Origin of the sequence: Streptomyces vastus (assembly GCF_039532825.1) — a bacterium.
GTDB lineage: Bacteria > Actinomycetota > Actinomycetes > Streptomycetales > Streptomycetaceae > Streptomyces > Streptomyces vastus.
In genome coordinates this window covers 1-57671 of sequence record NZ_BAAASJ010000031.1, presented here as the reverse complement: position 1 = coordinate 57671, position 57671 = coordinate 1, and the positions used below count along the sequence as shown (strand labels likewise).

Genomic DNA, 57671 nt, shown 5'->3' with positions numbered 1-57671 from the left:
CGCCGCAGTGCCGCACCCCAACCGGGAGACGTCCTCCCCCTGACCGGAATGCGCGGCACCATCGCCCGCCGGATGCACGCCAGCCTCCAGGAGATGGCGCAGCTGACGCACGGCTATGAGGTGCGGATGGACGCCGTCGTGTCCTTGCGGGCCCGGCTCAAGGAGGAATGGGCCGACAGCGATCTGCCCGTCCCCAGCTTCAACGACTTCCTGCTCAAGGCCGCCGCACTGGCTCTGCGCGAGCACCCGCTGCTCAACGCGACGGTGCGGGAGGACGGCATCCATCTGCTCGGCGACATCCACCTCGGTTTCGCGGTGGCCGTTCCGGGCGGCCTGATGGTCCCCGTGATCGAGGACGCGGTGCTGATGCCCTTGCCCGAGATCGCCCGCCTGTCGCGAACCCTGGCCGAGGCGGCGCGCGAGGGGCGGATCTCTCCGGCCCAGTTGGAAGGCGCCACCTTCGTCGTCACCTCGCTGGGCGGATACGGCGTCGACTTCTTCACCCCCGTGATCAACCCCGGCAATGTCGCCATCCTCGGCGTGGGCAGGCTCAGAGACGGCGTCGAGTGGGTGGACGACCGGCCGCTGCGGACGCAGGTGCTCACCCTGAGCCTCACCTTCGACCACCGTGCCGTCGACGGGGCACCGGCGGCCGAGTATCTGCGCACGGTCGGTGAGTTGCTGCGCAAGCCGCTCCGGCTGCTGGTCTGATCCTGGGCGGAGAGCTGATCATGGTCCGAGGGCTATTCGGCCGCCGCCGGGTCGGCGATCCGCTCGGCGAGGCGGCCGACCTCGCGGACGAAGGAGCGGTGCCCGAGCGAGCGGTAGACGTCGTCCCCGCGGACCTGCGAGATCGCCGAGGTCTCCAGCAGCGACAGCAGGCCCAGAGCGATGACGGCGGCCTCCGCGTCGGAGACCGACTCACGGGCCTTGCGGGTGAGCCGTACGAGTTCCTCCAGCAACTGCGTACGGCTCTCCTGGCGCAGCGCCTCCGCCTCCTGACTCATGCCGGCCGAGGACGTGAAGAACACGGTGGCGGCGGACCGGTGTTCGCCCAGCCAGGCCACCAGCGTGGTGAGGGCAGGGCCGACGGACGATCCGGGCGCGTGGGCCTCGGTGAGCGCATGCAGCTCTTCGCGCAGCGCGGTGGCGAACACCCGCATCCCTTCCACAAGGACCTTGTCCTTGGAGGAGAAGTGGTAGTAGACCGCTGCGGAGGTCATCTCCGCACGAGCGGCAATGTCGGCCACCGTGACCTCGTCCGGCGACTGGGTGGCGAACAGCTCCGTGGCCGCTTCGATCACCCACTGCTTGCGCGAAGGACGGTGCGCGGCGCGGGCTCCGGATGTCGTCATGGTGTCAAGTATGCCGCGATCTTCGTACTCCGACGGCACACGCGTAGCAGGAATTACGTCATCGACCTGGCGGAGTTACTGGATAGCATGGTCAGTGAACAGGGCCCACAGACGCGGGTTCGCGGCAGCCGCCAGGGAGCATGATGGCCACCACGCAGAACGGCAAGCAGCCCGCCCACCGACCGTCGCGACGACAGCACATCATCACCGCCGCCGTGCGCGTGTTCGGCCGCAACGGAGTCGCGGAGACCAGCATCCAGGACATCGCGGACGAGGCCCAGGTCGTGCCCACGGCCGTCTACTACCACTTCGACGGCAAGGAGGAGCTGCTCGAACTCGCCATGCGGCGGGTCTTCGACCAGCTGAACGCGGTGGTGGAGGCGGCCCGCCCGGAGTCCGAGCCCGGTAGTACGGAGGGTCTGCTGCGGGTCATCGACGCGGTATGGGACTGGGTGGAGCAGAACCCCGAGGAGGCCCGGCTGTACCAGGTGCAGATCGCCTCCGCCAACGGCCACGTCAAGGTGTTGCGGGACGAGTTCGAGCAGCGGCACATCCAGCGGGCGTACGACTATCTGCCGGAGGGCACCACGCGCAGTCCCCGGGCGGCCAAGTCACGGCACGCGGCGCAGGCGCTCGCGGTCCGCACGCTGATCAGTACGACCATGCTGGTCATGGCGCTGCGAGCGGAAGGCGGGCCGCTGTCCCAGCTGCCCTCCCGGTCCGTACAGGAGGCGGTCAGGTCGCTGGCGCTGCGGATCGTCACCGCCGAGCAGAAGCCGGCCTCCGCATCCGCCTGAGGCGGTTCACCAGGGCAGGGGCTTGCGTTCGGCGAACAGCCCGCCCGTCGTCCCGTCGCCGTCGGGGAGGGTGGCCAGCCAGACCGGGGTGTCCGCGCCCTCCTCCGGACCGCGCGGGGCGGCGGAACCGCCCATGCCGCTGCGGGTCCAGCCGGGGTCGGCGGCGTTGACCAGGACGCCTGTGCCCGCCAGTTCGGCCGCGAGCATACGGGTCAGGGCGTTGAGGGCGGTCTTGGAGATCCGGTAGGCCGGGTGGCGGCCGGAGTCCATCAGCGCCAGCGAGCCGTACGAGCTGGTGACGTTGACGACCCGTCCGTAGCCGACCTCCACCATGCCTGGCACGACGGCTTCCGCCATGCGCCAGGCACCCGCGAGGTTCGTCTCCAGGGTCGTGCGCAGGATCTCCTCGTCGAGGTACGGGGGGCGTAGATCTCCGTCCAGGGACGCTCCCGCATTGTTCACCAGGACGTCGATCCCGCCAGTCAACTCCCCGGCTTCCCGGACCGCTTCGGCGACACTCTTCGCCGAGGCCACGTCCAGGGCCAGCGGCAGTGCCGCCGGACCGATGGCGCGGCACGCCTCCTCGGCCGCCCCCCGTCTTCGCGCCCCGACCAGGACCCGCAGCCCCCGGTCCGCGAGCTGTCGGCATATCTCCAGGCCGATGCCGCGCGCTCCGCCGGTGACCAGTGCGGTTCTGTCGCCGTGCCCCATGGTGTGCTTGCCGCCTTTCAGACCGTCAGCACCGAGCAGGCGCTGATCCCGGGCGCGCCGTACACATGGGTGAAGCCCACCCGGGGAGCGCCCGGCACCTGCACACCCGGCGCTCGGCCCTGCAACTGTCGTACGACCTCGTGGAACTGCCGCAGCCCGGAGGCGCCGACGGGCTCGCCGCCGGCCAGGCAGCCGCCGTCGGTGTTGACCGGGATACGGCCCGTGGGATCGGTGTCCCCGCCGGCGAGGAGTTCCTCCTGCTCGCCGTGGCCGCACAGTCCGGTTTCCGCCAGGTGAATCAGTTCCGAGCCGCTGTCGGTGTCCTGCAACTGGGCGACTTGTACGTCCGCGGGCCGAAGTCCCGCCGTGCGGAAGGCCGCCTCCGCGGCGTCGACGCTCGGGCTGCGGTGCGGTCCGGGCGGCAGCCAGGGCGAGAACACCTCGAACGAGCCGAAACGTCTGGTCCTGAAGGCCAACGACGCCAATTTGACCGGCCGTTCGCACAGGTCGAAGGCACGGTCGCCGAGCGCCAGCACCAGAGCCGCCGCGCCCTGCCCCGGCGAGCAGAACATGTACTGGGTGAGGGGCGGACTGACCTCGGCGGAGTTGAGGATCTCCTCCTCCGTCAGTTCCTTGCGCCGCCATGCCAGGGGGTGCTGGGAGCCGTTGCGGAAGGCCCGCGCGGCCACCCTCGCCAGCGCCCGCTCCGAGATCCCGTGCTCGTGCAGGTACCGCTGGGTCTTGAGGGCGAAGAACTGGGTGGTCAGCATCATGCCGGTCTCGGCGTACCAGTCGGGCAGTCCGTAGCGTGCCGCGGAGACGTTGAAGGCGCCCCGCTCGTGCTTGTCGAAGCCCACGGCCAGTCCGAGCGAGGCCTCGCCGGCGCGCAGTGCGTTGGCCACGGCGAGCACCGTCGAGGCACCGGTGGCGCAGCCGTTCTGCACGTTGGCGAACGGCACACCGGTCAGGCCCAGACGGCCGACCAGGGTGTCGGGCTTGCCGGACACGTCGGAGCCGCCTGCCGCGTAACCTATGTCGTCCCATGCCGTGCCGGCGTCGGCCAGGGCCTCGCGGACCGCACGCTCGGCCATGTCCATCCCGGTGACGGTCTCGTCGCGGCCGAAGGGATGCATGCCACAGCCGACGACATAGACCTCGTCGCTCCGGCTCATCGCTCTCCCTCCCCGTCCGGGCGGAACGCGAACGTCAGCACCTCGGTCCCGTCCTCGTCGTGGTAGGCGGTCACCGTGGTGAGCCGGACCGGCAGCCCGATCCGTATCTCGGCGCGGGCAGCCTCCAGCCGCGCCTCGACCAGCACCTCACCGAGGTCGACATAGCCCACGTGGTACGGGCGGTAGCCCCCGGTCGGCGGCCGGTACGGCGGCTTGGGCTGGAACGCCTGCAGCGTCCACGACCACACCCGCCCGGTGACCGGCAGCACGTGCGCGGACATGGCTCCGTCCGAGCACTTGGGGCACGAGTCCTGCCGGGGGAAGACCACGGTGGCGCAGCCGGAGCAGCGCGCGCCCGTGAGGCGCGGCGGATTCGCGCTCTCGAACAGGCCCTCGTCGATGAGTCTGCTGATCATGCCGTCCTGCCCTTTTCTGCACGGTCGTCGTGCGGTGGTGCGGTGACCGCGGGTGAAGTCACCAGCCCAGCAGTCCGGCCAGCCGTTCCCGGTGGTGCGCTGCGCCGCCCAGCAGGACGGCGTCGGACTGGGCGCGCCGGAAGTACAGGTGCGCGTCGTGCTCCCAGGTGAAGCCCATGCCGCCGTGCAGTTGGACGCACTCGGCGGCGACGGATACGAACGCCTCGCCGCACCATGCCTGCGCCACCGCCGCCGCTTCGGCCAGCGACTCGGGCGAGTCGGCCGCTCGGACGGCGCGCACCACCGCCGACCGCGCGGCCTCGACCTGGAGCAGCATGTCGGCACAGGTGTGCTTGATCGCCTGGAAGCCGCCGATGGCCCTGCCGAACTGTGTGCGGTCCCGTACATGGGCCACCGTCATGTCCAACGCGGCCTGCGCGCCGCCGAGTTGCTCGGCGGCCAGGGCCACCAGGGCCACGTCCAGGGCGCGGCTCACGATGTCCGCCCCCTCGCCTCCGACGGTCAGGGGCCGGGCGCGGGCGGCGGAGAAGGAGACCACCGCCTGTCCGCGGCTGAGATCCAGGGTGGGTACTCGACGGACCGTCACGCCGGGCTCGCTCGGATCGGTGAGGAAGAGGTCCAGGCCGTCGGCGCCGTCGGCGGCGACGACCAGGCGTTCGGCGTCGGCACCGTCCAGTACGAAGGGAGCGGTGCCGTCGAGGAGCGGGACGCCGCCCCGCCAGGTGACGGCCACCGGCACCGCGTCAGGTCGCCACACCCCGTCGGGCGCGGCCACCGCCAGGGCGTGCACCTTGCCCTCGGCCAGCTCCGCCAGTGCCGGGTCGGCCGTGCCGCAGCCGGCCAGGACCTGCCCGGCCAGCACAGTTGACGACAGCAGGGGCACCGGCGTCAGTGTCCGGCCCAGCTCCTCGCAGACCGCGGCGATCTCGGCGAGGCCGCCGATGCCACCGGCCGCCTCGGGCAGACCGAGGGCCGCTAGGCCGACCTGCCCGCCGAGGGTGTCCCACAACTTGGCGTCGATACCCGGGGAATGCTCGGGCAGCCGACGCACCGCGGCGGTGCCGCCGGCGTCGGCGCACACCGACCGTACGGTCTCGCGGAGGTCGTCCAGTTCGGCGTCCGACAGGGCCGTGCCGTCGGTCACGGTGCTCGTCATCGTGCGCTCCCGCTCTCGTCGCGCTGCTCCCGCACGGCACTGTGGGCCGCCGCCATCCGCGCGACCGGCACGCGGTGCGCGGAGCAGGAGACGTAGTCGAGGCCCAACTCGTCGCAGAAGGCGATGGACTCCGGGTCTCCGCCGTGCTCACCGCACACGCCCAGCTTGATGTCCGGGCGTACGCTCCGTGCCCGCTCCACCGCCAGGGCGATCAGCGCGCCCACCCCGTGCGGGTCGAGCCGGGCGAACGGACTGGCCGTCAGGAACCCGCGTTCCTGGTACGAGGCGAGCACCTGGCGCTCGACGTCGTCCCGGGAGAATCCGTAGGTGAGCTGGGTGAGGTCGTTGGTGCCGAAGGAGAAGAACTCGGCGTGTTCGGCGAGTTCGCCGGCCAGCAGCGCGGCGCGCGGTGTCTCGACCATCGTGCCGAGCCGGTACGGGACCTCCACTCCGGTGCGGGTGGCGACCGCCTCGGCGGCGCCCCGTACGTATGCGGCCGCGGCGGCGAGTTCCTCCGGCAGGCTGACCAGCGGGATCATCACTTCGAGCTGTGGGCGGACTCCGGTGGCGGCGACATCGGCCCAGGCGGTGAAGAGCGCCTCGGCCTGCGCCGGGTAGAGCCTCTCGTGCAGCAGGGCCAGGCGCACGCCGCGCAGACCGAGCATCGGATTCGCCTCGCGCAGTGCGGCGGCCCGCTGCTCCTCGGCGGCGTCCTGCGCCTCCCCGGCGGCGGGCAGGAACTCGTGCAGCGGGGCGTCCAGCAGGCGTACCGTCACCGGCCGGTCCCCGACCGCGGTCAACAGGGCCTTGAAGTCCTCGTGCTGGGCCTGCTCCAGTGCCGACAGCGCCTCGTCGCGGGCCGCGGCATCGGCGGCCAGGATCACCCGGCGGATCAACGGCAACCGGTCGCCGAGGAACTGGTGTTCCGTACGGCACAGCCCCACACCCTCCGCGCCCAGGGCGACGGCGGTGCTCACCTCCGCGGCAGTGTCGGCGTTGGCCCGCACGCCCAGCCGGCGCATGCCGTCCGCCCACTCCAGCAGGGTGGACAGTTCGGGCGGTGGTCCGGCAACGCTGACGCTCAGTGTCCCCTCGTAGACGGCTCCGGTACGGCCGTCCAGCGAGACGGCGTCGCCCTCGTGCAGCACCCGGTCCCCGATCCGTACGGTGCCGGCAGCCCGGTCGGCGCGCAGTCCCTCGGCGCCGCACACGGCGGGTTTGCCCGCACCGCGGGCCACCACGGCGGCGTGTGAGGCGATGCCGCCGCTGCCGGTGAGTACGGCGACGGCGGCCAGCATCCCGGGGACGTCGGCCGGAGTCGTCTCGTGGGCCACGAGCACGACCTGCGTGCCGTCCGCGGCGAGTTCGAGGGCACGTTCGCTCGACAGGACGATCGCGCCGGTCGCCGCCCCCGGGGAGGCGGGCAGTCCCTTCACCAGGAGCTGCTCGCCGCCGGTCAGCCGGAGCTGGGGGTGCAGCAGTTCCTGTACCTGCGCGGGGCTGATCCGGCGTACGGCTTCTTCCCGGTCGAGTGCTCCGTCCCCGGCCAGGTCCGCGGCGAGGCACACCGCCGCACGTAGCGGCGGGCGGCCCTGCGCCGAGGCGGCAAGCAGTGAGATCTCGCCGTCGCGTACCTCGAAGTCGACGGTGACCGGGGCGTGCAGATGACGTTCGAGGGTGAGCAGCGAGTGCTCAAGCAGCGCGGAACTCCCGCCCAGCTTCTCCAGCGGCTCGCCCGTGCGCGGGGGCGGCGCGCTGCGGCGTACGCCCCGGTAGAAGGAGCCCTGCGGCGAGAAGCGGCCGCTGTCGGGGTGCCGGCTGACCGCCGTGCCGAAGCCGGAGTGGTCCCATGGCCCGATGCGCACGGCCTGGACATGCAGTGCGATGCCCAGCTCCGCGGGGAGCCGCTGGGCTTTGCGGGATCGCCTGGCCCGGGGTGAGGCCCACCGCCCCAGCACCGCCCGAGCGGCCAGCGCGAGCTGCTCGGCCGGGTCGTCGGGGTATGGCCGCTCGGCATGCCGGGCGACCGTCGAGAGCAGTGCGTCGACGCGGGCCCTGGGATCAGGGGCGTCGAGCGATGCGTCGTCGAGCTCCGGTGCGGGCACGTCAAGGGCGTACTCTGCGATCATCCGGACGGTGGCCGCCCATACCTCGTACAGCACATCGTCGCGGCCGATGACGGCACGGATGCCATCGGCGTCGGCCGGGGTGATTCCGATGCAGGCGAGTTCCGGCGGCAGTCCGGCGACCTCGGTCGACGCGCTCGCAGACAGACGCAGCAGCAGCGGCCTGCTCCGGTCGCCGATCCGCCGTCCCGACAGTTGCTCCACGAGGTCCAGGGCGGCGCGGGCGGTACCCGGCTCGCACAGCGACGCGGCCGAGCCCGCCGCCACCGTCAGTCCGGGCACCACTGGGAGCCCGAGGGCCACCAGCCGGTCCATGGCGATGCCGTGCGTGCCCAGTTCACCGGCGTCCAGCCCTCGGATCCGTCCCTGGCCGTAGGGCACCAGGGCGTGGCTGGGGGTGTGGGTCTGTGCGAGTGTGCCGGAGTGGCGGTCGGTGATGCTCAACCCCGGCTCCTGGTGACGAGTTCCTCTTCGAGCGCCTCGTCCTGCGCCCGGCTGATCCCCAGAACCAGCAGCAGCTCCTGGTGGAGCCGCATCCACACGGTGTGGTACGAGTCGCACAGGGGCGAGGCCAGCCACTCCACCGCGCCGTCGTCGAACCGGTCGAGGGCTTCCTCCAGGGCCGTGACATACCGACCGCTGCCCGACGGCAGACCGTCCAGCCTGCGCAGTACGGGCTGGATGGCCTCGTGCACGTCTTCCAGCGACTCGCGCACCCCGGCGTCGTAGACGCTGTCGCTGTGGTCGTTGACCGTGCCGTCGGGCCGGCACTGCCAGGCCGTGCACACCTCGCGCAGTTTCCTGTTGATGGGCAGGAAGGCCTCGTAGGCGGCGGTGATCTGCCGCTCCTGTTCGGAACCGGCGGAAACCCGCAGGATCCGCGCCGCGGCGGCCCTGGCGGGCTCGGTCGGCAGCACCATCGGGCCCTTCACCATGGCCAGCCCGGCGTCGACCAGGGGGCGGTGGTCCGACTCGGGCCTGCCTCGCCACATCCCACGCAGAACGAGGTCGACGACGGCTTCGGTGAGGTTCTCGTCGAGAGCGTCCGTCCGGCCCACGGCAGCAGATTGCATCGCCACACCATTTCCCCGGTGCTGTCGCCCGGTCCTCAGTTCTGTGTTGCCCGGAGGTTACGCTCCGGCAGAGGTGTTAGTGAAGAGGTAATCAAGAAACACTTTCCGGACTGCTTGGCGCGGACTGGCCGCTGCCCACCCGTGCACGAGCCCGCGGGGCCAGGAACGCGGTCATCCGCGCCTGCGCCTCGCCACTCCCGGCCAGGCCGGCGATCAGGCGCGCCTCCTCGTCGAGGTGACGGCCCAGACCCTCCCCCGCCGCCTTGTCCCGCAGCAGGCGCTTCGCGGCACGCAGCGCCTCACCCGCCCCACCTGCCAGTTCGGCGGCGGTCCGGTACGCGGCCTCGTCCACTTCGCCGTCCTCGACGGCCCGGGAGACCAGACCGAGCCGCTCGGCCTCGTCGCCCGTGAGAACCCGGTTGGTGAGGACCAGGTCTGTCGCCAGACGGGGGCCCACCAGGCGCGGCAGGAGCCAGGTGGCCCCGCAGTCCGGGGTGAGCCCCATCGCCGTGTACGCCAGCCGGAAGCGCGCCGACCGTGCGGCCAGGACCATGTCGCCGACCAGGGCGAGACCGATTCCGCCGCCCGCGGCGGCGCCGCGCACGGCGGTCACCAGGGGCACGGGCAGCTCGTACAGCGCCCGCACCGCCGCGTGCGCGGCGGTCGCCACGGCGTGCACATAGGCGCCCGTTTCCTCGCCCCGGCCGGCGAAGGCGCGCAGGTCACCGCCCACGCAGAAGGTGGCGCCGGCCGCCCGCAGCAGAACCGCGCCGCCCGGATCGGCGGCCACCTCGGCGGTCGCGGCGCGCAGCGCCTCGGCCGTCGGCAGGTCCAGGGCGTTGCCTCTCCCGGGGTCCTCCAGCCTCAGCTCGACGACTCCGTCGGGGTGACGGACGACACGGACCGACTGGGTGCTCATAGGGGTCTTCTTCCGTCGTCGAGGACCGCCGGGCCGAGTGCTCCCCAGATCAAGCGCTCCTCAGATCGAACGCTCCTCAGATCGAGCGCCACCCAGCAAGATACTGAAGACGCTGTACAGTTTCTAGGACGCGACGGGCATCGGTGCCCGTAGCCCGTCGGCGGGAGGAACCGTGCCCATTCAGTTCGATGTCGATCCACCTGTCGCCCGACTCGCCGCGGCCACCGCGGAGTTCGTTCGCGAGGTGGTCATCCCGGCCGAGCGCGAGTGCGGCGGGTCGGTGCACGACGCTCCGGAGGCCCTGCGCGACACCCTGCAGAAAGGCGCCCGCGAGGCAGGCGTGTTCGCACCGCACGTGCCGGCGCGGTGGGGCGGACACGGGCTCGACCTGCGCGGACAGGCGGTGGTGTTCGAGGCCGCCGGGTACTCGCTGCTGGGCCCGCTGGCGCTGAACTGCGCGGCTCCCGACGAGGGCAATATGCATCTGCTGGAGAAGGTGGCCACGGAGGAGCAGAAGGACCGCTTCCTGCGGCCGCTCGCCGCGGGCGAGGTGCGGTCCTGCTTCGCGATGACCGAACCGGCTCCGGGGGCGGGCGCCGACCCCCGCTCCCTGCGGACCACCGCGACACGGGTCCCGGGCGGGTGGCGCATCGACGGCCGCAAGTGGTTCATCAGCGGGGCCAATGGTGCAGGCTTCGCGATCGTCATGGCCCGCACCTCCGGCAGCCCCGGCGACCCGGGCGGCGCGACCATGTTCCTGGTCGACGCCGACACCCCGGGCATGCGCATCGTCCGGGACATCGAGACCCTGGACGAGGGGCTCTTCGCCGGGCACAGCGAACTCGCCTTCGAGGAATGTGTGGTGAGCGAGGACCGGGTGCTCGGAGCCGTGGACCGGGGCTTCGAGAACGCCCAGGTCCGGCTCGGTCCCGCCCGTATGACCCACTGCATGCGATGGCTGGGAGCCGCCCGTCGTGCCCAGGACGTCGCCCTGGAACGGGCGGGCAGCCGGACGGCCTTCGGCTCCGTGCTGGGAGACCTCGGCATGGTGCAGCAGATGCTGGCCGACTCCGAGATCGACATCGAGGCCAGCCGCGCCCTGATCCTGCGCACCGCCTGGGAGCTGGACACCGGCTCCACCGCGGCCGCGCAACTCACGTCGGTGTCCAAGACCTTCGTGGCGGAGGCCGTGAACCGGGTCGTCGACCGGGCGGTGCAGATCTGCGGAGCACTCGGTATCTCGGCCGCCGACGCCCCGCTGGCGCGCCTGCTCCGGGAGGTGCGGCCGTTCCGGATCTACGACGGCCCATCGGAGACGCACCGCTTCGCGATCGCACGCCGCGCGGTGAAGCCCTACCGGCAACCACGCCCGGAGGCCGCCGCCGGCTCGTGACCAGGCCGGCTCCGGCGCCTGCCGGGGTTCTGGGAACTTACGGCATCATCACCAACTGGCCAATCGCATACGGCAGATCATGGCCGACCGCGGCATGCGGCTGCCCAGGCCCAGCCATGGCCCGGGGCAGCCGCGTGGCGAAAAACACGTCCGGGTGCGAGGCGCGGCGAGCTCGCCGCCACGCCGCTTCAACTCGGCGTACGGCGCGCCCTCTCCAGGTCTCGCCAAACCCCTTGCGGTACAACGCTGTTGGACTGCCTGGGCGAGAGCGCAAAGCGTGGAGAAAGATCGAATAAGTCGGCAACCGGGCGGAGATGTCGCATTCCATACCCGGCACCGCCGCCGACATCACCGTCGGTGTTCACTGCGAGCGGGCACATACTCAGACATGCGCTGCTGTTTCTCGGCTCCCCTCGCGGCCCTGTCGGCCCTGCCCTCTCCCTGTGAAGTTCTACGATCCGGTGCCCTCTTCGCCCCCTCGTTACTGCGGGCCGCTGCCGGTGCGCTCCATGGCTCCGCCCGCAAAGGCCGCCGTCACCCCGACACCCTGGCGGCCGTCCACCTGGAACTGGTCACCCTGACCGAGGACCGCGCCATCATCACCTGGTACACCGGGATACCCGGCACCGACGACGGGCTGGGCCACATGCTCCCCGCCGTCACGGAGGGCGAGGTCGTCTACGGCACTCACCCCGCCCGGCTGGACCGCAGTGCGGCGGAGGACCGGCCCACAGCGCACCACCATGTGGAGCTCACGGGCCTGGAGCCGGGGCAGACGTACTACTACCAGGCCCGCTCGCGGGGCAGGGCGGCCAAGCCCACCCCGCTGCACCTCGTCCGCGGCAACGCCGTCGGCACCAACCTCTACGGTCTCGGCACCAGCGGAGGTCCGTACTCCTTCACCACTCCGCAGCCCCCACCGGGACGGCACCTGCTGTCGATCGCGCTCTGCAACGACCTCCACATCGGGGAGACCACCGCCGGCCTCATGACCGGCGTACCCCTGATGCGCGGGGTGGCGCAGGAGCCGGGACTCGCGCCGTATCCGGAGATCATGAGCCGCGCCCTGGTGGAGGAGGCCAGGCGGCGCGGAGCGGACCTGCTGCTGGCCGCGGGGGACATCTCGGCCGGCGGTGCGCTGCGAGACCTGGCCGAGGCCAAGCGGATCCTGGACGGCTTCGGCAGCCACGGACAGGACTACTTCGTCGTACGCGGAAACCACGACCGGCCCCGCCGCGACAGCGGCGGTGACGCATTCCGCGAAGGGTTCCTCGACGGCGAAGGGCCCGCGTACTTCGCCCGGGACGTCGGCGGACTGCGGATCGTCGGGCTCGACACGTACGAGAAGGACGGCAACGGCGCCGACGCCGGCGGGCTCGGCGTCGAGCAACTGGCCTGGTTCCGGACCCGGTTGAAGGAGCACAGGGAGCAGCCCACCATCGTGTTCGGCCACCATCCGCTGACCGTACGGGATTCCGTCTTCCCCGTGGCCCGCGGTCAGCGCCTGGGCCGCCGCCAGGCCCGCTCCATCCTCGAGGCATACGCCGCCGCGCCCGGTGTCTTCCTCCACCACGCAGGCCACACCCACCGCAACAAGCGCACCGTCCTGCCGCAGGCCCCGCACGTCACCCTGCAGGAGGTCAGCGCCGCCAAGGACTACCCCGGCGGCTTCTGCCTCCTGCGGATCCACTCCGGCGGCTACGCCCTCAACCACTACAAGACCAGCAGCGCGGCGGCACGCGCATGGGGCGAGCGCAGCCGCCGGGTGGCCGGAGGCCTGTGGCCGCACCACGCTCTCGGCCGCTCGGTCACCGACCGCAACAGCATGACCGCCCACGACCTGTCGGGCATCAGCCCTCTTCGACTTGCAGCCACAGGGCCGGCAGGCCCCTGACATCCCCCTGCCTTCCAGGCAGGCGTTCTGCTCGGCGTCGGACCCGTCGTCCGGCGCCGTTTGCGTGAGTCCTCGCGCTCGGCGAGGTCGTCCGCGGTCTCGAGCACCCAGCGCTCGCACTTCCCCTCCTTGCAGGACGGCAAGGGCGGCACGCTGGTCGCAGCCGTGAGGCCACGACCTCGGCTTCGGCTGTTGCTGCGGCTGTGCGTGCGGGCAGGTGGATATGGGATTGAGAAGCCGAGGCATGCGTCGAGAGCGGTCCGCTCCGGACGAATGTCAGGAAACCTGAGAAATATGTACGCCTGCGAGCAAGCCGCGTCAAGGCCGTCGCGGCAACTCCTCTCCCCCGAGGGGCCGGACGGGTGGCCCCCGAGGAGCGCGTCCGAGAGGTCTCGGCAACACCCTTGTCATCCGGCGTCGCCGTGTGCATCATCGTGTTCATCATCAGGGTTCCTGATATCGGGCACGTTGCCCAGCCCTACCGGGATGCGAAGGAACCCGCCACCGCTCTCTGCTGCCGGCTCCGGCTTCCCCCAACGGCTTCAGCCGCCCGTTCCGGCTTCCTCAGCGGCTTCTCCACCCTCACTTCCGCTCCCTCGACGTGCCCGGAGGCATTCATGAGCGCACCCATGAGCACACCCGCGAACGGCAATTTGTCCCGAAGATCCGTTCTCCGGGGGACAGCCGGAGCCGCCGGGCTGTTCACCGCAGGCGGTCTGCTGACCGCCTGCAGCGGCATCAAGGAGTCCTCGGCGCAGACCGACACGGTGCTCCGAATCGGATATGTCTCGCCCAGCACGGGCCCGGCCGCGGGCTTCGGCGAGCCGAACGCGTACCTGATGAAGAAGATGCGAGCCACCTTCAAGGACGGATTGCAGATCGGCGGGAAGAAGTACTCGATCGAGATCATCGACCGCGACAGTCAGTCGAATCCGCAGACGGCCGCGCAGGTCGCGAGCGATCTGATCAACAGCGAGAAGATCGACCTGATGCTCGTCACCTCCACGCCGGAGACGGTCAACCCCGTCGCCGACGCGTGCGAGGCGGCCAAGGTCCCGTGTCTGTCGACCGCCGTGCCGTGGGAGGCCTGGTACTTCGGCCGCGGCGCCACTCCCGAGAAGCCCTTCACGTACACCTACCACTTCTTCATAGGCGTCGCGGAGATCCATGCCGCGTACACCTCCCTGTGGACGAAGGGTGGGGTCGAGACCAACAGACGGGTCGGCGTCATGTGGCCCAACGACCCCGACGGCAAGGCGATCCGGCAGGGGCTCGGGCCGCAGCTGAAGAAGAGCGGGTTCAGGATCGTCGACCCGGGAGCGTACGAGGACGGGACGAACGACTACTCGGCGCAGATCGCGGCGTTCAAGAAGGCGGACGCGGAGATCTTCAACACCTTCCCGCTGCCGCCCGACTTCGCCACGTTCTGGAAGCAGGCCCGGCAGCAGGGGTACCGGCCGCGCATCGCGAGCATCGCCAAGACCGGCCTCCTCCCCTCCCAGATCGAGGCGCTCGGCTCGCTGGGACACGGCCTCAGCGCCGGCTTCTGGTGGTCGCCCAAGTTCCCGTACACCTCCACGCTCACCGACCAGACCGCCCAGCAACTGGCCGACGACTACGAGCAGTCGACGGGCAAGCAGTGGACCCAGATCATCGGGTCGAACATGGCACTCTTCGAGGTCGCGGTCCACGCGCTGAAGGCGACCTCCGACCCCAAGGACCGGGGGGAACTGGCGGCCGCCCTCGGCAAGGCCAAGCTCACCACCATCGCCGGGCCGCTGGACTTCACGTCCGGGCCGGTGAAGAACGTGTCTCCGGAAGGGCTGGTCATGGCGCAGTGGCGCAAGGCAACGGGGGGCAGCAAGTTCACCGTCGAGCCGGTCATCGTCGACAACGGCGCCTTCCTCGACATCCCGCTCGGAGGCGAACTTGAGCCCCTCCGCTGAGCCGATGACCGTGGGGACGGGGGAGGCCGCCGGGGCGGCCGCCCCGGCCCCGCCGGTGCTCGCGGCGAACGGCATTCACCGACGCTTCGGCAGCCTGGTCGTCCTCGAAGGCATCGACATCACCCTCGCCCCCGGCGAGGCCCTGGGCATCGTCGGCCCGAACGGCGCCGGAAAGACGACCCTGCTCGACATCCTCTCCGGGGCCCAGTCCCCCTCAGAGGGCAGCGTCACCTTCCACGGTCAGGACGTGACCCGCTGGAAGGTCGACCGCCGTTGTCGCAGTGGCATCGGGCGCTCCCACCAGGTGCCGCGCCCCTTCACCGGCATGACGGCCTACGAGAACGTGCTGGTCGCGTCGGTGCAGGGCGGTGCGCACCGGCGTCGGGCCGCGCAGCAGCACGCGCTCGGCGTACTCGAGCGCTGCGGCATGCTCGGCCAGGCCAACCGGCCCGCGGCCGCGCTCACCCTGCTGGAGCGCAAGCGGCTGGAGATGGCGCGGGCGCTGGCGACCGATCCGCAGGTGCTGCTGCTGGACGAGATCGCCGGTGGCCTCACCGACGCCGAGACGGACGAACTGATCGCCACCATCCAGCAGTTGCGCGCCGACGGCATCGCCATCGTCTGGATCGAGCACGTCATCCACGCGCTTCTGCGGGTGATCGACCGGCTGGTCTGTCTCGCGCAGGGCCGGGTCCTGGCCGAGGGCGAGCCGGACGCCGTCATGTCCGATCCCCGGGTCGTCGAGGCCTACCTCGGGAGCGCGGCATGAGTCTGCTGTCGGTCGAGAATCTCGAAGTACGGCACGGTCTGCTGCGCGCCGTCCGCGAAGTCTCCTTCACCGTGGGCGAGGGCGAGGTGGTGGCGGTGGTCGGGGCCAACGGTGCCGGAAAGTCCACCCTTATGCGGGCCGTCGCCGGAGCACACCGGCCGGCCGAGGGCCGTATAGGTCTGGACGGTGTGGATGTGACGGCCCGGCGGGCCCACGACCGTGTCGCGGCCGGGATCGCACTGGTCCCGGAGGGGCGGCGGCTCTTCGCCGACCTCACCGTGGAGGAGAACCTGCTGGTCGCGTCCCGGGTACGGCGTTCCGGACCGTGGGACCTGGCAGCCGTCGTGGCCGCCTTCCCGCTGCTCGACGGGCTGCTGAAGCGGCGCGCCGGCAACCTCTCGGGCGGCGAGCAGCAGGCCGTGGCCATCGGCAGGGCGCTGATGACCAACCCCCGGCTGCTGCTGCTCGACGAGGTCTCGCTGGGCCTCGCGCCCGTCGTGGTCGACACCCTCTACGACTCGCTCGGCACGATCCTCTCCGGCGGTACGACGGTGCTGCTGGTGGAGCAGGACCTCGGCCGCGCCCTGGGGGTGGCCCGGCGTGTGCTGTGCATGCTCGAGGGCCGCGTCGTCCTGGACGAACCCGCCGACGAGGTCACCCGCGAACAGGTCGTCGAGGCGTACTTCGGACTCAGCCGGGCGGCGGCCCCAGACCGCGCCACGGCCGCAACCGTGCAGGAGGAGCCGGCATGAACTGGATCAACGCCATCGTGCAGGGCGTGATGCTCGGCGGTGTCTACGCGCTCTTCGCCTGCGGCCTTTCCTTGATGTTCGGCGTGATGCGGACCGTCAACCTGAGCCACGGCGACCTCGCGGTCCTCGGCGCGTTCCTGGTCGCGGTGCTGGCCGCCGCCGTCGGCATCAGCCCGTTCTTCGCAGTACTGCTGGTGCTGCCCGTGATGGGTCTGGTCGGAGTGGCGTTGCAGCGGGGCATCCTCAGCAAGGCGCTGCGCACCGGCGAGATGTCGTCGATGCTGGCCACCTTCGGTCTCGCCATCGTGTTGCAGAACGTACTGCTGGAGATCTTCAGCGCCGACTCCCGCTCCCTTGACGTGGGTTCGCTGTCCTCGGCCGGTCTCCAGCTCGGGTCGTCGGTGAGCATCCCGTATCTCGGCCTGCTCACCGTGGCGGTGGCGGTCGCGCTGCTCGGCGGGCTGCAACTGCTGCTGGCCCGTACGGGCATCGGCCGGGCGATCCGCGCCACCGCCGCCGACGCGGACACCGCCGAGCTGGTCGGGATCGACAGCCGCCGGGTGTACGCCTGGGCCGCCGCCATCGCCGTCGCCACCGCCGGTCTCGCGGGAGCGTTCTTCGCGATGCGGTCGTCGTTCAGCCCGTCCATGGGGCCGACCCAGCTGCTGTTCGCCTTCGAGGTCGTCGTGATCGGAGGGCTCGGTTCGCTGTGGGGGACGCTCGCCGGGGGCATGGTCCTCGGCATCGCCCAGACAGTCGGCGCGCAGGTGGATCCGCGCTTCTCCATCGTGGCCGGACACGCGGTGTTCCTCGCGGTCCTGGCCTTCCGTCCGCAGGGACTGCTCGGCATGAGAAGGAGCCGCACATGACCACCGCATCACCGGTGGCCCCCACCACCGCCTCCGCCCCCTCGACCATCCACCGATGGACCCCCGTCTCCCGTACGGCGTCGGGTGCCCTGGCCGCCCTGCTGCTCGTCCTGGCATTCGCGCCCTTGGTCTTCACGCCCGAGGTGACCGCGAAGCTGACGACCCTGTTCGTCCTCGTCATCGTCGCGGCCATGTGGAACGCGCTGGCGGGCTACGCCGGTCTTGTCTCCGTCGGCCAGCAGGGCTTCATCGGTCTCGGCGCGTACGGTGTCTTCCTCTTCGTCGACCGGGGCGTCAACCCCTTCGTCGCGGTCGTCCTGTCGGCCCTGCTCGCGGGTGCCGTCGCCGTACCCACCTCGCTGCTCGCGTTCCGGCTCACCGGTGGGCAGTTCGCCATCGGCATGTGGGCGATCGCGGAGTTCTTCCGGCTGGTCGTGGTGAACACGCCTTCGCTGGGCGGCGGTTCCGGCCGCTCGCTCACCGATCTGTCGGCCACCGATCCGGCGGTGCGGCAGGCCCAGGTGTACTGGCTCGCCCTGGCACTGATGAGTGCGCTGCTGCTGGCCGTGTTCGTGCTGCTGCGCAGCAGGCTGGGGGCTTCGCTGGAGGCGATCCGCGACGACCCGGTGGGCGCGGCGTCCGTCGGGGTACGGGTCGCCTCGGCGAAGCGGCTGGTCTTCGTCCTGGCGGCGGTGGGCGGTGCCGCGGCCGGTGGACTCACCCTCGCCAACACCCTGCGGGTGCAGCCGGACTCCATCTTCGGGGTCCACTGGTCCGCGTACATGATCTTCATGGTGGTCATCGGCGGCCTCGGCACCTTCGAGGGACCGATCATCGGGGCGATCGTGTTCTTCCTGGTGCAGGACTGGTTCGGGGCCAACGGAGGAACCTGGTACCTGATCGGGCTCGGCGCCCTCGCCATCGGGATGACGCTGTGGATGCCCCATGGGCTGTGGGGTACCGTGGCTCGCCGACGTGACCTGGAACTTCTACCTGTCGGCTATCGGGTGAAGCCACCGGTCGTCTGACCTCGACGACGGCCTCCCCCGGCCTCCCCGACGACCGACCAAGAGGTGCGAACGATGGCGGAGGCAGCTGATCGGGATCCGATCCCGCGTCCGGCTCCGGGTGCGGATCCCGATCCGGACCCCGAGGACCACAAGGGCCCGCTGACGATCTATCTCGTCAAACAACTCGAACTGGCCATCCGCTCCTTCATGGACGAGGCCCTGCGGCCGTACGGGCTCACGACGTTCCAGTACACGGCCCTGACCGTGCTCCAGCACCGAGGCGGACTCTCCTCCGCCCAGTTGGCCCGCCGCTCCTTCGTCAGGCCCCAGACGATGCACGAGATGGTGCGCGCGCTGGAGGAGCGCGGGCTGATCGAGCGCGCCCATGCCCCGGGGAACCGGCGGATCATGGAGGCCCGGCTGACGCGGGAGGGGGAGGAACTACTGGCGGCGTGTGCGCCGGTCGTGCAGAAGCTGGAGGACCGGTTGCTGCTCGACATGCCGGAGGAACGGCGGAACGCGTTCCGTCAGGGCCTGGAGGACGGGCTCGCCTCCTTGACGGGGCGGCAGCACGGCTGACGAAGCGGATCGGCGGGCCGCCCGCCCGCGCGCGCCGGCTTCCACGCATCATCGCTCCCGGAACTCCGGCGGCTGGTTGAGGAGCTGCGAGCGCAGGACGGGAAGCGGGGGGTGCGTCGCGCCACCGCATGAGTCCGGGACGGCCCACACGGTGGCAGTTCCGGAAGGCCAGGGCGACCCCGAAGTGGCGTTCCGGGCTGTCGTGGATCGCGTCACTGGACAGGGCTCGCAGGTCGGCCGCATTCCTCGAAAAGGGGCGGGGTCTGGTCGTCGGCGAACTCGGCGGTACCGTCGCGCAGTTCGGCGGTCAGGTCGGCGATCGATCTCAGGTCAGCGCCCCGCCACATCCAATCGCGTGAGTACAGGACTCCTGGCAGGTTCGAGTCCTGCCATGGGAGCTGGGCCCCTCGTCCACACGAGGCAGCGGCTGCACGGGGATTGACTGTGAAACCGGTTGCCTCCTACGGTTCCTCCGTCAGGCCGAACGTAATTCGAAATATCGAACGCTGGTGTGCTGTCGCGAGGAACAGTCCGCTCCCCGAAGGCGAAAGGACGAGCCGCCCATGCCTTCCGTGCCCGGCTATCCGCCGCCCACCACGGCGCAGCCCCAGCCCCCTGTTGCCTCTGCTCGCCGTCGCCGGCGACGTGCGCAGTTATCCCACCCTGCCCACCGTTTCGCCGTCAGCTGTGGGCGCTCCTGGATGACGCAGCCTCGTACGACTGCCACTGCCTGCCCTTCCACACCAACAGCCTCTCCGAACCAAGTAAATCAATCTCGTCCGACTGCAAACTTCCCTCCCGTCCCCGCCGATGAACTGGCCCGGGTGCGCGCCGCGTTCCCACGCCGGTGACCCGCGCCACCGGCACGGAGCGATGCGCGGAGCGGATCCGACGGCACGCGGGACCCCAGCCTGCTCGGGGACTTGGGGCCGCGATTCCCTGGCGCGCCGCGGACTTACCGTCTCCGGACGCCCTGCCGCGTGCCGCGGTGACGCTCACCCGTGGCACGGACGCAGGCCCACCGCCCGCCGCGAAGGGTGCCGGACGGCAGCCGCAGGCGTCTGGTGCCGATCAGCCGGCACAAGGAAGTCATGACAGAGATTCCGATGCCGGTCGCGTGACCGCGACCACGACATCGCGACCACTGCATGGGCCCCGTCGAGGAGACCCGACTCCTGCTTCCGGCCGCCAATTCGCGGGCCGACCTCACTCCTGGCCGCAGTACCGCCGATGGCCGGACACCGGCGGGCCCACCCGCCAACGAGACGCACGACAAGAAGAAGGAGTCGAAGCCTGATGGGCAAACGGAGAAGACCCGGATGGGTGTCGCTCGCTGCGGCAGCCGCCATGGCCCTGGCAGCAGGAGTGATCACTGCCCCCGCCGCCTACACCGCGGATGATCCCGTAGAGGTCGTGGTCAACGGAAACGACGTTCGTGGCGACAACATGAACGGCTTGACCTACAAGGGCCTCGGCCTGCTCAGCTGCAACAGCACGAGCAACCTGCTGATGGAATACAAGGCGGAGAACCCCGGCCGGTACTGGCAGCTCATCAGAGTGCTGTTCGGCGGAAAGAACCCCCTGATCAACCACGTCAAGGTCGAGATGGGGACGGACACGAACACGTCGACCGGTTCCGATCCGGCGACCATGCGCACACCGGATGAACTCGCCGACGCGTCCCGCTCGCCGGGCTTCCAGCTGGCCGCCGACGCCAAGACGGTCAACCCGAAGCTCAAGGTCTCGATTCTCCGCTGGGAAATGCCCAAATGGGTCCAGAACGAATGGGACAAGGGCACAGGCACCGACGAGATGTACAAGTGGTACAAGGAGACGATCCTCGACGCCTACGAGAAGTACGGGTACATGGTCGACTACGTCGACCCGGACAAGAACGAGACGCGGAATCCCGACGAGGCGTTCATCAAGTGGTACAAGAACGCGATCGTCACCGACACGGACTTCGCGAATCCGCGTTACGGAATCCCGGAAGACAAGCGGCAAAAGGCCGAGAAGGCTTACCACAACATCAAGATCATCGCCTCCGACGAGAACAACACACACCACATCGGGCCGTCAGTGCTCAGCGATGCGGAACTCTTCGGAATCGTCGACGCGGTGGGCTACCACTACAACACCGACGATCGGCTCGAGGGGGACGCTGACAGCGACACCTATCAGCCGTACACCAAGCTGGCTACCGGCAAGAACAAGTACAACGAGGACAAGGAAGTCTGGTACAGCGAAGGCACCGCCTCGTTCGGCCACACCGAATACCGCGTCAACAACACCGAAGGCCCGAATGGAGCGAGCACCGGCATCGGCGGCGTCCAAAGCGCCCTCGACCTCGCGAACCGCTCCGTCAAGAGCTACGCGAACTCGAAGCGGACGCACTACATCTTCCAGCCGGCGATCGGGTCCTTCTACGAAGGCGCGCAGTACAGCCACAAGGAACTCGTCAGCGCCCGCGACCCGTGGTCCGGCTATCTCCACTACGACGCGGCCCTGTATGTGATGCAGCACTTCACCCAGTTCGCGAAGACCGGCTGGGAGAACGACACGAACACGGCGGGCATCTGGCGCACCGTGCCGGAAGCCAGTTACAGCGGCGTGAGCGGCACCGAGAACGTCGACGGCTCGAACGGGGCACCGAGCTACATGACGCTAGCGGATCCCCGCAAGAAGGACTTCTCGACGGTTGTGGTCAACGACAGCGACCAGCCCAGGACTTACCGCGTCAAGGCCGAGAACATGCGACTCGGCTCTGATCCGACCATGGAGATCTGGGAGACCCGTGGAGCGGACGCGGGGCAGGCCTACGACGCGAACTTCAAACACCTCGCCGACGAGATCCGGCCCGGCGGCGACGGCTTCTACACCTATACGGTCAAGCCGCGGTCGATCGTGACCCTGACGACGCTCGACAAGAGCCACGACAAGGCGACGAAGCAACGTCTGCCGAAGTCCTGGGAGCGCACGGTGCTCGACACCGACGCCACCGGCAAGAAGCGCAACACCCGCGACGACGTCCTGTACGCCGACGACTTCGGGTACGAGGAGGAGGGCCGGGTCCAGGTCGGCACGGCCGACGGCGCGCGCAAGGTGTTCCAGCCCTACCTGATGTCCCGTGGCAACCAGCCGCGCTACATGGTCGACCAGACCGGCGCCTGGGAGGTCGGGAAGGACGCTCGCGGCGGCAACGTGCTGTACCAGTACATGGACCAGTCCATGAAGGACACCGGCGCCTGGAACCGTCACACGCCCAACACGACGGTCGGCGACTTCCGTTGGGAGAACTACAAGGCCACGGTCGACGTCTCCTTCCCGGACCCGGCCGGCGGACTCGCCTCCCTGGGCGTCCGCCAGCAGAAGGGCATGGCGATCAGCGACGCCGCCTACAACGTGCGTATCCGCCCGAACGGCGCCTGGACGTTCTACGAGTACGGCACCGCGATCAGGACGGGAACGGTCGCGGCGTCCGGCGCCTACCGCCTCGCCATCGAGGCGAAGGGCGCGACGATCACGGCCCTCATCGACGGGAAAGCCGTCTCCACGTACCAGGATCCGACTCCGCAGACCGAAGGCCGCGTCAAGCTCGGCAGCGACTTCTACAAGACGGCGTTCGACAACCTGAAGGTCGAGAAGATCGACGGGTACACGCCCTACGCCGGCGCGCAGCTCGACAACATGGACGGCTCGGTCGCATACGAGGGAGCCTGGAGCAGGAAGAACGCATTCGGCGACGCGATGGACTGGTACCGGTCGACGTCGACGAGCACGGCTGCCGGCGCGTCCTTCACCGTCCCGTTCACCGGCACGGGCATCGACATCATCGGCGGCAACGACGGCAGCGCAGTTCTCGATGTCTACGTCGACGGCAAGCCGGTCGCCAAGGACGCGAAGACCGCCGCCGTCGACAAGCGCCTTGCGACGTACACGCTCCGCGGCCTGCGTGACGGCAAGCACACGGCGAAGTTCGTCCTCAAGTCCGGAAAGATCGTGCTGGACGCGTTCAACGCCATTCCCGGTATTCCCGGTGACATGGACGGCCCTGTGGACACGACCCCGATCCGGAGCACCCTGGACAAGATCGGAAGCCCGACACAGGCCGACTACACGGCCGACTCGTGGGCTCTGTTCGTCACCGCGCTCTCGGCCGCGAAGACTGCCGTGAACGGGCAGAGAGGCCTCGACGTCCTCGGCGTCGAGCAGATCAAGAACAGGCTCGACGAGGCCTACGCCCGGCTGGTGCGCAAGGACGCCACCGCGGAGTAGTGGGCCCACGGCGTCACGGGCGCTCTCCTGGCCACAGGGGAGCGCCGCGCCGGGGACTCCCGCAGCGTGGTTTGCCGCCGACGCGATAGGCCCAGCCCATAGGGGTTCCCTCAACCCATGGGGGCTCCCCGCCGTGGCCGGGAGCCCCCATGGGGGGACGCGGGTCAGCCCATGCCCTGGAGGCGCCAGATCTGGTTCTTCTTGCTGTTCAGCGCGCTCGCCGGGTCGCAGGTCCACTGGTGGATCTTCGCGCCGGGGGCCGTCGAGATCTCGCTGACGTCGACGCACTTGCCGCTGTGGACGGCGGCCAGCTGGTAGTCCTTGCTGTTACCCAGCGCGGCGACGGGGTTGAGGGTGAACATCTGGTTGGTGGCACCGTTGCAGGTGTACTGGATGACGGCGGCACCGTCGGCCGTGGAGCGTCCCGAGACGTCCAGGCACTTGCCGCTGTGCTGGTTGACCAACGTGTAGGTGTTCGCCCGGCCAGTGACCGGCTTGAAGTCGAACATCTGCTGGTAGCCGCCCTCGCAGTCGTACTGCTGGTACTGCGTGCCGTTGGCGGTGGACAGGTTGGTGTCGTCCAGGCACCGGCCGCTGTGCTGGGCGACGGCGACCGTGGAGACCGTGATGTTGGACGGCGGGAGCAGGGTGACGGTGTAGCCGTCCCTGGCGTCGGTCCAGGGCACGCTGACAGAGGCGGCGTTGCCGCTGACGGTCAGCCTCTGGTCGGACACGGTGACCGGGCCGGTCACGGCAGCGCCGCCGTTGTTCGGGATGCGCTGCACGACCGCGCGGACCTTGCTGTCCTCGACGACGGAGGTGGTGTCGAGGCGGTTGAGGTTGACGGTGGTGTTGCCGGTGTTGCCGTTGCTGCCGAGCAGGATCTTGGCGTTCTTGGCGGTGTTGTCCTTCGTCGCCAGGCCGTCGGTGCCGGTGCCGGCGGTGACCTTGACGATGTTGCCGGTCTGGGAGCCGTAGTAGCGGTACAGGAACCACTCACCCAGCGGCAGGTACTGGCTGCCGGTCTTGGTGAGGAGATTGGCCTGGAAGTCGTGCAGGTTGCCGGCGGAGGCCCAGTTGGCGCGCAGGCCGTCCGCGCCGGCCCGCTCCAGACGGGAGATGTACCAGCCGCCACGGCCGGGGTTCTGCTCGGTGGTGTTGGCGTACTCGTTGACCTGGAACGGACGGCTCGTGGTCATCGACCGGGCCGACAGCTTGGACCGGACCGCGTTCGCGTCGGTGACCGGGTCACCGGGCAGATCGTGCCAGCTGTAGATGTCGGGTTCGACGTTGTTGGCCTTCACATAGTCCAGGTACGTGTTCCACCAGGCGCCACCCCCGGACGCGGAGGGCTTCCCGGCGGTACTGGGACCGACGACGACAGCGCCCGGGAAGTTGGCTCTGATCTTCTGGTAGGCGCGCTTCCACATCTCCAGGTACTGGGCCTGCGACGGCGCCCAGAAGGGAGCCCAGTCGGGCTCGTTCCAGATGTCCCACTGGACGGTCATGTTGTTGGCCTTGACGTCCCCGATGAGCTGGTCGAGGAACTTGTCGAAGAGGGTCCAGTCGCCGTTGTCGCCCGGCCAGCCCTGCGTGGTGGTGCCGTCGGATCCCCACAGGTCGTGCGGCAGGATGATGAAGGTCCCGCCCAGTGCCTTGGTGCGCTTGTACTGGGTGAGCGTGGCGGCCCAGCGGGTCTGGTAGGCGGCCACGCTGGTGCCGTAGCCGCCGCTGTTGAGCTGGGCGCCGCCGGCCCGCATGAACTTCCACTTGATGTCCTTGTAGAAGTGGTCCTGCGGCAGCGAACCGTCCACGGTCATGCCGTAGATCGTGCCTGAGGCTCCGTAGCCGGGGGCGCCTCCGGCGGTGGAGAAGTCGACGGTGACGGTGGTGTCCGCGGCCCGCGCCATGGTGCCGGGCAGGGCGACGGTGGCGAGCGACGCCAGTAGTGCGGCGAGCGCGGTGGAGGTACGGAGGCGACGGCCTTGCGCGCCGCCACGTACGGGCTCACGTCTGCGTCGTGGAGAGATAGGGGATGAGTGCATTGCGGGTGTCTCCCGGGGGTGGGTGCTGCCTGGGCGGGGGCGCCCAGGGGGTCTCTCAGCCGCCGGTGTGCGCGGCGGGTGCGGTGTGCCGGAGTGCGTGGGCTTCGGCGAGGAGGAGGTAGCTGCTGGCGGTCCAGGTGTAGGCGCGGTCGCGCAGGCCCGTGCCGGTCAGGGCGTCGAAGTTCTCAGCGAACCCGTAGGTCTCGCACAGGGCACGGAACCGGGCGCTGATCTCGTCCGCCAGACGTTCGTGCCCGCCGCGGCGCAGTCCGTCCTCGATGAGGACGGTGGCGGGGGCCCAGATCGGGCCGCGCCAGTAGCCGTCGGCGAGGTAGTGCGGTGAGGCGGGCAGCTCCGTGGCCAGCCCGTGGGGGGTCAGGTGGGCGTCGATACGGACGGCCAGCACCGTGCTGACGCTTTCCGGCAGGTGTTCGCCCAGCGCGATGGGCATCAGGTCGAGCAGGCTGGAACTGTCCCAGGAGTCCCCGCTGTGGACGCCACGGGCGACGAACCGGTCGCCGGTCCAGAGTTCGTCGAGCATCGCGGCCTGGGTCGTGTCGGCCGTTCGCGTCCACCGGTGGGCGTCGTCCGGTCGTCCCAACTCGGTTGCGAGATCGGCGAGTTCGCGTAGCTGCAGGATGAGGAAGGCGGCCAGGTCGGCGGTGACGACCACGCGTTCGGGGTCGAAGGTGGTGGCGTTGTCCCAGCCGCTGTCGTTGCCGTGCTGGTAGTGGGGCAGGGCGGCGCCGGGGGCGCGCCGCGCGGTGAGCCAGAAGTCCGTCCAGCGGGTCAGCCTGTCGTACGCCTCGGTCAGTTCCGCCCGGTCGAGGGGTTCGGGGAGCCGTCGGCGCAGATGGCCCAGAGCCCAGCCGTGGATGGGTGGTTTGACGAAGTTGTAGAGGACCTCCGAGTGGGTCACCGAGTCGGGCAGGGCCCCGCTCTCGTCCTGGTGGTCGAACGGCAGCGAGAACTGGTCCCAGGCCAGCGCGGGTGCTCCGGGTGCCAGGGCGAGGGCGTTGAAGCAGTGGTCCCAGCTCCAGACCTTGTCCATCCAGTGCTTGGACATGAGCACCGCGGGCCGGGTGACAAGCGCTGCCGGGCGGACCGTCGCCGACCACAGGACGTACGCGGCGAGTTCGGCGGCCGGGGTGCCCGACGAGCGCCAGGGGGCCACCGTGTCGGCGAAGGCTGCGAACGCGTGCTCCGCGGCCTCCACGACCTGGCCGAACGTCTCCGAGGAGGCGTAGGGCCGACGCGCGCTGTCCAGTTCCTCGATGGCCGCTTCCCAGACGCCGCCGACGTCCGCGGTGATCGTGATGCCGCGGTCGCCGCCGCCGAGGGCCTGGCTGCCGGACACCTCGGCGACGGCACCGGACAGCACGGTGATCCGATAACGGCGCCCGGTCTCGTACGACGTGAACACGTGCGCGCCGTCCACCGGGTCACGGTAGAAGTAGGCGCCGGCGAAGGGAGTCAGGGTTTCAGCCGCCGCGGTGATGCGCAGGCCCAGTCCTTCACCGCGCAGACGGACCGTGTCCGGTGATGCGTAGGCGAGGCAGATACGTCCGCCGTCATGGACCCACTCGAGCAGGCTCGGTCTCGTCTCGACGCGGGTCTCGGCCCGGTCGCCCGTCGTCGTGTCGAGGGGCACGAAGCGCAGGACGGCGTGCATGCCGTTCTGATGGGAGACCAGGTGGAGGTCCTCGGCGCGCGTCCTCTCCGCCAGCACGGGAGAGATGCCGAACCAGGAACCGTGCATGCTGAACGGAATGTCATGGATGGAGAAGGCCGGGCCGGGCCGGGCGGCGGTCATCAAGCGTTACTCGTTTCTTCAGCAGTGGTCTGCGGCTCTTCAGCAGTGTTCTGAAACAGGGATGATCACCGGTGAGGGCCGACCCGGGGCTCAGTCCTTGACGGCTCCGGCCGTCACTCCGGCGGCGACGTAGCGCTGGGCGAGGACGAGGATCACCGTGGCGGGCAGCGAGGCCACGACGGCGGTGGCCATGATGGCGTTCCACTCCTGGTTGTTGTTGCCGATGTACTGGTAGATGCCGAGGGTGATCGGCTCGTGGTCCCCGCCGTTCGCGAGCGTGCTGGCGAAGACGAAGTCGGACCACGACCACAGGAACGCGAACAGCGACACCGTGACGACGGCGTTGCGGCTCATCGGCAGCACGACCGACCGGAAGGTGCGCAGGGCCCCGGCTCCGTCCATCTGTGCGGCCTGGAGAAGTTCGCCGGGGATGCCGGACATGAACGCGGTGAAGATCAGGACGGCGAACGGGACGGCCAGCGTGGAGTCCGCGACGATGAGGCCGGGCACCGACTGGAGCAGACCGAGGCTGAGGTAGATGGCGTAGAAGCCCATCGCCATGATGATGCCGGGGATCATCTGGGCGACCAGGAAGAGGAAGCCGATCACGCCGGCGCCGCGGGGCCGCAGCTTGGCCAGTGCGTAGCCGGCGGGTGCGGCCAGCACCACGGTCAGCACGACCGTGCCCAGACCGATGACCAGGCTCGTGGCGAGGTAGGGCAGTTGCTGGTCGAGTACGGCGCGGTAGCCGTCCAGGGTGCCGTGGACGGGGAACCAGTCGGGCGGTGACTTGCGCATGTCCTGGTCGCGGGTGAAGGACACGTTGAGCATCCAGTAGACCGGGAACAGCATGACGGCGGTGAGCAGGAGGCCCGTGGCCGTCTTCCACCAGGTGGTCCCTGCCCGGTGCGGTCGCCGGTGCGTGCGTGGTGTGGTGGCGGTGGTCATGAGGCGTACTGCTTTCGCTGGATCCTCAGGTACACCAGGCCGAAGACCAGGGCCGCGACGACGAGCAGGTTGCCGACGGCCGCTCCGGGGCCGAAGGCGGGCAGCAGGTTGCCGAAGCCGAGCTGGTAGGACCAGGTGGCGAAGGTGGTGGACGAGTCCGCCGGGCCGCCCTTGGTCATGATCCAGATGATGTCGAAGACCTTGAGCGTGTAGACCAGGCCCAGCAGGAGGGTGATGGCGGACACCGGGCGCAGGAGCGGGAAGGTGATGTGCCAAAAGCGCTGCCAGACGCCTGCGCCGTCGAGGGCGGCGGCCTCGTAGAGGCTGCGGGGGATCGACTGGAGACCGCTGTGGAGCACGACCAGGTTGAACGGCACGCCGATCCAGATGTTGGCGATGATCACCGAGGTCAGTGACCACGACGGTGAGGTCAGCCAGTTCACCGGGCCGACACCGACCGCGTGCAGGGCGGCGTTGACGATGCCGGATTCGCTGTTGAGCATCCACGACCAGGTGGAGGCCGACACGATGAGCGGCAGCAGCCAGGGCACCAGGAACAGGGCCCGCAGGGTCGCGGAGAGCCGGAAGTGCTGGTTGAAGAAGACCGCGAGGGCCAGGCCGATGACGTACTGGAAGACCAGGCAGACGGCGGTGAACACCACGGTGTGCATGAGCGCGGGGCCGAACGTCGGGTCGTCGAAGACGGACCGGAAGTTGGCGAGGCCGGTGAAGGGTGCGTCGCCCTGGACGAAGGAGCGGACCGTGTAGTGACGCAGGCTCAGGTCGACGTTGCGGTAGAGCGGATAGGCGTAGAAGAGGGCGAGGTAGAGGGTCACCGGGGCGAGGAACGCCCAGGCGGCCCACTGCTGGGAGGTGGGACGGCGTCGGCGGACGGTGCGGGCCGGGGGCGGGGCGGTGGTGGCCGCCCCGCTCCGGTCACGCACCGGACGGCGGTCCGGCAGGTGTGTCGTGCGGTTCATCAAGGAGCCCCGGGTTGCGGTTGCTTGACGGTTTACTTGACGGCGTCCTGTGCCGCGGTGAGCGCGTCCTTCGGTGACTGCGATCCGCTGAGGGCGGACTGGACCGCCTTCCACAACTGCTCCGAGATCTTGGGGTACTTGGTGCCGAGGTCGCCACTGGTGCGTCCCTTGGCCGCCTTGACCGCGTCGACCCACGGCTGCAGCTTGGCGTCGGCCGTCACCTGCTTGTCCTGCACCTCGCTGGTGGGGGCTACGTACGACAGGGTGGTGTCGGTGTCGTAGAGGTTCGCGGTGCTGGTCAGGCAGGACACCAGCTTCTGTGTGGTGGCGTATCGGCCGGTGTCGCCCTGGACCGGCACGGTGACGAACTCACCGCCCGTCGGGGCCGCCGCGTTGCCCCCGTCGGCGGCCGGGATGGGCAGGACGCCGTAGTCGAAGCCGGCCTTCTCGGCGTTGGCGAGCTGCCAGGTGCCGTTCTCGGCGAAGGCGTAGTCGCCGCTCGCGAACTCCTGCCAGCTGGTGGTCTGGGTGTTGTTGATGACCGAGTTGGGGGCGTAGCCCTTCTTCAGCCAGTCGCTCCACAGGGACAGCGCCGAAGTGCCCTGGGCGGAGTCGAGTTCGGTCAGTTGCGCACCCGAGCCCCAGAACCACGGCAGGAACTGGAAGCTGCCCTCCTCCGTGCCGATCGCGGAGAAGGTGATGCCCTTCTTCCCCGCCTTCTCGACCTTCGCCAGCGCCGCCGTCAGCGACTTCCAGTCCTTGACCGAGGTGATGTCCACACCCGCGGCCTTGAGAACGTCCTTGTTGTAGTACAGGGCGAGGGTGTTGGCGCCGATGGGCGTGCCATAGGTCTTGCCGCCCGCCTGACCGGCCGCGAGGAGGTTGGGATCCACCTTCGAGGTGTCCACCTTGTTCTCGTCGGTCGTGGTGAGCGCCCCTCCCTCGGCGAGGGTCGACACCACCGGGTTGTCGAGGATGAGGACGTCAGGGGAGTTGTCCTGCTGAGCGGCCAGCAGCGCCTTGTTCGTCAGGTCGCTGGTGTCGAAGGCCGTCCGCTTGATCTTGACCCCGGACTTGCTGCCGCAACTGTCCAGCAGCTTGGCCCAGTCCGAGTCCTTGGCGAACTGCGGATAGGGGTCCCAGATGGTGTAGCTGCCGCCGTCTGCCGCCTTCGCGGACGGGGTGTCGTCGCCGGAGGAGCAGGCGGTGGCGCCGGCGGTGAGGGCGACGACGGTCATGGCGGTGGCGGTGAGACGGTGTCTGGTGGATCTGTTCATGGGTGTTCCTCGGGGTTCCGGTTCTCGGTTTTAGGCATGGGCATGCCAGGGATGGTGGTGGAGGGACTTCAGCCCCTCCGGCTTTTGCGGAGCAGGGGCCCGGGGGCCGGCCCCGGACATCGGATCGGGGGCGGAGCCTTGTGGCAGGTCGAAGGGGCGCAGCCCCTGGGGACAGGACGGATTGGGACGGCAGGGGCGGAGAACGCCTCCGACGCGGACAGTCGCGGCCCCGACAGGGGGCAGCAGATCAGGCGATCAAGCCGGCGCCGGGCGTCGCGGGAGCAACGGTGCCGGCGGGCCCGGTGCTGGCGCGGAGCGAGATCGGCGGGGCGAGCAGGTGGTGGCGAGGCGGCGCGTCGGGGCGGTCGAGCCGCTCGGCGAGCAGTTCGACGGCCAGGCGCCCCATCTGCGCTGCCGGCACGTCGGCCGCCGTGAGTTGCGGGGTCACCGTTTCGGCCCATCGTGTGGCCACCACGCCGGTGACGGAGAAGTCGCGCGGCACATGGCGACCGGCCTCGGCCAGGCCCCGGTAGAGGCCTCCCAGTGCGGCCTCGTTCAGGGTGACGAGTGCCGTGGTGGCGGGCTCGTCGTGCAGGATCCGCTCCAGGCAAGCCTGCCCCGAGGGGGCGTCGTCCCCGCAGTTGTACGTGCGGACGGTCAGCCCGCGCTCCGCCGCGGCCTTTGTGAAGCCGTCGAGCCCTCGGTGCGCGGACTCGTACCCGGCGCGCAGAAGCCGCTCGGGCCGGTTGACGAAGGCGATCCTGCGGTGGCCAAGGTCCGCGAGGTGGTGGACACAGGCCGCCGCCAGCCCGGTGTGGTCCAGACCGACCCACCAGTCGCCTTCCGGCTGCGCGGTGCGGCCGATGCAGACGGAGGGGAAGTTCTCGGCGAGGAGGTGGTCGACGCGGTCATCCTGGAGCCTGATCTCCATCAGGATGGCGCCGTCGACGCGTCGTTCACCGAGCAGCCGCTGGAACGAGCGGTCACTGTCCACACCACTCGGGGAAAGCAGCACGTCGTAGTCGTTGGCCGCCGCGGCCTCCACCACGCTGCCGATGAAATCGAGCTGCATTCCGGTGTAGTGGTCACCGGCCGGCGGGAAGACCAGACCGATGGTGCGGGTCCGGCCGTTGGCCAGGGCGCGTGCGCTCGCGTTGGGCCGGTAGCCCAACTCGTCGATGACCCGCTGGATCTTCTCTCGGGTGCGGTCCGACACTGCACGCTTGCCGCTCAGTGCGTACGACACGGTGCTCCGCGAGACACCGGCCCGCTTGGCAATCTCACCGATGTTCACGGGACTCCTTCATCGAACCGGTTCGCTACTCCCTGAGAGGGAGGATCGTACTGGTGGCAGGTGCTGAGGGATCGAAGAGGCGGCGGTTCGCTTGTGTCGAACCGGTTCGCGTGAAGGGAAGGTAAGGAGCCGAACGGGCGGGTGTCAATGCCTTGGGCGCACTTTGGAAACAGCCCGGAAACCCCATGCACAGAGACCGCGGGGACCGGACGCACCCAGCACCATCGCCCTCACCAGGCACATTTCTCTTCCGTGGGGCCCTCACAATGCCTGACGTCCGCTCGCACCGAGGTGGAGAGATCGCGTCGGGAGTATTGCTGGCCCGGTTCACCGGTGCTAGCTTCTGGCGAACCGGTTCGACAAACGCGCGAAGCACCACTCCGCCGTCGAGCACACCTCCCCATGACAGCGAGGCATGCAATCGCGATCAGTTGTCGAACCGGTTCGAATCAATAGCCGGCTGCTGCGGCGCAACGTCATGGCCCTCACCAAGGTCGCCAAGGCGTACGGCCTCCCGGTCGTCATCACCACCAGCGCCGACAGCGGCGCCGAGCACTTGGAACCGCCCGGCGACCCAAGCGGCCGCCAGCCGAATGGAGAAGGCAGGGGTGACGCTGAACAACACGCCGGCCACTGCCGCGGAACTCCAGCGCGACCGGCGCGAGAAGGGCGGCCAGGAGCTCGCCGAGCTGCTGGCCGGCGCGACCCCGTTCTATGGCTCGCTGATCCCATACGTGACGCCCGTCGCCTGATCTCAGTGAGGCCAACGACCCAAAAGCGTCGTGGAGTTCAGGTGCGGCGTTTCGGGGCGCCTTTGCGGGAGGACGGCAGCGAGGAACATCGTCCTCTGCTCGCCCGACTGTCCCTCGAAGCGCACACAGGGCTCGATCACGAACTCGGTGTTCGCCGTGCGCAGCCGGTCGGCGCGCAGGTCCAGTCCACCGAGGTGTCCGCGCTGCGGCCCTGCTCAGGCCGAGCACGTTGCCGTAGAAGCGGCGCGCGGCGGCCAGGTCGTCGACCGGCTGGTTGCCTAATCCTCGCGAGGGCTATCGCACGCTTCGCGGCTCAAACGCCATGAAGCATCTGATATGCACACCAAGCACTTAATTGGCACTGTCCCGTACGTCAAGGTGGGCCCACAGATCTTCGGCCGGCTGTGCCGCGGCCGTTTCGTCCATGGGGTCCGCTACGGGGGCCGTCACCTCGGCGCGGTTCGAGAACGCCACGGTGCGGCGGGCCTTGGCGATGACCTCGGCGTGCTCCTCACCGAACGTCGCGGCGTCGAGCCGGACATCGAAAGCCGTCAACACCTCGGGGCTGATCACCGCGAGCGCCGCGCGCAACTCGCCGAGCGTCTGCGGACCCTCGGCGTGTTCGAACCGGTGCGGATCCGAATCGGCCTGCGGGCTCGGCTCGTGCGGCAGCGCGGACATGTGCGTGACCTCCCGTTGTGATGCCTCCACGGTACGCGGTCGCCGTGCCCCGCAGTGCAAGGGTACGTACGACAAACAGCCCCGCTCCCTACCGTTCCCCTTGCGCGGGCATCGCCCGTCGCAGCGCCGCCCGTCCACCGCTCAATGTCCGCGGAACGCCTCCTCGAGCCACCAGGCTCCTCGGTCTCTGACCACCTTGGCGTCGATGAGCAAAGGCGCGGATCGTGGTCCGGCGGTCCAGTCCTCGACGGCCTTCAGATCCGCCTGCGTGCGCACGGTCACCGCCTCGAAGCCGTATCCTCGCGCCACGGCGGCGATGTCCGTCGGCGGGAACTCGACTGTCTCGAGCGGAGATCCGCCGGGCCCGAAGTGGTGCACCTCCGCTCCGTAGGCGTCGTCGTTGTACACGACGACCACCATCGGCAGCCCGAGCCGGCGTACGGTGTCGAGTTCCGCGGCGCCCATCATCGCGCCGCCGTCCCCGAGCGCGGCCACCGGAAGCCGGCCGGGGTGTGCCAGTGCCGCGCCGATCGCGGTCGCCAGCCCCAGGCCGATCGACTGGAACGCCTGGGTGAAACACAGGCCGTTTTCGTCCGGCACCGACAGATACATGCTCGGGTAGCCCATGAAGTTGCCGGAGTCCACGCCGATCACCCGCTCCGCGGGGAGGATGTCGTCGAGCGCGATGCTCAGTGTTCGCGGGTCGATCCGCTCGCGGCTGCTCGTGTCCTCGTACGGCACATCCCGCCAGCGCACGCGTGCTGCGATGGCCGCGGCGATGTCGGCGGTCCGGTAGCCCTGCCGTTTCCCGCCGCCCGTCTCCAGCACACGCCGCGCCGTGAGTTCCACATCGCCGGTGACCCCGAGATGCACATCGCGATGCGCACCGAGCGCCGACGCGTCGTCGTCCACCTGCACCACGGTCGTGCCGGCACCGATCAGGCGGCCGTGCCGCATCGTCCACATGTTCAGCGCACAGCCCCAGCCCACGATGGTGTCCGCAGCCCCGATCAGCTCCGCCGTCAGGGGCGACGAGAAACCTCCGGACACGTCGAGCGACCACGGATTGCCGTGGAACAGGCCTCGGGCCACGGCCGACGTCGCCAGCAGTGCACCGTAGCGTTCGGCCACCGCTTCGAGGGCATCCCGGCCACCAGGCGCGCGTGATCCCCGGCCGGCCACGAAGACCGGCCGTCGGGCCCGCTCGAGTACCTGCGCCAGCGCTGCCACGTCGGCCGCCGCCGCTTCGACCGCCACCCGTTTCGGCGGCGGCGCGCTCCACGTCCAGGCATCGTCAGGCACGTCCAGTTCCTGCACCCTCAAGGGGAGGTTGAGCAGCACGGTGCGCCGTTCGTGCAAGGCTCGTCGCACCGCGGCGCAGGCCTCCCCCACCGCGCCCTCCGCCGACGTGACCCGCACCGGGACCGCGCCCACCGCACGCGCCAGCGCCTCCTGGTCGACGTAGAAGTTGGACCTCGGCTCGGTCACCTCGGCTGCGAGCACGAGGAGTGGCGTACGGCTCTTGGCCGCCTCGGCGACGCCGGTTAGGGCGTTCGTCAGACCGGGCCCCTGATGGACGCTCAGGGCGGCCACCGTGCCGCTCATGCGCGCGTACGCGTCGGCCATCGTCGCCGCGCCGCCTTCGTGGCGTGCGGCCACGAACCGCGAACCCGCCGCCACCATGGCGTTGGTCAGATGGAAGTTGCCCGATCCGACCACCCCGAAGACATGGCCGACGCCGGACGCGGACAACGCCCGCCCGACAGCCTCCGCGACCTTCATGAGCGCTCCACCAACGCCAGCACCCGAGCCGGAGCCCCGGACCCCGTGACGATGGGCAACGGTCCCGCGATGACGACGCAGCCGGTCGCCGGCAGCAGCGCCAGGTTCCGCAACTGGGTCAGCCCGTACTTGTCGCTGCCCATGAGATAGGAGTGACACGGGAAGGCCGGGTCGAACGCGTGCCCCCGTCCGGCGTCGGTGCCCACCGTCTCGACGCCGAGGCCGATCAGCGGCGACTCCTGAGCCACCCACCGGGCGCATTCCGGCGACAGGCCGGGAGTGTGCGGGCCGTTCTCGTCGGCGTTGACGAACGCCTGCTGCGAGTGCGCGCGGGCGTCCCAGCCGGTGCGCAGCAACAGCCAACCGCCGTCCGGCAGCGGGCCGTTCTCCGCCTCCCACGCCTTCACATGCTCGACCTCGACGAGGAAGTCCGGGTCCTCCTCCGCTTCGGCGGTGAAGTCCAGCACGGCGGCCGGTGCGACCAGCCGACGCGCCGGCACGGACGCCACGTCGTCGAGGTCCTTCCCGGTCACCCAGTGGTTGGGGGCGTCGAAGTGAGTGCCGGTGTGCTCGCCGCTGCGGAAGTTGTTCCAGTACCAGGCCGGCCCCCGGTCGTCGTACCTGCTGATCTCCTCCAGTTCGAACACCGCTGTCTGGCCGAACTCGGCCGGCAGCTGGATCACCGGTGTCGACGACGTCAACGGCGACGTGAGGTCGACGACCTCGATCGACCCACCCCGCAACCCGGACACCAGCGAAGCGAGGACGGACGGCTCGGGCATGAGGGCCTCCTAGGGCAATGCGGAACTGACAGCATGGCAGCCCTATATGGCGGTTGTTCAGGTGAATGAGCCGATGTCCGATGTCTCGCCATGCCCCCTCAAGTCCACCGACTGATCCACGCGGCGGGGGCAGTCCGCCGACTCGACTCGACCCGGCTCCGTATCGCCCTCGTCCTCCCCACCGCAGCCGCGTTCACGGGCCGACGGCGGGACATCACGCAGCCGGCCCGAGGCACCCGTCATTGCCGGCGGCCGTCAGACCCGGCACCACCTCGACGACAGTCGCGATCAACCTGCGGCATCGCCGGTCAGCCCTCCACCGATACCGCGGCTGTGCCGGAACGTCACACCCGATCTCGCCCGTTCCCGCCGTCTCCGTCCGCCAAGATGCCGGTGCGGGCCACGTCGGCGTACCACCGTGCGCTGGCCTTGGGGATGCGCTTGCCGGTCGGGTAGTCGACGTAGACGGCACCGAAGCGCTTGCTGTAGCCGTAGCCCCACTCGAAGTTGTCCAGCAGGGACCACAGGAAGTAGCCCCGGATGTCGACGCCGGTCACAATCGCCCGGTGCACGGCCGACAGGTGGCCGTGGAGGTATGCGATGCGTTCGGGGTCGGCCACCTCGCCCTCCGGGTTGACGTAGTCGTCGAACGCGGCCCCGTTCTCGGTGATCAACAAAGGGATCGCGGGGAAGTCTGCCTTGAGTCTCATCAGCAGGTCGTACAGACCGCTGGGGTCGACCGCCCAGCCCATTGCCGTGGTACTGCCCGGAGGCCGGTGGAAGGCGACGTTGTCGGCGCCCGGCCAGGGGCTGTGCTCGCTCATCCCGTGGCCGTCGGAGCCGTGGCTGGCCTCGCCGGTGGCGGCGGAAACGAGGGTGGGTGTGTAGTAGTTGACGCCCAGGAAGTCGAGCGGCTGGTGGATCGTGGCGGTGTCGCCGTCCCGTACGAAGGACCAGTCGGTCAGGCTCGCCGTGTCCCGGAGGAGATCCTGCGGGTACTGGCCTTCCAGCAGAGGGCCGGTGAAGACGCGGTTGGCCAGCGCGTCGATCCTGCGGGCCGCGTCGACGTCCTCGGCTGCTTCGGTCAGCGCGCGGACGTGGTGAATGTTGAGTGTGATGGACGCCTGTGCGCGGGCGGGCAGTTCGGCGCGCAGCGCCTGAACGGCCTTGCCGTGGGCGAGGTTGAGGTGGTGTGCCGCGCGCAGGGCCGCGACCGGGTCGGTGCGCCCGGGCGCGTGGACACCCGAGCCATATCCCAGGAAGGCACTGCACCAGGGCTCGTTGAGGGTGGTCCAGGTGTTCACCCGGTCCCCCAGTGCACGGGCCGCCAAGGCCGCGTAGTCGGCGAACCGGTCGGCGGTCACACGCTCCGGCCAGCCGCCCGCGTCCTCCAACTCCTGTGGCAGGTCCCAGTGGTAGAGCGTGACGACCGGCTCGATGCCCTTCTCCAGCAGCGCGTCGGTCAGGGCGCGGTAGAAGTCGAGCCCTTTCTCGACGGCCGGGCCGCGGCCGGTCGGCTGCACACGCGGCCACGACAGGGAGAACCGGTAGGCGCTGACGCCGAGGTCGGCCATGATCTCGACGTCCTCGCGCCAGCGGTGGTAGTGGTCGGTGGCCACGTCACCGGTGTCACCGTTGCGCACCCTGCCGGGTGTGTGCGAGTAGGTGTCCCAGATCGAAGGGGTGCGTCCGTCCGCGGAGACTGCACCCTCGATCTGGTACGCGGCGGTCGCCGTGCCCCAGGTGAATCCCTGCGGGAACCTGGTGACGGTGGTGTTCTCCGGGGCGGGCGCGACACTTCGGGTTGCGGTGGTCACGTGGGTCCTTCCAGATGACTGCGGGGCGGGAGAGGCGAAGCGGGGTGGCGGGCGTCGGAGGGCCGCGGCAACGAGGGGACGGCAGGGTGTTCATCCCTTGACCGCTCCCTGCATGATTCCGCCGACGATCTGACGGCCGAAGACGATGAACAGGGCGAGCAGGGGCAACGTGCCGAGCAGGGCGCCCGCCATGATCAGTGACTGGTCGCGCACGTATCCCGCGCTGAGCTGGGTGAGCGCGACGGGGACCGTCGGATTGCTCATGTCGAGCACGATGAACGGCCAGAAGAAATCGTTCCAGGCGTGCACGAACGTGATCATGAACAGTACGGCCATGGGAGGCCGGGCGATCGGCAGCACGATGCTCCAGAAGATGCGCAGGGAGTGCGCACCGTCCACCCGCCCGGCCTCGACGAGTTCGTCGGGCAGCGCCTCGGACAGGTACTGCCGCATGAAGAACACCCCGACGGCGCTGACGAGCGTGGGGAAGATGACGGCGGGCAGCTTCTGCCCCCAGCCCAGTTCCGTCATCATCATGAACAGCGGTACGACGCCGAGTTGAGGCGGCACCATCATCGTGCCGATCACGAGCATCAGCAGGATGTTGCGGCCCTTGAAGCGCAGTTTGGCGAACGCGAAGCCGGCGAGGGTGGCGAACAGCACCGTGGACAGGGCGATCACGCCGGCCACGATCAGGCTGTTGAGCATGGCCTTGCCCAGCGCTGCGTCCTGCCAGGCCTTGCCGAGGTTCTCCAGGAGGTGGGGTCCCGGCAAGAACGGCGGAGGTGTCTGGGTGACGCGCGTGTTGTCGGTCGACGCCGCCACCATCGTCCAGTAGAGCGGGAAGAGCGAGAACAGAGCCGCGATTCCCAGCAGGATGTAGGCGACGGGACCCGCGTGGTGCTGACGTCCGGCACCCGGGTGCCGGAACAGTTGACGGCGCCGTCCGCCGGACGGGGTGTCGTTCCGGGCCTTCTTCGCGACCGCGGGGCGCGCGTCCGTCGCCTGGACCGGGATGCTGTCTGTGGTCATGGAGATCTCCCGGTCAGGCCTTGCGCGCTACGACGCGCTTGACGACTCGTTGGACGACGAACACGACGATGAGCAGCAGGAACATCGCCCAGGCGACCGTGGCGGCCCGCCCCATCTGGTAGTTCTTCCAGCCCTCCTCGTAGAGCAGCAGTCCCAGAGTCTGGTACTGGTTGTCGGCTCCCCCGGTGATGCCGTTCGGGCCCTGGCCGAAGATCAGGGGCTCACCGAAGAGCTGGGTGGCGCCGATCGTGGACAGGACGATGGTGAAGATGATGGTGGAGCGGATGCCGGGGACGGTGACCTTCAGGAACTGCTGCCACCGCGATGCGCCGTCGATGGCCGCGGCTTCGTACCGGTCGCGCGGGATCGCCTGCATCGCCGCGAGGTAGAGCAGCGCGTTGTAGCCGGTCCAGCGCCAGATGACGATCGTGGAAATGGCCGTCTGCGCGGCCCACTTGTTGTTCTCCCAGTCGATGTTGTCGACACCGACCAGGCTCAACATCCAGTTGATCATGCCGAAGTCGCGTTCGAAGAGCATCGTGAACACGAGGGCTGCGGCACCCACCGACGTGGCGTACGGCGTCAGGGCGGCGACGCGGAAGAACGTCGAGCCGCGCAGCCGGTAGTTGAGCAGATGCGCAAGGCCGAGCGCCATCAGCAGCTGCGGCACGGTCGACAGGACGCCGATGGTGAAGGTGTTGAGCAGCGCGTTCCAGAAGCGGTCGTCGTCCCACAGGGCCGTGTAGTTGTCGAAGCCGACCCACTCCATGAGGTTCAGGGTCGACAGTTCGACGCGGTGCAGGGAGATCCACGAGGTGTAGACGAGCGGGTAGAAGCTGAAGGCGGCGAAGACGACGAAGAAGGGCGCGACGAAGGCGTACGGGGCTCCGCGGACGTCGAGGCGGTGCAGCAGCGTACGACGCCGCTGACGGTCCCCGCCGGTCCCGGCCGGCGGAGCGGTGCCGGGCGCACCGTCTGGGGGTGTCGAAGTGGAGATGGCCACCGGAAGGCGTCCTTCCTGGAGGGTGAGGGAAGCGGGCAGGGGCCCGGCGGCCCGCGCGGGCCGTGCGTGGGGCGCCGGGCGGCTGCGGAGACGGGCAATGGGGCCCGAGGTCAGCCGGCGGCCTTCTCGATACGCGTGTCAGTGGTCTTCCAGGCCTCGTTCGGGCTCTTGTTCTGCGCCTCGATCAAGGTCAGGCCCTGCGAGAAGATGTCCTTGATGGTGCCGTCCTTGCGGCCGAGCACCTGCTCGTCGGGGATCTCCTGGGCCGCGGCGCCGAAGATCTTCCCGATGGGCGCGCCACCGAAGTAGCCCGACTTGGCATCGACCACTTCGGGCATCTCCAACGCCGTCTGCGACGAGGGGAAGTTGCCGATCTCCTTGAAGAGGAAGGCCTGCTGCTCAGAAGCGGTGAGCCAGGCGACCAGCTCCTGCGCCTCCTTCTTGACGGGGCTCTTCTCCATCACGCCGAGGAACGATCCGCCCCAGTTGGCGCCCTTGGGCGCCTTGGCGACGTCCCACTTGCCCTTGTTCTTCGGGCCCGCCTTCTCGCTGATGTGCGCGAGCATCCACGCCGGGCAGACGGTGCTGGCGAAGGTGCTGTTGGCCAGACCGGGGTCCCAACCGGGCTGGAACTGGCGGAGCTTCGCGGTCAGATCGGACGTGGCCGCCTCGGAGGCCAGCTTCCACGCGTCCTTCACGACAGGGTTGGTGGCGTAGATCAGCTCACCCTTCTTGTCGTAGAACTGCTGGGAGTTGCCGTAGATCATGGCGTTGAACAGCCCGCTGGAGCTGTCCATGAAGGCGACCTTGTCGTCCTTCGACTTCTGCTTGAACCGCTTTCCCGCGTCGACGTACTTCGACCAGTCGCCCTCCCACAGTTTGGCGACCTCGTCGCGGTCGGTGGGAAGGCCGGCCTGCTCGAACAGGTCCTTGCGGTAGCAGACAGCCATCGGGCCGATGTCGGTGCCGAGGCCGATGACCTTCTTGTCCGAGGCGGTGACCTGGTTCTGCTTCCACGGAAGGAAGTGGTCCGTCCCGGTCACGCCGGCCAGATCGACGAACTTGTCCCTCTGCGTGTCGGACAACTCCTTGGCCCGACCAATCTCTATGCCCTGGATGTCCTTCAGCCCGCTGCCGGCGGCCAAGTGGGTCTGCAGGGCGGTGTAGTAGGTCTGCTCGTCGCCCGCGACGTCCGCCTTGATGACGACGTTCGGGTTTTCCTTCATGTACTTGTCGAGCAGACCTGTCTCCTTGAAGCCCATGACACCGAACAGGCCCATGGTGATGGTGACTTTGCCGTCCTTCTTCCCCCCACCGGTCCCCCCGTCGCTGCTGCCCCCGCAGCCCACGACCAGCCCGAGAGCCGACACAGCCGACACGGCGGCCACGACTCTCGTACGCAACTTCCTTCGGAACTTGTCCATTTCGTCCTCCTAGCGGCGGCGCTGACGCACCGGAGTTCGAGCCTCACGGTCCGCTCCGCAGGCACGATTTGTCCGGTGGGTACGTTCCCAAAGGACGATGGGAACGTACCCACCCGGAAGCCCGAAGCCTGGCCGCCACGAAAGGCGTCTGTCAAGAAGTTGAATCCACTTTGTTGCCGGAGGATGTCGTACCGCTGCGCTCGGGTCCTGCGGGCGCTCTCCGCGGGTCTGGCACAATGCGCAGGTGAAAGCCGTCAGGGCAACGCGCAAGCGGGGGAGGCGTCATGGAGGGCAGGCAACGCCCGACCATCAAGACCGTGGCCGCGCGCGCCGGCGTCGGACGCACCACGGTTTCACGAGTCATCAACGGCTCGGAGCTCGTCAGCGAGCAGGCCAGGGCCGCCGTGCTCGCCGCCATCGCCGAGCTGAACTACGTCCCGAACTCGGTGGCCCGGGGGCTGGTGACGAGCAGGACGAATTCCGTGGCCCTGGTGATCCCCGAGTCGGAGAGCAGGCTGGGCTCCGAGCCCTACTTCTCGGCCGTCATCCGGGGGGTCAGCACCGCCCTCGCGGAAACCCGGACACAGCTCCAACTGGTGCTCGTACGAGACCAGGCCGAGCGGGACCAGCTCACCGAGTCGGTGGCGGAGCGGCGTGTCGACGGGGTGCTCCTTGTCTCGGTGCACGAGCACGACCCGCTGCCGGGACTGCTGGAGGACATGGGGCTGCCCACGGTGCTCGCCGGGCGCCGCTCCCCCGCCGAGTCGCTCAGCCACGTGCACTCCGACAACGCCGGCGGAGCCGCGACGGCCGTCAGCCACCTGCTCGCACGGGGGCGGCGGACCGTCGCCACCATCAGCGGTCCCCTCGACATGGACGTGGCGCGCAGCCGGCTCCAGGGCTGGCGGGAGGCCCTCGAGAAGGCAGGCCACGAGGCCTCAGAGCGGCTCGTGGCCGCGGCGGACTTCACCGAGGAGGGCGGCGAGGCCGCGATGCGTTCACTCCTTGAACAAGTTCCCGGGCTCGACGCCGTGTTCGTCGCCTCGGACGTCATGGCGGCGGGGGCGCTGGCGGAGTTGCGCAGGCAGGAGCGCAGCGTCCCGGACGACGTGGCGGTGGTCGGATTCGACGACTCCATTATCGCCCGGCACACCAACCCGCCCCTCACGAGCGTGCGTCAGCCCGTCGAGGAGATCGGCAGCATGATCGCCCACATCCTCCTCAAGGAGATCGGCAATCCCGAGGAGCCGCGTCAGCGCGTCGTTCTGCCCACCGAACTCGTGGTACGCGAATCGTCATAAGTCCATGAGGTGCGCTCGTGGTTGGCGTTTCACGATGAGGTGCAGGGGCGCGGCGCGAGCAGTGGCGTTCCACACCGGCCGATCGTGGTCGCCGTCGCATACTTCGTGATCGGCTGATCGGCTCCGATCCTGGTTGAGTACGCGCGTGCTCGTGGCGATCGCCCTCATCCTCACCCTCACCGCGTACGAGTTGCTGGTCCGCTCCGTGATCCGCCGGACGGAACCTGGCGGTGAGGCGCTCGAAAACCAGTGGAACGGCGCCGCTGTGCGCCATTACCGTGCTGCCGAACCAAGTCGTCCAGGCAAGGGACGTGCCGTTGTACACCGTGTGAGACCTCCCGAGAGCTGATGTGTCGCGCGTCGCGCATGTGCGCCGCGCTCCTTTTTGCTGCGGACTTCTCACTGAAACCGGTGTACTTCTGTGCTCAATAGCTGGGTGGTCATGCCCACCTGCCTGCCGACCGTTCTCCGCCGTTGCCACGCGTGCGCGTCCGAGCGCTTCCGGCCAAACGGTAAATTTCGCGTCAACGCAAACCACAAGCTCCTCGACGCCTGGCTCCTCGTGCTCTGCACCGCTTGCGGGGACACGGCAAAGCTGACGGTCCTGGAGCGGATGAACGTGCGCTCCGTACGACCTGAGCTGCTGGACCGGATGCACGACAACGACCCTGGCCTGGCAGCTGAGCTGATCCAGGATCCGGTCGTGCAGCGCCGTAGTCGCATCGCCCTCGACTGGGCGGGCGCCTGGCGCCTGGACACCGGCGGATCGGATCACATGGACCGTGAGGTGAGCGATGTGATCGATGTGTCGGTCCGCTTCGCGGCGCGGATCCCTGTCCGGCCGGTGCGACTGATCGCTGAAGGCTGCGGTCTTTCGCGGGCCGAGGTCGAGAGACTGATCACGGAGGGGAAGCTCGTTTCGGCAGTCCGGCTGAGCGGCAAACTCTCCGGCGACTTCACCTTCACGCTCAAGCGCTGAGCCCTCCCCGGGGGCCAGGGCCTGTCCGGCGAGATCCGCCGGACAGGCCCTGGTCAGGCGCTGCCCCGCACGTCGAACTCGCCAGCCCGGCGGCAGCCTGCGTCACAGGCGAGCGCATCAAGGTCGACGCGGTCATACTCCGAGCCGGGACAGGTCACCGTCCTCGTCGAGCCGATGTTCGGGCCGCACACCCGTCTCACAGCCACGGGGCGAGCATCCCGCCCCGCTTCAGCGAGGTCAGGACCATCGAGACTCCCAACAACATCACGTCCCCCAGCCAGCCGGACCCCGTCACGAAGTCGTAGAGGGCCGACTCGTCGGGAAACGCCCCCAGGACCAGGATCTGACGTTCACCGGTGATGAAGCTGACGTACCGGACGTGGACGGACTGCGTCAGTGCCGCCGCGACCATCTCGACCCTGGACGGTGGGGTGCGCACCCACAGCACCGCCTCCACGGGCAGTCCGAGGAGCGTCGGCTCGATCACGGCCCGGATGCGCACCCTGCCCTCCCGCCTCAGCGCACCCAGCCGCCGTCTGGCGGTGGCCTCCGACACCCCGGCGATACGGGCGAGTTCGTCGTACGTGCAGCGCCCGTCCTCGGCCAAGGCGTGCAGCAACAGCCGGTCCTGGCGGGAGAGTTCCCGTGTCGTGTCGCCGGTCGGCAGCACATCACCGGTGAGCGGAGGCGCGGAGGCCTTGGACGACGCTCCCCTCAGTTCGTCGATCTCGGTATCGGTGAGCAGGCCCGCGTGCCATTCGCGGATCGTCCGGACATGGCGCAGCACCGGGTACGTGAAGGTCTCCACCACGCCCGGCAGCCCCGGCAACTCGTCCATCACCAGACCGGCGAGACGGTCGCGCGGGCAGAGCAGCTCCGCGACGCAGTCCGGGGTTCCGGTCAGCACGTGGGCGAAGACGCAGTCGGGGCGGCGGGCCAGTGCCGTCGCGGCCACCCGTGCCTGTCCGGGGGAGCAGCGCACGCCGACCACCGTGCTGCGGCCGCGCGCCTCCATGGCACCGATGCGCACCAGTCCGGACTCCAGCAGCCGGGTGCCCCGGCGGACCACGGTGCGTTCGGGTTCGCCGAGCACGGCCGCGATGCGGTGCCAGGAGGCCCGGCCGTCGATCTGCAGTGCGCTGATGATGCGCCGGTCCAGCGAATCCGCCATGGGACCGGTCTGTGGTGCGTCCATCGGACCAAGCATATGGCCGATTCCGTCATTTCGGCCGAGATTCTTGTTCCCTTCCGTCAGCATGCCTGAATCTGCCATGGGGACCGACAGGACCTCATGAGCCGCACGAACCCGTGACCCCGTGACTCACGCCACGTACGGAGATGGTCGACGTGACTGCGACGCCTGGAAGTTCCCTCCGGCACCAAGCGGCCGAATCCGCCGAACCCGCGCCCCTACCCACCTCCCTGCGCGGGCGGCTCGCGCTCCTTGGCCCCGGACTGGTGCTGGCGGCCGCGAGCGTGGGCGCGGGCGACATGGTGACCTCGCTCGCAGGCGCCGCCGGCTACGGGATGGCTCTGCTGTGGGCGATCCTCATCGGTGTCGTCCTGAAGTTCGCGCTCACCGAGGCGGTGGGACGCCTGTACATGGCGTCCGGGCAGACCGTGATCGCGAGCCTGCGCTCGGCCGGCCGCTGGCTGCCGGTGGCGTTCTTCGTGTTCGTCCTGGTCATCGCGCTGATCTACGGGGCGGCGCTGAGTTCGGTGGCGTCCTTGGCGCTGTCCACGCTGTTCCCCGCCCTGCCGCTGCGGCCGGTGGCCGTCGGGATCGCGCTGGCCTCCGCCGCGATCGTGTACGTCGGCCGGTACACGGTGTTCGAGCGGGTGATGAGCGTCTTCATGCTGGCCAAGTTCCTCGGCATGGTCGTCCTGGCGGTCGCCACCCTCGCCACCGCCGACGACCTGCCGGGTCTGCTCTCGTCGGTGCGCCCGAGGCTGCCGGAGGGGGACGTGGTGACGGTGCTCGCCCTCATCGGCGGCGTGGGCGGCACGGCCGGGATCGCCTCGTACAGCTACTGGGTGCGGGAGAAAGGCTGGCGGGACCGCAGCCGACTCCCCGTCATGCGCGCGGATTCCGCAGTGAGTTACGCCCTCACCTTCCTGTTCGTGCTGTGCACCACGGTGGTCGGAACTGGCCTGCTCCACGGCAGCGGGCGGACCATCACAGGCAACGAAGGGCTGGCCGCTCTCGCCGACCCACTCGGCGCCGATCTGGGATCGGTGGCCCGTGTGCTGTTCCTCGGGACGTTCTTCCTCGTGACCCTGAGCGCGCTGGTCGGCGGGTTCAACGCCCTGTGCTATCTGCTGGCCGACTCCCTGCGGACCCTGCGCGACGTCCCGGACGACGCGGCCGAGCCCCACATCGCCCAGCACAGCCGCCCGTTCCGCGCCTTCCTTCTCTACGCCGCGGCCGCCGCCGTCGCCGTCACGTTCCTGGGACGGCCGGTGCCTCTGGTCCTGACGTACGCCGCCGTCGGTTCACTGATCCTGCCTCTGCTGTCCGGGGCGCTGCTGGTCCTGCTCAACCGCCGGGGCGTTCAGCGGCCGTACCGGAACAAGGCCGCCTCGAACGTGCTGCTGGCCGGCTCCTTCGTCCTCTTCGGAGTGCTGGCCGTCGTACAAGTCAAGGAAACGATCGGAGGGCTGTGAACCACACCGTGACCACCACGGATCTCTGCTTCTGGACCGCCACCGAACTCGCCGCCGCCATCAGGCGCCGTGACGTGTCCGCCCGGGAGGCCGTCACCGCCCACCTCGAACAGATCGAGCGCATCAATCCGGCGGTGAACGCCATCGTCACCCTCGTCCCCGAGCGGGCACTGGAGCAGGCGGCCGAGGCCGACGCGCGGCTGGCGGCGGGGGCGGACGTCGGCCCGCTGCACGGGCTGCCCGTGGCGCACAAGGACCTCCACGACACCGCGGGCATCCGCACGACGTACGGCTCACCGCTCTTCGCCGACCGCGTTCCCGACCGGGACCACCTGGTCGTCGAACGCCTGAGGAGGGCCGGGGCGATCACCATCGGCAAGACCAACGTGCCCGAACTCGGCATGGGTTCACACACCGTCAACCCCGTCTTCGGGGCCACCCACAACCCGTACGACCCCTTCCGCAGCGCGGGCGGCAGCAGCGGCGGTGCCGGCGCGGCCCTGGCCTGCGGAATGCAACCGCTGGCCGACGGCAGCGACACCGGCGGCTCGCTGCGCAATCCCGCCTCCTTCAACAACGTCGTCGGACTGCGCCCCTCCCCCGGGCGGGTTCCCTCGTGGCCCGACAAGGCGCCGTGGGGGCAGCTCTCGGTGAAGGGCCCGATGGCCCGCACGGTGACGGACGTGGCGCTGGCCCTGTCCGTGCTCGCGGGCCCCGACCCGCGCAGCCCGCTCGCCCTGGAGACACCGGGTTCCGTCTTCGCCGGGCCGCTGGAGGGGGAGGTACGCGGTCTGCGGGTCGCCTGGTCACCCGATCTCGGCGGGACCGTACCCGTCGACGCGGAGGTACGGGACGCGCTGCGCCCAGTAGTCGATGTCTTCGCCTCGCTCGGCTGCGAGGTCGAGGAGGCCTGCCCGGACCTGTCCGAGGCCGACGAGGTGTTCCTCGTCCAGCGTGCCTGGCAGATGGAACTCGCCTACGGCTCCCTGCTGGACGAGCACCGCCACCGGATGGCGACGGACGTGGTGTGGAACATCGAGGAAGGCCGCAAGCTCACGGGTCCGGACCTCGGGCGTGCGCAGATGCTGCAGGCCGCCCTCTTCCACCGGGTCCGGGAGTTCTTCGAGTCGTACGACCTCCTGCTGCTGCCGGTGAGCCAGGTCGTCCCGTTCGACATCCGGCTGCCCTACCCGGCCTCCGTGGACGGCACACCGATGGAGACCTATCTGGACTGGATGCGTTCGGCCTACCTGATCTCCGTCACCGGCTGTCCGGCGCTGTCGGTGCCGGCCGGTTTCACCCCGGCGGGTCTGCCGGTCGGACTGCAGATAGTCGGTCCGCACCGACAGGACCGGGCGGTCGTCGACGCCGGATACGCCTTCGAAAGGGCGACGCGTACAGGGGAGCGCAGGCCGGCCGTCGCTTCGGTGGGAGGGAGCGGACCATGACAGCACCTCGCAGCGCGCTCGTGGTCGGCGCGGGCATGGCGGGACTGGCCACGGCCTGGTACCTCCAGGAAGCAGGTGTGGAGGTCACCGTCGTCGACCGCCGGGGCGTGGCGGCAGGGGCCTCCTGGGGGAACGCCGGCTGGCTGTCCCCGGCCCTCACCGTGCCGCTGCCCGAGCCGGGCGCCCTACGGCTGGGACTGCGGACGCTGTTCTCACCCACCTCGCCGCTCTACGTTCCGCCCCGCGCCGACGCCCGTCTGGTCCGTTTCCTGCTGTCCTTCGGCCGGAACTGCACAAGCCGGCGCTGGCAGGTCGCGATGAGCGCCTTCGCCGCACTCAACCGCGGTGCCCTCACCGCGTACGACGAGCTCGCCCGGGGCGGAGTCGCCGAACCGACCCGGGCGAGCGACCCGTGCCTCATCGCCTTCACCACTCAGGCCGGCCGCACACCGTTCGTCGAGGAACTGGAGGCCGTGCGCGCCGCGGGCCAGCGCGTCGACTACGACCTGCTCACCGGCACCGATGCGCGGGATCTGGAACCGACGCTGTCCGAACGGATCGACGCGGCGGTACGGCTGCACGGCCAGCGCCACCTCAACCCCGGGGCCTATGTCGCGGCCCTCGCCGACTCTGTCCGCGACCGGGGCGGAAAGATCGTCACAGGGCGGGAGGTCACCCGGATCCGAGACATCGGTACCGGGATCGCCGCGCGGAGCGCCGACGGAAGCGAGGTGCTCGCCGATGTGGCCGTCCTGGCCGCGGGAGCCTGGCTCGACCGGCTGGCGGCACCCTTCGGCGTGCGCGCCCCAGTCCAGTCCGGCCGGGGCTACAGCTTCTTCCTGCCGCGCGAAGGTCTTCCTTCACGGCCCACCTACTTCGCCGCGCAGCGCGTGGTCTGCACTCCGGCGGGCGACCGCGTACGGGTCGCCGGAATGATGGAGTTCACCGGGCCCGACCGTCCCGCGGACCCCCGCCGGGTGCGGGCGATCGCCGACGCCGCACGCCCCCTGCTGCCCGCCGCCGACTTCGGCCGCCGCACCGACGCATGGGTGGGACCACGCCCCTGCACCGCCGACGGCCTCCCCCTCGTCGGCCCCACCCGCTCACCGCGCGTCCACGTCTGCGGCGGCCACGGGATGTGGGGCATCGCCCTGGGACCGCTGAGCGGCAGACTCCTCGCCGAATCGATCGTCACAGGCCGACCTGCCACCGAACTCACCCCGCTGCATCCACTGCGCTGAAGGAGCGACCACGGCACCGCGGCTCCATCGGCACGCCTGCGACCCCGGCTGGTCAAGATACAAAAACTTGAATGCCCGATGCCCTGGCGGAAGGTCTAGTGCCAGTTGCTGATCTTGACGTCGTGCGGCGCGGGCTCGCCCTTGCCGGTTTCCACCAGCTTCTTGAGGCTCATCAGGAAGGTCGCCCACTTGGTGCTGCAGTGGTACATGAACTCCACTGGCTCCTTCCAGCCTTCGTGCCGGAACAACACGATCGTGAAGCCGTCCTCCTGCTTGAGCTCGAAGCGGATCTGCGTGCCGATCCACTCCTCAGGGCCGTCGACGACTTCCCAGACCACGCGCTCGGCGGGCTGAGCCTCCAGGACCTTCATGTCGAACCCGCCGGGCTCGAAGCGGAACCGGATTGCTCCCCCGACATTGCCGTCGCCGTCCGTGTCCTGCGTCCACCAGCTCGCCAGCCCATCGACCGTGGTCAAGGCTGCGTGAGCACGGCACGCACCACACCCCGTGCGCCCGGATGGCCCTGGGCATCCCGCGGGCCGCACAGCGGCACCACGTTCGACATCATCGGCAGCGTGGGAGTCGCGATCCTCATGATCGTGGGCGCGACGGTGGCAATGGACCGCCTGCCGCGACTGCGCCTCCTGGCCAAGCCGGTCATCGCCGTGGGCACCATGTCCCTGACGGCCTACGTGGGCCACTTCGTCGTACAGTCCGCGCTGTCCATGCCCAGCAGACCAGCACCCAGCAGTCCTGGGTGCCGCTGCCCGCAGCACCGCGACCACGTGGTCGGTGGTGCGCGGGAAGGCCACGGCCCGTGGCAGCAGACGGTAGTTGGAGGCGTCGTAGCGTAAGGGCCCGTCGATCCCGGGCCGGTCTCCACACGCAGACCGGGTGCGATCCGGCGAGACGTACGACTAGTGACGCGAGGGGGCGTCATACGTTCACCGCCCATCTGCTCAGCACCCCTGTCTCACGCCTACTTGATGAGGTCCTTGAACTTGTAGTAGCCGCCCGCGAAGGGCAGGAACCAAGGCGGGCCGAAGTGTCCCGGGATCCGCCTGAAGGGCAGGTCGCGCCAGGGGTTGGCGGTCGGCGTGCCGTTCATGTAGTCGGCCATCTGCTTGCCCATGTGCGTGGCCATCTGGACGCCGTGGCCGGAGTAGCCGAGCGAGTAGAACAATCCGTTCTGCTCGCCGGCGTGCACCATGCGGTCCATGCTCATGTCGACCTGTCCGCCCCAGCAGTAGTCGATGCGCGCGTTCGTGAGCTGCGGGAAGACCTCGGTCATCGCCTTGTGCAGGATGCGCCCGCTCTTCGCGTCCGACTGCTGGTTGGACATGGCGAACCGGGCGCGGCCACCGAACAGCAGCCGGTGGTCCGGAGTGATCCGGAAGTAGTTCAGCAGGTTCAACGTGTTCGATGCCATCCGCCGGTTCGGCAGCAGCACGTCGCAGACGTCCTTGCCCAGCGGTTCGGTCACGATGATGAAGCTGCCGACGGGCGCGATCCTGACCTGGTGCCAGCGGAACGGCCTGCTGGTGTAGCCGCTGGTCGCGACAAGCACCTGGTCGGCCTGGACGGTCCCTCGCGGAGTGACCAGCTCGTGCCGCGTGCCGTCCAGTCGACTGACCTTCTCGACCGGTGCCTTCTCGTGGATGGTGACGCCGAGCCGCGCGGCGGCCTCGGCGAGGCCCTTGGTGAACTTGCCGACATGCAGCCCCGCGCTCTTGGTGTCGGACAGTCCACCGTGGAAGCGGTCGGAGCCGATCTCCGAGTGGAGCTCGCTCTTAGGGATCAGCCGGGTCTCGATCCCGAGACGGCCGGACATGATCTCGTGGGTCTTGCGCAGACCGTCGACGTGGGCCGGCTTGGAGGCCAGGTTCAGCTTGCCCGTGCGAGCGAAGTGGCAGTCGATACCCTCTTCGTTGACGAGCTTCTCGAGGGTGTCGACCGCGTCGTGGTAGGTCATCAGATACGCCTTCGCGGTGTCGAACCCGTAGCGGGAGACCGCTTGCCGGAACCCGATCGACAGGCCCGTGGTGGCCATGCCGCCGTTGCGGCCCGATGCGCCGAATCCCACCGTCTCCTTCTCGAAGACGTGCACGTTCGCGCCCTTGCGCGCCAGGTGCAGTGCCGCGGAGAGGCCGGTCAGGCCGGCTCCGATGATCGCCACGTCGACATGCCCACCGATCTCGGTGCGGGACCGGTCCGGACCCTGGGGAGCGGTGTCGAGCCAGTAGGGGGTGAATTTCATGTCGCTGCTCTCTCTCCTGCCAGTGCTGTCCGCTGTGAACGCACGTGGGTCAGGCCCTTCGAGTGGTCCGCCACCGTCGAAAGTGTGCTCGCTGCCACTCGGACACCGTTCATTCCGGTTCCCATCCGAAAACCGCCTTGACGTCCGGCAACGCGGGCCTGAGGGAAGGTTCGGGCCTGTTGACAGTTGTCGACCATACCCATATGGTCGACAATCGACAAGCGACAGTGGCTGACTGCCCTTCGATCGGCACCTGGAGGAACCGTGGAATTTGAGAGCAAGCCGAAGTTCGTCGCGTTCGACATGAACGGAACGTTGATCCACTTCCGTATCAATGAGGTGATCCGTCGGGTCCTGGGCGACCGGCTCCCCGCCGAGCTCGCCGACGAGTTCCTGCAGACCGGCAACCAGTACCGGATCGACGAGTGCCTGGGCGCGTACCAGCCGTTCCACCAGGTCGTCGCCCACTCGCTGGAGCGGACCTGCGCAAGGTTCGGCGTGGAGTACCGCGAGAGCGACGGTCCGGCGGTGTACGAGGAGATCCCCACGTGGGGCCCGTACCCCGGCGTCAGCGAGGCGCTGCGGCGCCTGGCCGAGGAGTACCCGCTGGTGATCGTGACGAACTCCGACGACGTGCATGCGAAGCGCCTCGCGGAGAACCTCCAGGCCCCGTTCGAGGTCGTGATCAGCGCCGAGGAGATGGGCGTCTACAAGCCACGGCTCCGTGCGTTCGAATACACGCTGGACAAGCTCGGCGTGACACCTGACGAAATCGGGTGGGTCTCGGCGAGCCCGAAGTACGACCTCCGCACCGCGGCCAACATGGGCATCAAGAACAAGGTGTACATGGACCGCGGCTTCGAGCACGACGAGCACTGGCTCGACTACAAGCGGATCACCGACATCGCCGACCTCCCCGTCCTTTTCGGCCTGCCGCGCCCGTAACGGGAAGGGTGAGTACCGCATCGTCAACCGCCTGTCGCCCTGGACAACACGTTGTCCAGGGCTCGGGGATCACGGCTTGGAGTGACACCCGGCCCGACCGGATGAAGAAGGCCGAACACTCGGCGTTCGGAGGCGTGAAGGTGCTGCGCCGGCCTCCACGGCGCAACGCAGTCCGTGCACGGTGCCAAGGAACCGTGCTGCGCGAGTTCCACCGGCTCCGCTTCCACCGCGGCCCGGTCAGCCACGCCGGCTCTGCTGGACACGTCCCAGCAGGGCCGCCTGGTCCGGCACCGCCCCGACCACGGCGCCTACATGGTCGGCTGCACGCTGCTGCAGGTCCACAAGCACCCACGTCGCCCGACCCGGCATCGGCCTGACAACCACACGGCACCACCCGAGACGCCGACCTGTCACCGCGACCCGTGAACCGGAAGGGGCACGGCTGCGAGTTCAGGGAACTCCGTGCGCAGACAACGAGCTTGAGGTGTCGATGCAAGATCAGCCTGTCGGCCGCCAGACCCCACTCTTCCAGTGCTCAGCTCATCCCGGAGGTATAGTCGACAAACGACCAAGCGGTCGACAAACGACCAAGGGAGGGCGACGGGGTGGACCACAAGTTCGAGTGGCTGGAGCAGCGGACGACGACGCCGGACGGCGTCTACCGCGCACTGCGTGCCGCCATCCTCGACGGGACCGTACCTCCTGGTGGACAGCTGCGCGAGGCGCACATCGCCGCGGATCTCGGGATCAGCCGGTCCCCGCTGCGCGAGGCGCTGACCAAGCTGGAGGAGGAAGGGCTCGTCGTAAAGATCCCGTACCGTGGGTCGTTCGTCGTCGAGGTGAGCGCTCGTGAGGTCGCCGAGATCGACTCGGTCCGGCTACGTGTCGAGCCGTACGCCGCTGAGCTCTCGGCCGAAGCACTGCGCGGTCCTGAGCGGCCGCGATTGCTGCAAACCGTCGAGGATCTCCGCCAGGCAATTGAGAAGGACGACATCCCGGCCAGCATCGACGCGCACCTTCGCTTCCACAGGCTCTTCTACGACCTCTCGGAGCACGGCGTCCTGCAGAGTCTTTGGAGTGGCTGGGAGACCAAGCTGCGCCTCCACCTCAGCGTCGATCACCGCACTTACAGCGACGACCCGCATCTGTTGGTCGTCGAGCACGAGAGGTTGGCCGCGGTTGCCCTGGAAGGCGATACCGACGCGTTCCGCCAGGAACTGGCTGCCCATTTCCCCAAGGGGCTGGGAGCCCAGACGGGAGACCAGGGGGAACGCACGCCCCGGCGTGCATGAGGCCATGCCGCCTGTGTGAAGTGTCCAGCGGGTCTGTTTTTCCAGGAGACGGCGGGTCGTGGCGGCCTTGTGCCATACGCGCGGCTTCCCCCGCGGCGCTGTCGGCGTCGACTCCGGTGCGCTCGTTGATCGAGTGGGCGACCAGGGGCAGGACCTCGGTGAAGGGCACGCGCCGGGGTTCGACGTCGCGCTCGGCCGCGGCCTGCCCCTGGAAAATCCCCAGCAGCTGATGTGTCGTCCGGCAGGCGTGGATCTCCTGCTCCATGCCGCGCGGCCGCGTGAGCGCAGTAACCGGCCCACACAGCGCTGGGTGACCTTCAAGGCCGTGTACGTCGATTCAATCTCCCCCTGCGCGCACACCAGATCGCCGTCTCCCGTGCGGGAAAGGCAACCTCATTCGGCGGGGTGGACGCGAAGCGGAACAGCTCGGTGCGGCTGGTGCCGTCCACGCAGGTCACCGTCATCACCGGTTCGGTCAGCCGCCGTCGGCGAGGAGCATGCGTAACCGTTGGCCGGCACGGTTCCTGAAGCCGCGGGCGACGCGTCGGTGAAGCTCGATGAAGGCGTTGACGGCGGCTTTGGCGCCGGCGCAGCCGGTCTCGCGGTAGGCCAGGAACGCCTCGCGGCGCTGCTTCAGGGTCTCGCCGAGTCGCTGATCTCGGGGACCGGGCAGGTCGGGGACGGCGGCCGTGATCTCCTGTCGCCTTGCACCCGGCGGTGGACGTCGTCGACGGCATGGGTGCCGAGTTGACGATGGAGAAAGTGTCCAGCAGGCGACCCAGTCCTCGAGTTAGACGTCGATGGCGTTCTTCCAGCCGTGGAACGGGTCCAGAGTCGCCACTCGACGCCGTCGCCGAACTCATCACCACGGGCTTGCAGCCAGTCGCCGTAGGCCTTGCCGGAACAACCGGGCAGCAGGTCAAGCCACCCTTATGGCATTGGGATCTCGTCGGGTGTGAGGTCGACCATCCGTGTCAACTGCTCTAGATCCCGCCGTCGTCAGCGATCGTGATGCGGACAGGTGTGCTGCACACGCTCGCCCACTCCGAACCGCATGAGACCGGTGAGCCGGGCCACGGCGTCGACCGTCACTTCCAGCAGCGGCGGATCGAGCCGCACGCGGTGTTCCACGTCGTGCTCGAGGATGAAGTTTGTGTTGACAGCAAACGACGGCAGCCATATGGTCGACAAACGACAATCCAGTGGCTGTTTTAAGCCACCATGCGGCATTTCGCCTCCCTGTTACTCGAGAGGAGAACCGAGTGCAGACGATCAAGATTCAAACGAAGCGGGTTCTCGTGGCCAACTGCGAGGGTTTGCGCCCTGTGCCGTCCGCGGCGGTGGCGCAGTGAGCCGGCCCGTGGCTTCGGCAGCGCACACCGGCTCGGCTTCCGAGCGGCTCCAGGCCCTCGGTCTGGACCTTCCCGACCTCGCTGGTAACCCGTACTACGTGGACCAGCGGACGTTGGGCTCCAGCATCTACATTTCGGGCCAACTGCCTTACAAGGACGGTGAGCTGCTGGGCCAGGGCATTGTCGGCCAGGAAGTCGAGCTGGAGACGGCGCGGGAGCTCGCGCGCCATGCCGTGCTCAACGCACTCGCTGCCGCTGTGCAGGCGGTGGGTGAGCTGGACCGGGTCCGGATCGTGCAGATGCTGGTGTTCGTGGCCAGTACGCCGGACTTCGGTGAGCAGTCGACCGTCGCCAGTGCGGCCAGTGAACTGCTCATCGAGGTGTTGGGCGAGAACGGACGGCACGCTCGCACCGCGATCGGTGTCGCCGGGTTGCCGCTCAACAGTCCGGTCGAGATCCAGATGGTCTGCACCGCGGTGTAGGGCGGACACGACGGCGGTGTGGCGCGAGCGCGCGCGATATTGCGGGCCGGGGCACGTTCGGCATTCGAGGGAGTCGGCATCCGCGCCCCTCGATCATTCCCAGGCAGAACCACAAGGAGTGCAGCGTGAACCGGCTCCAACGAGCACTCGACGCTCTGGTCGAGCGCATCGATACTCCCGCGCCGATCGTGGTGGTCGACGTCATGCAAGGCAACATCGACCGCATGCAGGGCTTCGCCAACCAGCAGAACCTCGAGGTCAGGCCGCACGTCAAGACGCACAAGTGTGTGGAGATCGGGCGACGGCAGGTCGAGGCCGGCGCGGTCGGAATCACCGCGGGAAATGTCGGTGAGGCCGAGGTCTTCGCCGCGGCCGGATTCGACGACATCTTCCTCGCCTACCCGATCTGGCCCTCGGGAACGAAGGGGGCCCGGATCCGCCGGCTCGCCGAGTCCGCCCGGCTGCGGGTCGGCGTCGACAACGTCGCGGCGATCGAGGCCCTCGCCGACGCGATGGGGGACGAACCGGACCGGCTGCAGGTCGTGATCGAGGTCGACTGCGGCGCCCGTCGTTCCGGGGCGCCGCCCGAGCGCGCGGGCGACCTCGCGCTCGCCGCCCGCAAGCGCGGCCTGGTGCCGGTGGGCGTCTTCACGTATCCAGGTCACGGCGGTTCCGGTCGGGACGCTCGCAAGGGCGCCGCGCAGGATCAGGACGCCGCGCTCACCACTGCAGTACGCAGCCTCGCCGGCGTCGGGGTCACCGCAGAGGTGGTCAGCGCCGGCTCCACGCCCACCGTCGAGTTCTCCACCAGCAGCGTGATCACGGAAATCCGTCCCGGCGAGTACGTCTTCGGCGATCTGAACAACGCCCGGCTGGGCGCCTGCACGGACGACCAGATCGCGCTGTTCGTCGCCGGAACCGTGGTCAGCGACTGGGTCCGCGACCAGGTCATTCTCGATGTGGGCACCAAAGCTCTCAGCCGCGAAGGCAGCCCCGAGCTCGGCTACGGTGGCGTCGCCGGCACGAAGGCAGTCCTGGCCAAGCTCAACGAGTACCACGGATTCCTCCCGCTGCCGGACGGCGAGTTCCGCCCCAGCGTCGGCACCGTCGTACCGGTGGTGCCGAACCACGTATGCCCGGTCGTCCTCGGTTTCGAGGAACTGATCGTCACCGACAGCACGGGCGCGTCGCTGCAGCGGTGGCCGGTCGACGCCCGCGGATTCCTCAACTGACCGGCGCGGGACGCGATTTTCGTGGCCGAGCCCGCCACCCGACCGACCTGACCCGCAAAGGAGTACCTGACATGAGACTCAACAACGTGGCGGCCCTGGTGACCGGCGCCAGCAGTGGAATCGGGGAGGCGGTGAGTTCCCACTTCCGCCGCGAGGGCGCGCGGCTGCTGCTCACCGGCCGCAGGGAGCGTCTCGACAGCGCTGAGCCCGACGACCTGTATGTTCCCGGAGACCTCAATGACGAGGCGTTCGTCGAGCACTTGGCCAAACAGGCCGCGGAGTCCTTGGACACCGTCGACGTCGTCGTCCTCAACCACGGCCTGCAGGCCGTCAGTCCGCTCACCGAGATGGCCTACGACGACGCGAAGAATGTGCTCGAGAGCAACCTGCTCAGCGCGTTCCTGGTGATGAAGCACTTCGCGCCGCTGATGCCCCCCGAAGGGGGCTCGTTCGTCTGCGTCAGTTCACGGCTGGGCATGGTCGGCATGTCCGGGCAGGTCTTGTATTCCGCCGCCAAGGGGGGCCTCATCATGCTGGCCAAGGGGGCGGCGATCGAATGGGCTCCGCGCAACATTCGCGTCAACGTCGTCGCTCCGGGTCTGACCGCCACACCGATCATCGAAGCGGCGTTCCAGCGCAGGCCCGACCCCGAGGGCTACCGCCGCGAGCGCGAGACCCAGATCCCGCTCCAACGCCTCGCCACCCCCGAAGAGGTCGCCGACGCGGTGCTCTTCTTCGCATCATCGGAGTCGTCGTACGTGACCGGATCGGTCCTCACCGTCGACGGCGGGTACACCGCTTTCTGAATACCCTGCTGGGCTCACCACCAGCATTGGGCTGAACGACCTGTCTTCCGTCTCGCCTTCTGCCTCGGGCGACCGCCGATTGCTGCATGACCGATCGGCCACGAGTCGAGCGCATGCCCCGATCGCCGCACTCGAACTGCGCCACCCGCACTGCGCCCGTGCCGAGGACCGCATCCGCGCCACCCCGGCCACCCCCGACGCCGGACGCGACGCGTCGCGCTGAGGACCGCCGCCACCTGCTGGTCACCGCTGGCGACGGCTCCAGCTTCCCCACCGCCGCTCACCTGGCCTTCCAGCCGGTGTCGCCCCGACAACAAGGTTGTCGGGGACTTCGATCCACGGCGAACACGCGCCCAGAAGCGGCGACCGGCAACGCAAGCGGGCGATGTTTCTGTCCGCGTTCGCCGCCCTGCACGATCCCCCCCCGGCCCCCGCACCTGCGAGGCAAAGCCCTCGCACCTTCGGTTCCACGCGTCCCTAGATGAGGAGTATTGCCATGAGTGATTCCATGATCGGTCGTAGAGCGCTTCTGCGCGGAGTAGGCGGCCTCGCCGCCCTCGCCGCCGTGCCTTCGCTCGCCGCGTGCGGCACCGGCACGAGCCGTGTCTCGTCCGGCGGAGGCAAGGGCGGCGGTAAGACGGTGGTCGTCCGTGACAGCGGCGGTTCCTACGGTGCGGCCCTGCAGAAGGCGATCTACACGCCGTTCACCCAGGAGACCGGGGTCGCCGTCAAGGTGCTGAACCTGGACGACGCTCCGCTGCTCGCGCAGATCAAGCAGGGCCGCCCGCAGTGTGACCTCATCAACAACT

The 57671-nt window shown here is 69.3% G+C and carries 47 protein-coding genes and 4 pseudogenes (1 of these 51 running past the window's edge); 26 read left to right on the top strand and 25 right to left on the bottom strand.

The genetic code is table 11. The features are described from left to right. Positions 1-711 carry the 3' portion of a 2-oxo acid dehydrogenase subunit E2 gene (locus ABD357_RS14615; RefSeq protein ID WP_344390350.1) on the top strand. Its footprint begins 720 nt before the window's first position, so 711 of the gene's 1431 nt are visible here — the last part of the coding sequence; its start codon lies off the left edge, out of view; the stop codon is at positions 709-711. Between the two features lie 470 nt (positions 712-1181). Here the strand turns inward: ABD357_RS14615 and ABD357_RS44710 are convergent. Beyond that, positions 1182-1355: pseudogene (locus tag ABD357_RS44710) on the bottom strand (helix-turn-helix domain-containing protein); the annotation flags it as partial. Between the two features lie 143 nt (positions 1356-1498). Between ABD357_RS44710 and ABD357_RS14605 the strand changes: the two are divergent. Beyond that, positions 1499-2152, top strand: coding sequence for a TetR/AcrR family transcriptional regulator (locus tag ABD357_RS14605; protein ID WP_344390346.1), 654 nt, complete (start codon positions 1499-1501; stop codon positions 2150-2152). Positions 2153-2158: 6 nt separating this feature from the next. On the opposite strand, the gene ABD357_RS14600 is transcribed toward ABD357_RS14605, so the two are convergent. The 7 genes from ABD357_RS14600 to ABD357_RS14570 all read right to left on the bottom strand — a co-directional run bounded on the left by ABD357_RS14600 (position 2159) and on the right by ABD357_RS14570 (position 9746). Further along, a complete protein-coding gene (locus ABD357_RS14600; RefSeq protein ID WP_344390344.1) occupies positions 2159-2863 on the bottom strand; it encodes an SDR family NAD(P)-dependent oxidoreductase in 705 nt (234 codons plus the stop codon). 17 nt (positions 2864-2880) lie between these two features. After that, positions 2881-4035 carry a thiolase family protein gene (locus tag ABD357_RS14595; RefSeq protein ID WP_344390342.1) on the bottom strand — a complete coding sequence of 385 codons (1155 nt, stop codon included), beginning with the start codon at positions 4033-4035 and terminating at the stop codon, positions 2881-2883. Then, a complete protein-coding gene (locus ABD357_RS14590) occupies positions 4032-4451 on the bottom strand; it encodes a Zn-ribbon domain-containing OB-fold protein (RefSeq protein WP_344390339.1) in 420 nt (139 codons plus the stop codon). The genes ABD357_RS14595 and ABD357_RS14590 overlap by 4 nt, the downstream gene beginning before the upstream one ends. Positions 4452-4509: 58 nt before the next feature. Next, complete coding sequence (locus ABD357_RS14585) at positions 4510-5628, bottom strand: acyl-CoA dehydrogenase family protein (RefSeq protein ID WP_344390338.1); 1119 nt, start codon at positions 5626-5628, stop codon at positions 4510-4512. Further along, positions 5625-8198 (bottom strand): putative PEP-binding protein, encoded by a 2574-nt coding sequence (locus ABD357_RS14580; RefSeq protein WP_344390336.1) that lies wholly within the window; start codon positions 8196-8198, stop codon positions 5625-5627. The genes ABD357_RS14585 and ABD357_RS14580 overlap by 4 nt, the downstream gene beginning before the upstream one ends. Continuing rightward, positions 8195-8827: a hypothetical protein gene (locus tag ABD357_RS14575; protein ID WP_344390335.1), complete on the bottom strand. Its 633-nt coding sequence runs from the start codon at positions 8825-8827 to the stop codon at positions 8195-8197. Before ABD357_RS14575 ends, ABD357_RS14580 begins: the two co-directional genes overlap by 4 nt. 91 nt (positions 8828-8918) lie before the next feature. Continuing rightward, a complete protein-coding gene (locus ABD357_RS14570) occupies positions 8919-9746 on the bottom strand; it encodes an enoyl-CoA hydratase/isomerase family protein (protein ID WP_344390333.1) in 828 nt (275 codons plus the stop codon). A gap of 172 nt (positions 9747-9918) precedes the next feature. Between ABD357_RS14570 and ABD357_RS14565 the strand changes: the two genes are divergently transcribed. From ABD357_RS14565 to ABD357_RS14525, 9 genes are all read left to right on the top strand, one after another. Beyond that, the gene (locus ABD357_RS14565) at positions 9919-11139 is read left to right on the top strand and encodes an acyl-CoA dehydrogenase family protein (protein WP_344390332.1); all 1221 of its coding nucleotides are present in this window, start codon (positions 9919-9921) and stop codon (positions 11137-11139) included. Between the two features lie 388 nt (positions 11140-11527). Further along, positions 11528-13033 (top strand): purple acid phosphatase family protein, encoded by a 1506-nt coding sequence (locus ABD357_RS14560; protein WP_344390330.1) that lies wholly within the window; start codon positions 11528-11530, stop codon positions 13031-13033. A gap of 617 nt (positions 13034-13650) precedes the next feature. Beyond that, the gene (locus tag ABD357_RS14555) at positions 13651-14979 is read left to right on the top strand and encodes an ABC transporter substrate-binding protein (protein WP_344390329.1); all 1329 of its coding nucleotides are present in this window, start codon (positions 13651-13653) and stop codon (positions 14977-14979) included. Positions 14980-14983: 4 nt separating this feature from the next. Further along, positions 14984-15748 (top strand): ABC transporter ATP-binding protein, encoded by a 765-nt coding sequence (locus tag ABD357_RS14550; protein ID WP_344390328.1) that lies wholly within the window; start codon positions 14984-14986, stop codon positions 15746-15748. Continuing rightward, entirely contained in the window at positions 15745-16500 is a 756-nt protein-coding gene (locus ABD357_RS14545) for an ABC transporter ATP-binding protein (RefSeq protein WP_344390326.1), read from the top strand. Before ABD357_RS14550 ends, ABD357_RS14545 begins: the two co-directional genes overlap by 4 nt. Next, on the top strand, positions 16497-17369 hold the full coding sequence (locus ABD357_RS14540) for a branched-chain amino acid ABC transporter permease (protein WP_344390325.1): 873 nt from the start codon (positions 16497-16499) through the stop codon (positions 17367-17369). The genes ABD357_RS14545 and ABD357_RS14540 overlap by 4 nt, the downstream gene beginning before the upstream one ends. Beyond that, positions 17366-18397 (top strand): branched-chain amino acid ABC transporter permease, encoded by a 1032-nt coding sequence (locus tag ABD357_RS14535; RefSeq protein ID WP_344390324.1) that lies wholly within the window; start codon positions 17366-17368, stop codon positions 18395-18397. Before ABD357_RS14540 ends, ABD357_RS14535 begins: the two co-directional genes overlap by 4 nt. A 54-nt stretch (positions 18398-18451) precedes the next feature. Beyond that, entirely contained in the window at positions 18452-18958 is a 507-nt protein-coding gene (locus tag ABD357_RS14530; RefSeq protein WP_344390322.1) for a MarR family winged helix-turn-helix transcriptional regulator, read from the top strand. A gap of 1296 nt (positions 18959-20254) precedes the next feature. After that, on the top strand, positions 20255-23233 hold the full coding sequence (locus ABD357_RS14525) for a GH59 galactosidase (RefSeq protein ID WP_344390321.1): 2979 nt from the start codon (positions 20255-20257) through the stop codon (positions 23231-23233). 164 nt (positions 23234-23397) lie between these two features. Here the strand turns inward: ABD357_RS14525 and ABD357_RS14520 are convergent, their stop codons facing one another. The 6 genes from ABD357_RS14520 to ABD357_RS14495 all read right to left on the bottom strand — a co-directional run bounded on the left by ABD357_RS14520 (position 23398) and on the right by ABD357_RS14495 (position 31590). Next, entirely contained in the window at positions 23398-25278 is a 1881-nt protein-coding gene (locus ABD357_RS14520) for an RICIN domain-containing protein (RefSeq protein ID WP_344390319.1), read from the bottom strand. 55 nt (positions 25279-25333) lie between these two features. Then, the gene (locus tag ABD357_RS14515; RefSeq protein ID WP_344390318.1) at positions 25334-27091 is read right to left on the bottom strand and encodes an amylo-alpha-1,6-glucosidase; all 1758 of its coding nucleotides are present in this window, start codon (positions 27089-27091) and stop codon (positions 25334-25336) included. A 90-nt stretch (positions 27092-27181) separates the two neighbouring features. Beyond that, positions 27182-28039, bottom strand: coding sequence for a carbohydrate ABC transporter permease (locus ABD357_RS14510; RefSeq protein ID WP_344390316.1), 858 nt, complete (start codon positions 28037-28039; stop codon positions 27182-27184). Further along, on the bottom strand, positions 28036-29019 hold the full coding sequence (locus ABD357_RS14505; protein ID WP_344390315.1) for a carbohydrate ABC transporter permease: 984 nt from the start codon (positions 29017-29019) through the stop codon (positions 28036-28038). Before ABD357_RS14505 ends, ABD357_RS14510 begins: the two co-directional genes overlap by 4 nt. 32 nt (positions 29020-29051) lie before the next feature. Continuing rightward, positions 29052-30296 (bottom strand): sugar ABC transporter substrate-binding protein, encoded by a 1245-nt coding sequence (locus ABD357_RS14500; protein ID WP_344390314.1) that lies wholly within the window; start codon positions 30294-30296, stop codon positions 29052-29054. A 247-nt stretch (positions 30297-30543) separates the two neighbouring features. After that, the gene (locus tag ABD357_RS14495; RefSeq protein WP_344390312.1) at positions 30544-31590 is read right to left on the bottom strand and encodes a LacI family DNA-binding transcriptional regulator; all 1047 of its coding nucleotides are present in this window, start codon (positions 31588-31590) and stop codon (positions 30544-30546) included. Positions 31591-32198: 608 nt separating this feature from the next. Between ABD357_RS14495 and ABD357_RS14490 the strand changes: the two genes are divergently transcribed. Beyond that, entirely contained in the window at positions 32199-32342 is a 144-nt protein-coding gene (locus ABD357_RS14490; protein ID WP_344390311.1) for a hypothetical protein, read from the top strand. Between the two features lie 351 nt (positions 32343-32693). On the opposite strand, the gene ABD357_RS14480 is transcribed toward ABD357_RS14490, so the two are convergent. From ABD357_RS14480 to ABD357_RS14450, 7 genes are all read right to left on the bottom strand, one after another. Continuing rightward, a complete protein-coding gene (locus tag ABD357_RS14480; RefSeq protein ID WP_344390310.1) occupies positions 32694-33023 on the bottom strand; it encodes a hypothetical protein in 330 nt (109 codons plus the stop codon). A gap of 141 nt (positions 33024-33164) precedes the next feature. Next, positions 33165-34805, bottom strand: a complete 1641-nt coding sequence (locus ABD357_RS14475; protein ID WP_344390307.1) for a thiamine pyrophosphate-binding protein — start codon at positions 34803-34805, stop codon at positions 33165-33167. After that, the gene (locus ABD357_RS14470; protein ID WP_344390306.1) at positions 34802-35587 is read right to left on the bottom strand and encodes a cyclase family protein; all 786 of its coding nucleotides are present in this window, start codon (positions 35585-35587) and stop codon (positions 34802-34804) included. The genes ABD357_RS14475 and ABD357_RS14470 overlap by 4 nt, the downstream gene beginning before the upstream one ends. A gap of 344 nt (positions 35588-35931) precedes the next feature. Continuing rightward, the gene (locus ABD357_RS14465) at positions 35932-37404 is read right to left on the bottom strand and encodes a GH1 family beta-glucosidase (protein ID WP_344390304.1); all 1473 of its coding nucleotides are present in this window, start codon (positions 37402-37404) and stop codon (positions 35932-35934) included. Positions 37405-37494: 90 nt separating this feature from the next. Next, complete coding sequence (locus ABD357_RS14460; protein WP_344390303.1) at positions 37495-38436, bottom strand: carbohydrate ABC transporter permease; 942 nt, start codon at positions 38434-38436, stop codon at positions 37495-37497. Between the two features lie 13 nt (positions 38437-38449). After that, a complete protein-coding gene (locus ABD357_RS14455) occupies positions 38450-39439 on the bottom strand; it encodes a carbohydrate ABC transporter permease (RefSeq protein ID WP_344390302.1) in 990 nt (329 codons plus the stop codon). Between the two features lie 110 nt (positions 39440-39549). Next, a complete protein-coding gene (locus ABD357_RS14450; RefSeq protein WP_344390300.1) occupies positions 39550-40863 on the bottom strand; it encodes an ABC transporter substrate-binding protein in 1314 nt (437 codons plus the stop codon). A 284-nt stretch (positions 40864-41147) separates the two neighbouring features. Between ABD357_RS14450 and ABD357_RS14445 the strand changes: the two genes are divergently transcribed. After that, positions 41148-42164, top strand: coding sequence for a LacI family DNA-binding transcriptional regulator (locus ABD357_RS14445; protein WP_344390298.1), 1017 nt, complete (start codon positions 41148-41150; stop codon positions 42162-42164). A 421-nt stretch (positions 42165-42585) separates the two neighbouring features. Beyond that, positions 42586-43143, top strand: coding sequence for a DUF1062 domain-containing protein (locus ABD357_RS14440; RefSeq protein WP_344390296.1), 558 nt, complete (start codon positions 42586-42588; stop codon positions 43141-43143). A 196-nt stretch (positions 43144-43339) separates the two neighbouring features. Here the strand turns inward: ABD357_RS14440 and ABD357_RS14435 are convergent, their stop codons facing one another. Further along, complete coding sequence (locus tag ABD357_RS14435) at positions 43340-44338, bottom strand: Lrp/AsnC family transcriptional regulator (RefSeq protein ID WP_344390293.1); 999 nt, start codon at positions 44336-44338, stop codon at positions 43340-43342. Positions 44339-44481: 143 nt separating this feature from the next. Between ABD357_RS14435 and ABD357_RS14430 the strand changes: the two genes are divergently transcribed. From ABD357_RS14430 to ABD357_RS14420, 3 genes are read left to right on the top strand one after another with little or no spacing between them, the layout of a single operon-like run. Beyond that, a complete protein-coding gene (locus ABD357_RS14430) occupies positions 44482-45807 on the top strand; it encodes an Nramp family divalent metal transporter (RefSeq protein WP_344390290.1) in 1326 nt (441 codons plus the stop codon). Then, positions 45804-47255: an amidase gene (locus ABD357_RS14425; RefSeq protein ID WP_344390289.1), complete on the top strand. Its 1452-nt coding sequence runs from the start codon at positions 45804-45806 to the stop codon at positions 47253-47255. The genes ABD357_RS14430 and ABD357_RS14425 overlap by 4 nt, the downstream gene beginning before the upstream one ends. Further along, positions 47252-48496: an NAD(P)/FAD-dependent oxidoreductase gene (locus ABD357_RS14420; protein WP_344390287.1), complete on the top strand. Its 1245-nt coding sequence runs from the start codon at positions 47252-47254 to the stop codon at positions 48494-48496. The genes ABD357_RS14425 and ABD357_RS14420 overlap by 4 nt, the downstream gene beginning before the upstream one ends. 95 nt (positions 48497-48591) lie before the next feature. On the opposite strand, the gene ABD357_RS14415 is transcribed toward ABD357_RS14420, so the two are convergent. Further along, on the bottom strand, positions 48592-48972 hold the full coding sequence (locus tag ABD357_RS14415; RefSeq protein ID WP_344390286.1) for an SRPBCC family protein: 381 nt from the start codon (positions 48970-48972) through the stop codon (positions 48592-48594). A gap of 57 nt (positions 48973-49029) precedes the next feature. Between ABD357_RS14415 and ABD357_RS14410 the strand changes: the two are divergent. Next, positions 49030-49262: pseudogene (locus ABD357_RS14410) on the top strand (DUF418 domain-containing protein); the annotation flags it as partial. Positions 49263-49475: 213 nt separating this feature from the next. On the opposite strand, the gene ABD357_RS14405 reads toward ABD357_RS14410, so the two are convergent. Beyond that, positions 49476-50753, bottom strand: a complete 1278-nt coding sequence (locus ABD357_RS14405; RefSeq protein WP_344390285.1) for an NAD(P)/FAD-dependent oxidoreductase — start codon at positions 50751-50753, stop codon at positions 49476-49478. Between the two features lie 264 nt (positions 50754-51017). On the opposite strand from ABD357_RS14405, the gene ABD357_RS14400 reads away from it, so the two are divergent. The 3 genes from ABD357_RS14400 to ABD357_RS14390 all read left to right on the top strand — a co-directional run bounded on the left by ABD357_RS14400 (position 51018) and on the right by ABD357_RS14390 (position 53741). Further along, positions 51018-51698 carry a haloacid dehalogenase type II gene (locus tag ABD357_RS14400; protein ID WP_344390283.1) on the top strand — a complete coding sequence of 227 codons (681 nt, stop codon included), beginning with the start codon at positions 51018-51020 and terminating at the stop codon, positions 51696-51698. A gap of 605 nt (positions 51699-52303) precedes the next feature. Further along, on the top strand, positions 52304-52990 hold the full coding sequence (locus ABD357_RS14395; RefSeq protein WP_344390281.1) for a GntR family transcriptional regulator: 687 nt from the start codon (positions 52304-52306) through the stop codon (positions 52988-52990). 508 nt (positions 52991-53498) lie between these two features. Continuing rightward, positions 53499-53741: a hypothetical protein gene (locus tag ABD357_RS14390; RefSeq protein WP_344390279.1), complete on the top strand. Its 243-nt coding sequence runs from the start codon at positions 53499-53501 to the stop codon at positions 53739-53741. A gap of 248 nt (positions 53742-53989) precedes the next feature. Here ABD357_RS14390 and ABD357_RS14385 read toward each other — a convergent pair whose 3' ends face one another. After that, positions 53990-54220 carry a hypothetical protein gene (locus ABD357_RS14385; RefSeq protein WP_344390278.1) on the bottom strand — a complete coding sequence of 77 codons (231 nt, stop codon included), beginning with the start codon at positions 54218-54220 and terminating at the stop codon, positions 53990-53992. Between the two features lie 130 nt (positions 54221-54350). On the opposite strand from ABD357_RS14385, the gene ABD357_RS14380 reads away from it, so the two are divergent. From ABD357_RS14380 to ABD357_RS14360, 5 genes and pseudogenes are all read left to right on the top strand, one after another. Beyond that, the gene (locus tag ABD357_RS14380; protein ID WP_344390277.1) at positions 54351-54824 is read left to right on the top strand and encodes a RidA family protein; all 474 of its coding nucleotides are present in this window, start codon (positions 54351-54353) and stop codon (positions 54822-54824) included. Positions 54825-54949: 125 nt separating this feature from the next. Beyond that, complete coding sequence (locus ABD357_RS14375) at positions 54950-56056, top strand: alanine racemase (protein ID WP_344390275.1); 1107 nt, start codon at positions 54950-54952, stop codon at positions 56054-56056. A 71-nt stretch (positions 56057-56127) separates the two neighbouring features. Continuing rightward, positions 56128-56862, top strand: a complete 735-nt coding sequence (locus ABD357_RS14370) for an SDR family NAD(P)-dependent oxidoreductase (protein WP_344390273.1) — start codon at positions 56128-56130, stop codon at positions 56860-56862. Between the two features lie 236 nt (positions 56863-57098). After that, positions 57099-57283: pseudogene (locus tag ABD357_RS14365) on the top strand (transposase); the annotation flags it as partial. Between the two features lie 75 nt (positions 57284-57358). Beyond that, a pseudogene (locus ABD357_RS14360) lies at positions 57359-57671 on the top strand (ABC transporter substrate-binding protein); the annotation flags it as partial.

Excerpts from the sequence above, each read along its gene's own strand:
- ABD357_RS14605 (WP_344390346.1), top strand. The coding sequence starts at position 1,499 with ATGGCCACCACGCAGAACGGCAAGCAGCCCGCCCACCGACCGTCGCGA.
- ABD357_RS14600 (WP_344390344.1), bottom strand. The coding sequence starts at position 2,863 with ATGGGGCACGGCGACAGAACCGCACTGGTCACCGGCGGAGCGCGCGGC.
- ABD357_RS14595 (WP_344390342.1), bottom strand. The coding sequence starts at position 4,035 with ATGAGCCGGAGCGACGAGGTCTATGTCGTCGGCTGTGGCATGCATCCC.
- ABD357_RS14590 (WP_344390339.1), bottom strand. The coding sequence starts at position 4,451 with ATGATCAGCAGACTCATCGACGAGGGCCTGTTCGAGAGCGCGAATCCG.
- ABD357_RS14585 (WP_344390338.1), bottom strand. The coding sequence starts at position 5,628 with ATGACGAGCACCGTGACCGACGGCACGGCCCTGTCGGACGCCGAACTG.
- ABD357_RS14575 (WP_344390335.1), bottom strand. The coding sequence starts at position 8,827 with ATGCAATCTGCTGCCGTGGGCCGGACGGACGCTCTCGACGAGAACCTC.
- ABD357_RS14570 (WP_344390333.1), bottom strand. The coding sequence starts at position 9,746 with ATGAGCACCCAGTCGGTCCGTGTCGTCCGTCACCCCGACGGAGTCGTC.
- ABD357_RS14560 (WP_344390330.1), top strand. The coding sequence starts at position 11,528 with ATGCGCTGCTGTTTCTCGGCTCCCCTCGCGGCCCTGTCGGCCCTGCCC.
- ABD357_RS14555 (WP_344390329.1), top strand. The coding sequence starts at position 13,651 with ATGAGCGCACCCATGAGCACACCCGCGAACGGCAATTTGTCCCGAAGA.
- ABD357_RS14550 (WP_344390328.1), top strand. The coding sequence starts at position 14,984 with ATGACCGTGGGGACGGGGGAGGCCGCCGGGGCGGCCGCCCCGGCCCCG.
- ABD357_RS14545 (WP_344390326.1), top strand. The coding sequence starts at position 15,745 with ATGAGTCTGCTGTCGGTCGAGAATCTCGAAGTACGGCACGGTCTGCTG.
- ABD357_RS14540 (WP_344390325.1), top strand. The coding sequence starts at position 16,497 with ATGAACTGGATCAACGCCATCGTGCAGGGCGTGATGCTCGGCGGTGTC.
- ABD357_RS14535 (WP_344390324.1), top strand. The coding sequence starts at position 17,366 with ATGACCACCGCATCACCGGTGGCCCCCACCACCGCCTCCGCCCCCTCG.
- ABD357_RS14530 (WP_344390322.1), top strand. The coding sequence starts at position 18,452 with ATGGCGGAGGCAGCTGATCGGGATCCGATCCCGCGTCCGGCTCCGGGT.
- ABD357_RS14525 (WP_344390321.1), top strand. The coding sequence starts at position 20,255 with ATGGGCAAACGGAGAAGACCCGGATGGGTGTCGCTCGCTGCGGCAGCC.
- ABD357_RS14520 (WP_344390319.1), bottom strand. The coding sequence starts at position 25,278 with ATGCACTCATCCCCTATCTCTCCACGACGCAGACGTGAGCCCGTACGT.
- ABD357_RS14515 (WP_344390318.1), bottom strand. The coding sequence starts at position 27,091 with ATGACCGCCGCCCGGCCCGGCCCGGCCTTCTCCATCCATGACATTCCG.
- ABD357_RS14510 (WP_344390316.1), bottom strand. The coding sequence starts at position 28,039 with ATGACCACCGCCACCACACCACGCACGCACCGGCGACCGCACCGGGCA.
- ABD357_RS14505 (WP_344390315.1), bottom strand. The coding sequence starts at position 29,019 with ATGAACCGCACGACACACCTGCCGGACCGCCGTCCGGTGCGTGACCGG.
- ABD357_RS14500 (WP_344390314.1), bottom strand. The coding sequence starts at position 30,296 with ATGAACAGATCCACCAGACACCGTCTCACCGCCACCGCCATGACCGTC.
- ABD357_RS14480 (WP_344390310.1), bottom strand. The coding sequence starts at position 33,023 with ATGTCCGCGCTGCCGCACGAGCCGAGCCCGCAGGCCGATTCGGATCCG.
- ABD357_RS14475 (WP_344390307.1), bottom strand. The coding sequence starts at position 34,805 with ATGAAGGTCGCGGAGGCTGTCGGGCGGGCGTTGTCCGCGTCCGGCGTC.
- ABD357_RS14470 (WP_344390306.1), bottom strand. The coding sequence starts at position 35,587 with ATGCCCGAGCCGTCCGTCCTCGCTTCGCTGGTGTCCGGGTTGCGGGGT.
- ABD357_RS14460 (WP_344390303.1), bottom strand. The coding sequence starts at position 38,436 with ATGACCACAGACAGCATCCCGGTCCAGGCGACGGACGCGCGCCCCGCG.
- ABD357_RS14450 (WP_344390300.1), bottom strand. The coding sequence starts at position 40,863 with ATGGACAAGTTCCGAAGGAAGTTGCGTACGAGAGTCGTGGCCGCCGTG.
- ABD357_RS14445 (WP_344390298.1), top strand. The coding sequence starts at position 41,148 with ATGGAGGGCAGGCAACGCCCGACCATCAAGACCGTGGCCGCGCGCGCC.
- ABD357_RS14435 (WP_344390293.1), bottom strand. The coding sequence starts at position 44,338 with ATGGACGCACCACAGACCGGTCCCATGGCGGATTCGCTGGACCGGCGC.
- ABD357_RS14430 (WP_344390290.1), top strand. The coding sequence starts at position 44,482 with ATGGTCGACGTGACTGCGACGCCTGGAAGTTCCCTCCGGCACCAAGCG.
- ABD357_RS14420 (WP_344390287.1), top strand. The coding sequence starts at position 47,252 with ATGACAGCACCTCGCAGCGCGCTCGTGGTCGGCGCGGGCATGGCGGGA.
- ABD357_RS14405 (WP_344390285.1), bottom strand. The coding sequence starts at position 50,753 with ATGAAATTCACCCCCTACTGGCTCGACACCGCTCCCCAGGGTCCGGAC.
- ABD357_RS14385 (WP_344390278.1), bottom strand. The coding sequence starts at position 54,220 with ATGCCGCATGGTGGCTTAAAACAGCCACTGGATTGTCGTTTGTCGACC.
- ABD357_RS14370 (WP_344390273.1), top strand. The coding sequence starts at position 56,128 with ATGAGACTCAACAACGTGGCGGCCCTGGTGACCGGCGCCAGCAGTGGA.